49 protein-coding genes (2 of these 49 running past the window's edge) are annotated in these 57671 nt (G+C 37.6%); 18 read left to right on the plus strand and 31 right to left on the minus strand.

Annotation, left to right across the window (positions count from 1 at the left end; genetic code table 11):
* Together FEDK69T_RS09515 and guaA are read right to left on the minus strand one after the other, a co-directional pair.
* On the minus strand, positions 1–991 hold the 5' portion of the coding sequence (locus FEDK69T_RS09515) for a LysM peptidoglycan-binding domain-containing protein (RefSeq protein ID WP_023573949.1). The gene continues 980 nt to the left of window position 1, outside the view; only the first 991 of its 1971 coding nucleotides appear in the window; its start codon is at positions 989–991; its stop codon lies off the left edge, out of view.
* A 77-nt stretch (positions 992–1068) separates the two neighbouring features.
* Positions 1069–2598, minus strand: coding sequence for a glutamine-hydrolyzing GMP synthase (gene guaA, locus FEDK69T_RS09520; protein WP_023573950.1), 1530 nt, complete (start codon positions 2596–2598; stop codon positions 1069–1071).
* Positions 2599–2691: 93 nt separating this feature from the next.
* Between guaA and FEDK69T_RS09525 the strand changes: the two genes are divergently transcribed.
* From FEDK69T_RS09525 to FEDK69T_RS09540, 4 genes are all read left to right on the plus strand, one after another.
* Positions 2692–3726 carry a DHH family phosphoesterase gene (locus tag FEDK69T_RS09525; RefSeq protein WP_117612558.1) on the plus strand — a complete coding sequence of 345 codons (1035 nt, stop codon included), beginning with the start codon at positions 2692–2694 and terminating at the stop codon, positions 3724–3726.
* Positions 3727–3766: 40 nt separating this feature from the next.
* On the plus strand, positions 3767–4324 hold the full coding sequence (gene gldI / locus FEDK69T_RS09530; RefSeq protein ID WP_023573952.1) for a gliding motility-associated peptidyl-prolyl isomerase GldI: 558 nt from the start codon (positions 3767–3769) through the stop codon (positions 4322–4324).
* 30 nt (positions 4325–4354) lie between these two features.
* Positions 4355–5440, plus strand: a complete 1086-nt coding sequence (locus FEDK69T_RS09535) for a peptidylprolyl isomerase (RefSeq protein ID WP_023573953.1) — start codon at positions 4355–4357, stop codon at positions 5438–5440.
* A gap of 70 nt (positions 5441–5510) precedes the next feature.
* Positions 5511–6716, plus strand: a complete 1206-nt coding sequence (locus tag FEDK69T_RS09540) for a peptidylprolyl isomerase (protein WP_023573954.1) — start codon at positions 5511–5513, stop codon at positions 6714–6716.
* A gap of 73 nt (positions 6717–6789) precedes the next feature.
* Here FEDK69T_RS09540 and FEDK69T_RS09545 read toward each other — a convergent pair whose 3' ends face one another.
* Both FEDK69T_RS09545 and FEDK69T_RS15490 read right to left on the minus strand, forming a co-directional pair.
* Positions 6790–7227: a hypothetical protein gene (locus FEDK69T_RS09545; RefSeq protein WP_023573955.1), complete on the minus strand. Its 438-nt coding sequence runs from the start codon at positions 7225–7227 to the stop codon at positions 6790–6792.
* A gap of 176 nt (positions 7228–7403) precedes the next feature.
* Entirely contained in the window at positions 7404–7760 is a 357-nt protein-coding gene (locus FEDK69T_RS15490) for a hypothetical protein (protein WP_023573956.1), read from the minus strand.
* Between the two features lie 256 nt (positions 7761–8016).
* Here FEDK69T_RS15490 and FEDK69T_RS09560 point away from each other — a divergent pair, with 256 nt between their 5' ends.
* A complete protein-coding gene (locus FEDK69T_RS09560; RefSeq protein ID WP_023573957.1) occupies positions 8017–8871 on the plus strand; it encodes a class I SAM-dependent methyltransferase in 855 nt (284 codons plus the stop codon).
* 28 nt (positions 8872–8899) lie between these two features.
* Here FEDK69T_RS09560 and FEDK69T_RS09565 read toward each other — a convergent pair whose 3' ends face one another.
* The 5 genes from FEDK69T_RS09565 to FEDK69T_RS09585 all read right to left on the minus strand — a co-directional run bounded on the left by FEDK69T_RS09565 (position 8900) and on the right by FEDK69T_RS09585 (position 15532).
* Positions 8900–10078 carry an AIR synthase related protein gene (locus FEDK69T_RS09565; RefSeq protein WP_023573958.1) on the minus strand — a complete coding sequence of 393 codons (1179 nt, stop codon included), beginning with the start codon at positions 10076–10078 and terminating at the stop codon, positions 8900–8902.
* 145 nt (positions 10079–10223) lie between these two features.
* Positions 10224–11078: an OmpA family protein gene (locus FEDK69T_RS09570; protein WP_023573959.1), complete on the minus strand. Its 855-nt coding sequence runs from the start codon at positions 11076–11078 to the stop codon at positions 10224–10226.
* A gap of 56 nt (positions 11079–11134) precedes the next feature.
* Positions 11135–11893: an OmpA family protein gene (locus tag FEDK69T_RS09575; protein WP_023573960.1), complete on the minus strand. Its 759-nt coding sequence runs from the start codon at positions 11891–11893 to the stop codon at positions 11135–11137.
* 604 nt (positions 11894–12497) lie between these two features.
* Entirely contained in the window at positions 12498–14687 is a 2190-nt protein-coding gene (locus tag FEDK69T_RS09580; protein WP_023573961.1) for a glutamine synthetase III family protein, read from the minus strand.
* 314 nt (positions 14688–15001) lie between these two features.
* Positions 15002–15532, minus strand: coding sequence for a hypothetical protein (locus tag FEDK69T_RS09585; protein ID WP_023573962.1), 531 nt, complete (start codon positions 15530–15532; stop codon positions 15002–15004).
* 408 nt (positions 15533–15940) lie between these two features.
* Between FEDK69T_RS09585 and FEDK69T_RS09590 the strand changes: the two genes are divergently transcribed.
* Positions 15941–16681: a porin family protein gene (locus tag FEDK69T_RS09590; protein ID WP_023573963.1), complete on the plus strand. Its 741-nt coding sequence runs from the start codon at positions 15941–15943 to the stop codon at positions 16679–16681.
* Between the two features lie 26 nt (positions 16682–16707).
* Positions 16708–17829, plus strand: coding sequence for a hypothetical protein (locus FEDK69T_RS09595; RefSeq protein WP_023573964.1), 1122 nt, complete (start codon positions 16708–16710; stop codon positions 17827–17829).
* Positions 17830–17943: 114 nt separating this feature from the next.
* Here the strand turns inward: FEDK69T_RS09595 and FEDK69T_RS09600 are convergent, their stop codons facing one another.
* The 6 genes from FEDK69T_RS09600 to FEDK69T_RS09625 form a co-directional block, all read right to left on the minus strand.
* Positions 17944–18813, minus strand: a complete 870-nt coding sequence (locus FEDK69T_RS09600; RefSeq protein WP_023573965.1) for a hypothetical protein — start codon at positions 18811–18813, stop codon at positions 17944–17946.
* A 179-nt stretch (positions 18814–18992) separates the two neighbouring features.
* The gene (locus FEDK69T_RS09605) at positions 18993–22418 is read right to left on the minus strand and encodes a methylmalonyl-CoA mutase family protein (RefSeq protein ID WP_023573966.1); all 3426 of its coding nucleotides are present in this window, start codon (positions 22416–22418) and stop codon (positions 18993–18995) included.
* Positions 22419–22823: 405 nt separating this feature from the next.
* Positions 22824–23888, minus strand: coding sequence for a ligand-binding sensor domain-containing protein (locus FEDK69T_RS09610; RefSeq protein ID WP_023573967.1), 1065 nt, complete (start codon positions 23886–23888; stop codon positions 22824–22826).
* A 133-nt stretch (positions 23889–24021) separates the two neighbouring features.
* The gene (locus FEDK69T_RS09615; protein ID WP_023573968.1) at positions 24022–24282 is read right to left on the minus strand and encodes a hypothetical protein; all 261 of its coding nucleotides are present in this window, start codon (positions 24280–24282) and stop codon (positions 24022–24024) included.
* 258 nt (positions 24283–24540) lie between these two features.
* The gene (locus FEDK69T_RS09620; protein WP_023573970.1) at positions 24541–24840 is read right to left on the minus strand and encodes a DUF1905 domain-containing protein; all 300 of its coding nucleotides are present in this window, start codon (positions 24838–24840) and stop codon (positions 24541–24543) included.
* 173 nt (positions 24841–25013) lie between these two features.
* Complete coding sequence (locus tag FEDK69T_RS09625; RefSeq protein ID WP_023573971.1) at positions 25014–25808, minus strand: peptidase MA family metallohydrolase; 795 nt, start codon at positions 25806–25808, stop codon at positions 25014–25016.
* A gap of 613 nt (positions 25809–26421) precedes the next feature.
* Between FEDK69T_RS09625 and FEDK69T_RS09630 the strand changes: the two genes are divergently transcribed.
* On the plus strand, positions 26422–27465 hold the full coding sequence (locus FEDK69T_RS09630) for a glycoside hydrolase family 130 protein (RefSeq protein WP_023573972.1): 1044 nt from the start codon (positions 26422–26424) through the stop codon (positions 27463–27465).
* Complete coding sequence (locus FEDK69T_RS09635; RefSeq protein ID WP_081711717.1) at positions 27455–29830, plus strand: glycosyltransferase; 2376 nt, start codon at positions 27455–27457, stop codon at positions 29828–29830. Before FEDK69T_RS09630 ends, FEDK69T_RS09635 begins: the two co-directional genes overlap by 11 nt.
* 230 nt (positions 29831–30060) lie before the next feature.
* Here the strand turns inward: FEDK69T_RS09635 and FEDK69T_RS09640 are convergent, their stop codons facing one another.
* A complete protein-coding gene (locus FEDK69T_RS09640) occupies positions 30061–30729 on the minus strand; it encodes a VOC family protein (RefSeq protein ID WP_023573974.1) in 669 nt (222 codons plus the stop codon).
* A 12-nt stretch (positions 30730–30741) separates the two neighbouring features.
* Complete coding sequence (gene katG, locus FEDK69T_RS09645; protein ID WP_023573975.1) at positions 30742–32943, minus strand: catalase/peroxidase HPI; 2202 nt, start codon at positions 32941–32943, stop codon at positions 30742–30744.
* A 229-nt stretch (positions 32944–33172) separates the two neighbouring features.
* On the opposite strand from katG, the gene FEDK69T_RS09650 reads away from it, so the two are divergent.
* Positions 33173–33904, plus strand: a complete 732-nt coding sequence (locus FEDK69T_RS09650) for a DUF4197 domain-containing protein (protein ID WP_023573976.1) — start codon at positions 33173–33175, stop codon at positions 33902–33904.
* Between the two features lie 150 nt (positions 33905–34054).
* Here FEDK69T_RS09650 and FEDK69T_RS09655 read toward each other — a convergent pair whose 3' ends face one another.
* The 3 genes from FEDK69T_RS09655 to prfA form a co-directional block, all read right to left on the minus strand.
* Entirely contained in the window at positions 34055–34864 is an 810-nt protein-coding gene (locus tag FEDK69T_RS09655) for an ABC transporter substrate-binding protein (protein WP_023573977.1), read from the minus strand.
* Between the two features lie 45 nt (positions 34865–34909).
* A complete protein-coding gene (gene pyrF / locus FEDK69T_RS09660; protein ID WP_023573978.1) occupies positions 34910–35722 on the minus strand; it encodes an orotidine-5'-phosphate decarboxylase in 813 nt (270 codons plus the stop codon).
* A gap of 281 nt (positions 35723–36003) precedes the next feature.
* The gene (gene prfA, locus FEDK69T_RS09665) at positions 36004–37077 is read right to left on the minus strand and encodes a peptide chain release factor 1 (protein ID WP_023573980.1); all 1074 of its coding nucleotides are present in this window, start codon (positions 37075–37077) and stop codon (positions 36004–36006) included.
* A gap of 145 nt (positions 37078–37222) precedes the next feature.
* Between prfA and FEDK69T_RS09670 the strand changes: the two genes are divergently transcribed.
* The 3 genes from FEDK69T_RS09670 (at position 37223) to FEDK69T_RS09680 (ending at position 41315) form a co-directional block, all read left to right on the plus strand.
* Positions 37223–37735 (plus strand): DUF6265 family protein, encoded by a 513-nt coding sequence (locus tag FEDK69T_RS09670; RefSeq protein ID WP_035630601.1) that lies wholly within the window; start codon positions 37223–37225, stop codon positions 37733–37735.
* 179 nt (positions 37736–37914) lie between these two features.
* The gene (locus FEDK69T_RS09675; protein WP_023573982.1) at positions 37915–40086 is read left to right on the plus strand and encodes a TonB-dependent siderophore receptor; all 2172 of its coding nucleotides are present in this window, start codon (positions 37915–37917) and stop codon (positions 40084–40086) included.
* Between the two features lie 101 nt (positions 40087–40187).
* Positions 40188–41315, plus strand: coding sequence for a PepSY-associated TM helix domain-containing protein (locus FEDK69T_RS09680; RefSeq protein WP_023573983.1), 1128 nt, complete (start codon positions 40188–40190; stop codon positions 41313–41315).
* A 13-nt stretch (positions 41316–41328) separates the two neighbouring features.
* Here the strand turns inward: FEDK69T_RS09680 and FEDK69T_RS09685 are convergent, their stop codons facing one another.
* A complete protein-coding gene (locus FEDK69T_RS09685; protein ID WP_023573984.1) occupies positions 41329–42792 on the minus strand; it encodes an aminoacyl-histidine dipeptidase in 1464 nt (487 codons plus the stop codon).
* Positions 42793–42877: 85 nt separating this feature from the next.
* Positions 42878–43171 carry a (2Fe-2S) ferredoxin domain-containing protein gene (locus tag FEDK69T_RS09690; protein ID WP_023573985.1) on the minus strand — a complete coding sequence of 98 codons (294 nt, stop codon included), beginning with the start codon at positions 43169–43171 and terminating at the stop codon, positions 42878–42880.
* Between the two features lie 100 nt (positions 43172–43271).
* Between FEDK69T_RS09690 and FEDK69T_RS09695 the strand changes: the two genes are divergently transcribed.
* Positions 43272–44333 (plus strand): DUF3810 domain-containing protein, encoded by a 1062-nt coding sequence (locus FEDK69T_RS09695; RefSeq protein WP_023573986.1) that lies wholly within the window; start codon positions 43272–43274, stop codon positions 44331–44333.
* A 46-nt stretch (positions 44334–44379) separates the two neighbouring features.
* On the opposite strand, the gene FEDK69T_RS16100 is transcribed toward FEDK69T_RS09695, so the two are convergent.
* Positions 44380–45624 carry a GNAT family N-acetyltransferase gene (locus FEDK69T_RS16100; RefSeq protein WP_023573987.1) on the minus strand — a complete coding sequence of 415 codons (1245 nt, stop codon included), beginning with the start codon at positions 45622–45624 and terminating at the stop codon, positions 44380–44382.
* A gap of 84 nt (positions 45625–45708) precedes the next feature.
* The gene (locus FEDK69T_RS09705) at positions 45709–47013 is read right to left on the minus strand and encodes an NAD(P)/FAD-dependent oxidoreductase (protein WP_023573988.1); all 1305 of its coding nucleotides are present in this window, start codon (positions 47011–47013) and stop codon (positions 45709–45711) included.
* 304 nt (positions 47014–47317) lie between these two features.
* On the opposite strand from FEDK69T_RS09705, the gene FEDK69T_RS09710 reads away from it, so the two are divergent.
* Together FEDK69T_RS09710 and FEDK69T_RS09715 are read left to right on the plus strand one after the other, a co-directional pair.
* Positions 47318–47812: an RNA polymerase sigma factor gene (locus tag FEDK69T_RS09710; RefSeq protein ID WP_023573989.1), complete on the plus strand. Its 495-nt coding sequence runs from the start codon at positions 47318–47320 to the stop codon at positions 47810–47812.
* 12 nt (positions 47813–47824) lie between these two features.
* The gene (locus tag FEDK69T_RS09715; protein WP_023573990.1) at positions 47825–48430 is read left to right on the plus strand and encodes a hypothetical protein; all 606 of its coding nucleotides are present in this window, start codon (positions 47825–47827) and stop codon (positions 48428–48430) included.
* A 51-nt stretch (positions 48431–48481) separates the two neighbouring features.
* On the opposite strand, the gene FEDK69T_RS09720 is transcribed toward FEDK69T_RS09715, so the two are convergent.
* From FEDK69T_RS09720 to FEDK69T_RS09745, 6 genes are all read right to left on the minus strand, one after another.
* Complete coding sequence (locus FEDK69T_RS09720; RefSeq protein ID WP_023573991.1) at positions 48482–49123, minus strand: DEAD/DEAH box helicase; 642 nt, start codon at positions 49121–49123, stop codon at positions 48482–48484.
* A 73-nt stretch (positions 49124–49196) separates the two neighbouring features.
* A complete protein-coding gene (locus FEDK69T_RS09725) occupies positions 49197–50360 on the minus strand; it encodes a sigma-54-dependent transcriptional regulator (RefSeq protein WP_023573992.1) in 1164 nt (387 codons plus the stop codon).
* A 75-nt stretch (positions 50361–50435) separates the two neighbouring features.
* Positions 50436–51743: an ABC transporter permease gene (locus FEDK69T_RS09730; protein ID WP_023573993.1), complete on the minus strand. Its 1308-nt coding sequence runs from the start codon at positions 51741–51743 to the stop codon at positions 50436–50438.
* A gap of 33 nt (positions 51744–51776) precedes the next feature.
* Positions 51777–52700: an ABC transporter ATP-binding protein gene (locus tag FEDK69T_RS09735; protein ID WP_023573994.1), complete on the minus strand. Its 924-nt coding sequence runs from the start codon at positions 52698–52700 to the stop codon at positions 51777–51779.
* Positions 52701–52865: 165 nt separating this feature from the next.
* Positions 52866–53993 (minus strand): molecular chaperone DnaJ, encoded by a 1128-nt coding sequence (gene dnaJ, locus FEDK69T_RS09740; protein ID WP_023573995.1) that lies wholly within the window; start codon positions 53991–53993, stop codon positions 52866–52868.
* Positions 53994–54012: 19 nt separating this feature from the next.
* Positions 54013–54573, minus strand: coding sequence for a nucleotide exchange factor GrpE (locus tag FEDK69T_RS09745; RefSeq protein WP_023573996.1), 561 nt, complete (start codon positions 54571–54573; stop codon positions 54013–54015).
* Between the two features lie 183 nt (positions 54574–54756).
* On the opposite strand from FEDK69T_RS09745, the gene FEDK69T_RS09750 reads away from it, so the two are divergent.
* Both FEDK69T_RS09750 and FEDK69T_RS09755 read left to right on the plus strand, forming a co-directional pair.
* Complete coding sequence (locus tag FEDK69T_RS09750; protein WP_023573997.1) at positions 54757–55416, plus strand: YceI family protein; 660 nt, start codon at positions 54757–54759, stop codon at positions 55414–55416.
* A 410-nt stretch (positions 55417–55826) separates the two neighbouring features.
* Positions 55827–57074, plus strand: coding sequence for a LamG-like jellyroll fold domain-containing protein (locus FEDK69T_RS09755; protein ID WP_023573999.1), 1248 nt, complete (start codon positions 55827–55829; stop codon positions 57072–57074).
* 63 nt (positions 57075–57137) lie between these two features.
* Here the strand turns inward: FEDK69T_RS09755 and FEDK69T_RS09760 are convergent, their stop codons facing one another.
* Positions 57138–57671 carry the 3' portion of a TIGR01777 family oxidoreductase gene (locus tag FEDK69T_RS09760; RefSeq protein WP_023574000.1) on the minus strand. 372 nt of this gene lie beyond the right edge of the window, so only the last 534 of its 906 coding nucleotides appear in the window; its start codon lies beyond the right edge, outside the window; it ends in the stop codon at positions 57138–57140.

Consider the following 57671-nt stretch of genomic DNA (forward strand, 5'->3'; position numbering starts at 1 on the left):
GTTCCCTAACCGAATTCACGGAATCTGCTTCGATTTTTTCGATATGGAATGGCAACAAAAGAACCAATTCCTTACTTTCCTGCTTATTGATTGTTTTTGAAATATCGATTTGCTGTTTGTTAGGAGCAATCTGGTTGAACTTTGCATCAGATGGCACTTTAATAACCATGCCTGTTTTAACTCCATTCGCCAATTCAGGATTTACTGCCAACATTTGTTCCTGGCTAATCCCCGCCCCTCTTGTTAAACTGTACAATGTCTCTTTTGGCTGAACGGTATAATCCTTATACTGCACTGTTTGTTTTGGCTGTACAACTGGAGTATTTGCAACAACAGGTGTATTTTTGTTAAGACGCAATTTTTGCCCAATTTCCAGATTTTCTTTTATTTCCGGATTTAAAGATTCCAGTTCCTCAACAGACAAACCATTTTTTTTAGCGATTCCGAATTTGGTTTCTTTCGGTTCTACGGTATGGTATTTAGCAACTGCTACTGTAGCGGTCTTAACTGATACAGATGCTGTCTTAGCTTTTTCAGGTTTTTCGATTTTCTTCGTGGTAAAAACCACAATCGTTTGCCCTATTTTCAACCCTTCCTTTTCAACGTCAGGATTGTTTTTAGTAATTGATTCTACTGTAGTATCATATTTCTGCGCTATACTGAAAACAGTTTCTTTCGCTTCCACAACATGATAGACACGTGTTTCTTTGCCTGTTGGCTTTGGAGTTTCTTTAACAACCAGTTTCGTAATCTCTTTTACAGGAGTTTTGGCTGCCTGACCCGCTTTCGTAGGAATTAAAAGTACCGCATTTTCATTTACACCGTTTTTGGCATTCGGATTTAATCGATAAATATCTTCCGGCGCCACATTGTATTTTTTGGCTATCGAATAGGTAGTTTCCCCTTTAGCAACTTTGTGCTCTTTGGTCTGCGAAAATGCAGAAACAGAAACTAATAAAGCAGTAGACAATCCTAAAAAAAAGTGCTTCATATGGTATTTTTTAAAACGAACAAGTCGTCACAAAGTTATAGATTGTAACGACTTAATTCCTATTTTTCTTAATTATTTTATTCCCACTCGATCGTGGCAGGCGGTTTCGAACTGATATCGTATACGACTCTGTTCACCCCTTTTACCTTATTGATAATCTCGTTTGATATCTTCATTAAGAAGTCATACGGTAAGTGTACCCAGTCCGCAGTCATTCCGTCAGTAGATTCTACAGCGCGTAATGCAACCACTTTTTCATAAGTACGCTCATCACCCATTACCCCAACACTGTTTACCGGCAATAAGATTGCGCCTGCCTGCCAAACTTTGTTGTACAAACCATGAGTTTTTAATCCTTCTGTAAAAATATAATCCACTTCCTGAAGAATTCTCACTTTCTCCGGAGTAATATCTCCTAAGATACGGATAGACAATCCCGGTCCAGGGAAAGGGTGTCTTCCCAATAATTCCGGATCGATTCCTAAAGTAGCACCTACTCTACGTACTTCGTCTTTGAACAACATACGCAAAGGTTCTGCAATTTTAAGTTTCATGAAATCCGGTAAACCACCTACGTTGTGATGCGATTTAATAGTTGCAGAAGGTCCTTTTACAGAAACCGATTCAATTACGTCCGGATAAATAGTTCCCTGCGCCAACCATTTTACATCTTCGATAAGATGTGCCTCGTCGTCAAACACTTCGATAAACACACGTCCGATGATTTTTCTTTTTGTTTCCGGATCTTCCACTCCGGCCAATTCAGACAAAAATCGTTCAGAAGCATCAACTCCTTTAACATTTAAGCCCATACCTTTATATTGGTTCAATACGTTTTCGAATTCATTCTTACGCAATAAACCGTTATTTACGAAAATACAATATAAATTCTGTCCGATTGCTTTGTTCAATAATACAGCAGCCACCGTTGAATCTACACCTCCAGAAAGTCCAAGAACTACTTTATCATTCTGGATTTTCTCTTTCATTTCAGCTACGATTTCTTCAACGAATGCATTTGGAGTAAAGTTCTGAGGCACTTCAGCAATCTTAACCAAGAAGTTTTCCAACATTTGTTTTCCGTCTGTTGAATGATAAACCTCCGGGTGGAACTGGATAGCATAAGTAGTCTCACCATCGATACGGTATGCAGCATTTTCAACATCTTTAGTCGATGCTAAACGAACACCATTTGTCGGCATTTGCTTGATAGTATCACTGTGACTCATCCAAACCTGACTGTGAAGATCTACATTATCAAAGAAAAGTTCGTTCTCTTTAATAAACGATAAATTAGCTCTACCATATTCACGGATATTTGAAGGCGCTACTTCCCCACCACTGAAATGAGCCAAATACTGAGCACCATAACAAACTGCCAACAAAGGCAATTTACCGCGAATTTGGGATAAATCAGGATGCGGCGCATCTTCTGCTCTTACAGAAAAAGGACTTCCTGATAAAATTACCGCTTTATAACTTGACAAATCATCCGGGAAATGATTAAAAGGAAAAATTTCGCAGAATATGTTTAATTCGCGAACCCTACGCGCAATAAGCTGAGTGTATTGCGATCCGAAATCTAAAATAAGTACATTGTGTTGCATGTGCAAAAATAGTTATTTCTGTGAAAATGAAAAATTAAAAATTTGAAAGATTTAAGTAATGTAAATTATCCTGAAAAAATGTATTTTCGCAACATGATGACAACCAATGAAATTGAAGCACTTAAAGAACTTTTAGCTTCCCCTAAAAAAATAGCAATTATTCCTCACCGAAACCCTGATGGAGACGCAATGGGATCTACCTTAGGATTATATCATTTTCTGACTCAAAAGAAACATGACGTTTCGGTAATTTCCCCTAACGAATTCCCGAATTTTTTAGCCTGGATGCCTGAGGCTGAAAAAGTCATGATTTTTGAAAAAAACCCGGAAAACTGCACTGAAAAATTGAATCAGGCGGATATTATTTTCACTCTTGATTTCAACGCCCTTCACCGTGTTGGTGATTTCATGCAGGCAACTTTGGAGAAACTGGAGAAAACATTTGTGATGATTGACCATCATCAGTCGCCGGACAATTATTCCAAATTCACGTTTTCGGATACCGGATATGGTTCTACCTGCGAAATGGTGTACCACTTTATTCATCAGTTAGGAGAAGAAAATCTGATAAACAAAAACATTGCAACCTGTATTTATACCGGTATCGTTACCGATTCGGGATCTTTCCGTTTTCCTTTGACGACCAGTACAACTCATCGTGTAGTAGCTGATTTAATTGACAAAGGGGTTGAGAATTCAAAAATACACAACCTGCTTTTCGACACCAGTTCATACAATCGCCTGCAATTATTAGGTCGCGCGTTGCAAAACATGAAACTCTTGCCGGAGTACAAAACCTCTTATATCACATTAAGTCAGGAAGAACTTGACACGTTTGGTTATGCGAAAGGCGATACAGAAGGAATTGTTAATTACGGATTATCATTAAAAGGATTCGACTTTACCGCAATTTTCATCGAAAACAAAGAAGAAGGCCTTATCAAAATATCGTTCCGTTCCCAAGGAGCCTTTGATGTGAATCAATTTGCAAGAAATCATTTTAGCGGAGGCGGCCATATTAATGCTGCGGGAGGAAAATCCGACTTATCAATGGAAGAAACGATAAAACAATTTATTGCTATTTTAGCCTCAGAAAAGAAAACAACTGACGAAACAGTCCTTACTTAAAAAAGCGCATACTTTTAAATGTCAGTTTAAAAATTGAATTATGAAAAAAATACATATATACGGAGTTATGCTTTCCGGATTATTATTTGCTTGCTGCACACAACAACAGGAAGCCAGAAAACCGGTTTCGCATTCATCGGGGACTTTTATTAAAGAGTCTATCGAACGAAACAAAAAGCTTATAAACAACGAAGAAACTTTAATTGCCAACATTATCAAAAAAGATACCGCTAACGATTATATCGCTTCGCCAAAAGGGTATTGGTATTATTATAATGTAAAAAGCGATACTGCAACACAAACTCCTAAAAAAGGAGATATTGCCGTTTTTGATTACGAAGTAGCAGATTTGTCCGGGAACGTTATCTATACAGCCGAAGAACTGACAACCCAAAACTATGTTGTAGATAAACAGCATATTATGATGGGATTGCGCGATGGCATCAAACTGATGAAAAAAGGAGAAAAAGTTACTTTCCTTTTCCCTTCACACATGGCATATGGCTATCATGGTGACAATGAAAAAATCGGAACCAACCAACCTGTTATCTGCACAGTAACCTTAAATGATTTCAGACCCGCACCTGTAAAACCTTAATTTACCAAACATACATTTTTACCGATTGCAATGAAAAAAAAACTTACCGGTATACTCTTACTATTTACCGCTCTATTGATTTCCTGTAAAAACAATCACGAGAATTTACAAGACGGCTTATATGCCAATATTGAAACACCAAAAGGAGACATTGTTGTTTCCCTGGAATACACAAAAGCTCCCGTTACCGTAGCAAATTTCATAACATTGGCCGAGGGAAAAAACCCTTTTGTTGCTGCTCAATACAAAGGGAAACCTTTTTATGACGGGTTAACATTTCACCGTGTAATTCAGGATTTCATGATTCAGGGAGGAGATCCTGACGGTACAGGAAACGGTGGTCCGGGATACAAATTCAAAGATGAAATCGATCCTACATTAAAGCACAATAACGGCGGCGTTTTATCGATGGCCAATGCAGGTCCGAACACCAACGGAAGTCAGTTTTTCATAACACATTCAGCTCAACCTCACCTTGATGGCGTTCATACCATTTTCGGAAAAGTTGTGGAAGGAATGGACGTTGTGGCTGCCATTGAAAACAATGATGAAATCACATCAGTTACCATCATAAGAAAAGGAGCAAAAGCTTCCGCCTTCGATGCATTGAAAGTATTCAAAAACTATTACGATACAGAAGCAGTGGAATTAAAGAAAATTGCTGAAAAAACAGCTAAAATCAAGACGGACAAATTAGCCGAATTCGCCTCTTTAAGAACAAAAGCCGTTAAAACAGAATCCGGATTGGAATACGTTTTTATCACAAAAGGAAATCAGCCAAAATTAGCTCCGGGAACGAATGTTCTTTTCAGTTATGCCGGTTATTTCGAAAATGGCGAGCTTTTTGATACCAACTACAAAGATGTGGCTGAATTATTCGGAACGTATGACAAGATGAGAGATGAGCAAGGAGGCTATGATCCATTTCCTTTTGAATACGGAAAAAAAGAAGGCCTAATCCCGGGATTCATTGAAGGAATGGAAAAAATGTCTGCCGGAGACAAATTGCTTTTATTCATCCCTTCTTATCTGGCTTACGGTGAAAGAGGAGCGCCTCCCATAATTCCGCCAAATACGAATCTTATTTTTGAAATCGAATTATCAGCAAAAAAATAATTAAACAAGGGAAAAATCCTGAAAATCCCTGCGTAATGCAAAAAGAGTAAGGCGAATACAACTATAAAATATGAAAAACAAAATTCTGCTTTTATTGTTTTTGGGGATGATGAGTGGTTATGCTCAAAAAACTAAAAAGTCGTCTGCATCAAAAACAAAGACAAAAACAACTACTACAGCTGCCAAAAGTTCAACCGACGGACTTTTCGCTGCTATTGAAACCAACAAAGGAACAATCACCTTAAAATTAGAATACCAAAAAACTCCAGTTACGGTTGCTAACTTCGTTGCTTTAGCTGAAGGAAACAACCCAATTGTGGCCGAGCAATACAAAGGAAAACCTTTTTATGATGGATTGAAATTTCACCGTGTAATCAAAGATTTCATGATTCAGGGAGGAGACCCGCTTGGAACAGGCGCAGGAGATCCTGGATATAAATTTAAAGACGAGATTGACCCTACTTTAAACCATACTAAAGGAGGTATCTTATCGATGGCAAATTCGGGACCGGCAACTAATGGAAGCCAATTCTTCATCACACATAAAGAAACTCCTTGGTTAAACGGCAGACACACTGTCTTTGGAGAAGTTACTCAAGGAATGGATGTAGTAAACAAAATTGAGCAAGGCGACAATATCGTTAAAGTTACAATCATTCGTAAAGGAAAAGAAGCTACAAAATTCGACGCTGCAAAAGTTTTTGCAGATTACTATGCTAATAAAGCAGAAGACGACAAAAAACAAGCTGCTTTAGAAGAAGAAAAAAGAAAAAAACAAGCTGAACTTGACGCTGTTAAAGACAAAGAATATAATGAAAAATACGGTCAGGTAATGCAAATGAAAAAAGCCGAGTTTGAAAAATTGAAAGCTACAGCTACTACAACTACAAGCGGCCTGAAGTATGTTATTACCAAAAAAGGAAGCGGTAAAAAACCAGCTGCAGGAACCCAAGTTCAGATAGGCTATGCAGGTTATTTCGAAAACGGTAAATTATTTGATGCCAGCTTTGAAGACGTTGCCAAATTATATGGAAAACACGATCCGATGCGTGCACAGCAAGGCGGATATAATGGTTTCCCTTTCACTTACGGCAACAAATCGGGATTAATCCCAGGTTTCATTGAAGGATTGGAAAACATGAATTCAGGAGACAGAGCCGTAATCTTCATCCCATCCAAATTAGGATACGGAGAAAAAGGTGCCGGAGGTGTTATCCCTCCAAATACCGATTTAATTTTCGAATTGGAAATGACGGAAGCTGCTCCGAAACAGTAATTCCAGATTTTTAGAAATAAAAAAGGCACATCAGTTTTAACTTTTGTGCCTTTTCTTTTTTACTTTTTATCTATTATCCCGAAAACTTCCAATCAAACTCGTCGTTGTTGTTGAATATAGCCCCTACTTCCACTTTTACGATTTCATCAAATTCAGCAATCAGCATCAGCCAATTATCTTCATTGAAATAACTCACCACACCATCTTCCTCAACAACTTCCCAGGTCTTATATGCTTTTTGCGGCAATTCACCTTGAATTTCTTTCGGATTTCGGCCAATAACTTTTTTATCGAAAAGTGTCGTTTCAGGATCCGAAACTACTATATATCCTAAGCGAAATTCCTCATCATCATAAAAGGTAAGACGCATTTTATGCTGGTTATACAGATAAACGACATTTTGATCTTCGTCTTTAAACTGTTTACTGGGTTTACCGTACACCGCCACTACATGTTGTTGTTGCATCCCGAAAAGCAACTCTCCTACTCCGTTTTTTGGATTGATATTCATAACTTTTTATTTTATACAAAGGTAAGATTTTAAGAATAGAGTGAAATTGTATTTTTTCCTACTCACAAAAGTTTCTGTATAGTTTATCTCGTTTTGGATATTACTGAAGCGATGAATTTCAGCCCTCACTGTCAATAGAATAATAATGCTCGAGACTTCCATCATCAAATATTGTATCAATCCCACTGACCTGTAGCACTAAAGCCGATAATTAGGCAAAGCCAAAGTAATAAGACATAAAAAAGCAGGCTAAAAATAGTAGCCAAGTTTCTCCTCCACCCGCTTGGGTTCCAAATCTGAACCATTGCATAGTAAACCATACCTCCTAAAGCTCCTCCTGCAGTCACTGTAACTAATGGCAAGAGCTGCCAAACACCTTGCCAAAACGTCTTCCCGTTCAATACTTCTCCGACAGAAAAAACAATAGACAGAAAAACAATTGCCAATAATAGCGCAATACCAGCGCCTTGTAACACCAACTTACCTAAAGGCTTGTTTGATAATCTGTAGTGCAATTCATTTTGTGCTTCCATGATTTAATAATTTACATTAAAAGTACTTTGAAATACAAAGTAACTAAAAAATAACATTCAACACAATTCATTTTGGAAAATTTTTGTACTGTCTGCAGCAAAAAAATTGCAGTGTTTTTTTTTAAAACTAATATTGACCAATTTATTTTTCCACTAACTTTACATTCCAACAAATTAAAAACCAATTCTTTACAAACCCTACTAATGTTGCTGAGTAAATTAACTGAGTCATTAATCCATTTAACTTGAAGAAACAATGGAACAGCAACTTGAACAAATTCGTGAACAACAAAAAGCTTCCTGGAATAAATTTTCCCCTGGATGGAAGAAATGGGACGACCTTACTATGGATTTTTTAAAACCGATGGGTGATGAAATAATCCGACTTCTCAATGTAAACAACAACGATATTGTTTTGGACATAGCAACCGGAACCGGTGAACCGGGTTTAACAATTGCCAGTAAACTAAACGGAGGAAAAGTGATTCTTACCGACCTTGCGGAAGACATGCTGGAAATTGCGAGAGAAAATGCATCATTGAGAGGCATTAAAAATATTGAAACCGTTGTCTGTGATGTTTGTGAGCTTCCTTTTCCTGATAATACTTTTGATGCTATAAGCTGCCGATTTGGTTTCATGTTTTTCCCGGACATGGAACTAGCCGCCAAAGAAATGGTACGGGTACTAAAACCAGGAGGGAAAATTGCAACATCAGTTTGGGACGTCCCTGAAAAAAACTTTTGGATAACAGCTATGATGGGAACCATTCATAAAAACATGGAAATCACACCACCTCCACCTGGAGCCCCAGGGATGTTTCGTTGCTCTAAAGAGGGTTTAATGAAAGAATTATTTATGCAAGCCGGACTAAAAAACATCTCACAAAGTGAAGTTCACGGAAAATTAAACAGTAAAACCGCGGACAACTATTGGAGTATGATTACAGAAATAGCTGCGCCTGTTGTTGCTGCACTTTCTGCCGCAGACGATGCAATGAAAGCAAAAATAAAACAGGAAGTATACGATATTGTAAATCAAAAATATCCGGACGGAAATGTTGTAATCGATGCCAGCTCCATTGTCATTTACGGGGAAAAAACTCAAGCATAAAAAAATCCCTCGATTGAGGGATTTTCTTTTAATATTCGAATACTCCGTATTCTGAAGTAATGGTTAACTTTTTAGTTTCGGAAGCTTCAACCCTTCCTACTATTTGTGCATCTACACCAAATGATTTTGAAATCTCGATGATGTCTTCAGCGATATCGTCCGGAATATATAATTCCATTCTGTGTCCACAGTTAAACACCTGATACATTTCCTTCCAATCCGTACCAGATTGCTCCTGAATCAATTTAAATAAAGGCGGCACTGGGAACAAATTATCTTTAATAACGTGTACGTTATCAACAAAATGCAATACTTTCGTTTGTGCACCACCACTACAGTGTACCATTCCGTGAATCAGTCCTGCCGAATACTTATCCAATATTGCTTTAATGATTGGAGCGTAAGTACGCGTTGGTGAAAGCACTAATTTACCCGCATCAATCGGAGATCCTTCTACTTCATCCGTAAGTTTCACATTTCCGGAGTACACTAAATCTTTAGGCACGGAAGCGTCATAACTTTCAGGAAATTTTTCAGCTAAATAATGCGCGAATACGTCATGACGAGCCGATGTTAGTCCGTTAGAACCCATTCCGCCATTATAACTTTTCTCATAATTTGCCTGACCAAAAGAAGCTAATCCTATGATAACATCTCCAGGTTGAATATGAGCATTATCAACAACTTTAGACCTTTTTATTCGGGCTGTTACGGTAGAATCAACGATGATGGTACGCACCAAGTCACCCACGTCTGCCGTTTCACCACCTGTAGAGTGAATTGTCACACCGAATTCCTTTAATTCCTCAATCAGTTCTTCCGTTCCGTTGATAATAGCCGAAATTACTTCTCCGGGTATAAGGTTTTTATTTCTTCCGATGGTTGACGACAGCATGATATTATCTGTAGCTCCCACACACAACAAGTCGTCGATATTCATGATCAACGCGTCCTGCGCAATTCCTTTCCAAACCGAAATATCACCCGTTTCTTTCCAATACATGTAAGCTAACGAAGATTTCGTACCGGCTCCGTCGGCATGCATGATCAAACAATAATGATCATCATTGGTTAAATGGTCGGGAACAATTTTGCAGAAAGCTTTAGGAAACAATCCTTTATCGATGTTTTTTATTGCATTGTGCACATCTTCTTTGGAAGCCGAAACTCCGCGAAGGTTATAACGTTGACTGTTATCAGAACTCATGTGGTTTAATTGTGTGTTGTGAGGGCAAAGATAAGGAGAAAATAGAAGTTAGAAAAACAGATAATAGAAAACAGATATCAGAAAATAGAAAATAGATGCTTGGAGCAAGAGTTTCTGAAAACTTATTATTCTATTTACAAAACTTCTACTTGCTTAAAATCATGATTTCAACGCGACGATTGGCGAGTGCCTGTTCTTCGTTAGCTTCCGGAATAGGGAATTTAGGATGTGATATTCCAAAACCTTTCACCTTTACGCGTTTTTGATCTACCCCGTTACTTTCCAAAACCCTTCTCACCTGCTTAGCTCTTTCAAGGGAAAGATTTCTTCTGTCGGCATCAACACAGCAAATATGCCCCTGCACTTCGATTACCATTGTTGAGTTTTTCAACATGACATCAATTAGTTCATCCATGGCAGGTTTTGAAGTTGGCATCATCCCAAACGAATTCTGATAGAAAAAAATATTTTTAATTACAATTCGGGTCCCTGGTTTTGCCAAGGCTACTTTTTCTTCTAAAGTTGCATTAGCCGGAAAATGCATATCTTCCTCTTCAATTGGAACAACCTCTGCAACAACGGACTGAACAGGCTTGATTCCTAAAATTTCTTCTTCACGGGCCAAATCTTTTGCCAGAATGTAATGTATAACCACTTTACGGTTCTCCGATTTTATTTTAGACTGATTGTGTTCTTCTCCAAAACTTCTGGTTTTAAAGTCGCCTCTGATTTTTATATGGTTTTTCACAATAACATTATAGATAAAATCCACGCGGCGTTGGGATAACGTATCATTATGAGCATTAGTTCCGTCTTCATCCGTAAAACCATTAATCGCAACTACTTTCGATTCCTTATTGCCTATCATCCAGTCATTCAACAGAGCTATTTGCTTTTTGCTCAAATCATGTTTGTTGCTTTCGAAATATACCGTAAACTCTTCCTGTGCCGATACAAAAAACGGAAAAACAAAAAACAGGAATATTAAAAATCGCTTCATAAAATGTTTTTTAAGTATAACGAATAAACACAAATATTATGACAAATAAAATGGCATTATTGATTTTCTAGGATTTGGATTTCAACCCTTCTGTTTTCATCTTGTTCAAACTCATTTCTTTCCGGAATAGGATATAAAGGCATCGTACTTCCGAAACCTTTATAGGAAAGGCGGCTTTTGTCGATTCCGTTCGCGATGAGATAATTGTAGACAGTTTTACAGCGAAGTGTGGAAATATCCTCGCGATCGCCTTCCGGTTGACAGCAGATGTGTCCCTGAATTTCAATTTTAAGCTTTGGATTTTGCTTCATAATTTCGAGCAATTCTACTAATACCGGTTCTGATTTCGGAAGCACTACCCCTGAACGATTGTAGAAATTCAGGTTTTTCAGCCTGAGTTTATCCCCTACTTTCATTTGAGTTATTTTAGATGACATTTTCTCTTCTTTCAACTGAAAATAAATATCTACCCTCCTATTATCTGCCTGATCTTTTAATTGCTCGGATCGTTTTCCGAAGCCTTTGACTTCAAGTTTTTCAACCATATTCATTCCACTATTCCTCAATGCCGTTTCAATGAAATTTGCCCTGTGCAAAGCTAATTTATCATTATAACTGTGCGAACCTACGCTATCGCAATAACCATATATTTTCTGTATTTCAGCATTCTTATTTTTTGATATCCAGTCAGCAAGTTTTTGTCCGGAATCCCGATTTACTTCATGAACATCAAAATCAAAATAAACAGAAAATTTTTCCTGTGAAAAGGTTTTAGAAACAAAACTGATTAGCAATAAAAGAAGACACTTTTTCATATTTTTTTTAACATAACGAATTTTGTCGAAATTTAGTACAAAAAAAAAGAAAAGCACTCCCCTAATAAAAGAAAGTGCTTTTCACAATTAAAAAACAAGTGTCCAAAAAATTTTAAAAAAGTGAGGCAGACATTGCCCGCCTCACTTTCCCCTATGGGTTTGGTTTGTTTCTGAGTACAGGAGAAACGTCGGACAAATTATCGAATTTTAGCACAACTGTTGCGCCACATCTTGCCTATTGAAAGGTGAGAATGAAATTGATGTTTGCTCCTGTTCGGTTAACGATATTCCTGTTGGGAAAATCGTGTACTGTAAATAGAACCCATACGGTATTGACAATAAAAAAACTCGTAATTCTAGAGAGGAACTAAAACGAGGAGGTTAAAACAATCTAAGTGATTGTGAAGTTGGAAAAAGAAATCTTGTGGTTGATTTACATTTCAAAAGTACTTCAAATTTTTCGTTGAGAAAACTTTTTAATTGTTTATTTTTCAAGTAATTACAGTTTTTCTATCAAGCGAATAAAAAACCGCCCAACAACATTTCATAATAAGAAAAACCTCCCAAAGGAGGTTTTTGATAATTTAATAAGTTGAAGAAAATATTATCTCACAAATAATAATTCCCTGTATTTAGCCAAAGTCCAGATCTCGTCGTCAACCAACAATTCTAATTTATCACAGTGACTTCTGATGATATCGAAATATGGTTTTACTTTTTCGCAATATGCATCGGCCATTTTCTCAGAGCTGTTTAAAGCGTTTGCTTTTTTACGCTCTTCCGTCATAGCTTCTACATTTGAATTGATACCTTCGATATGCTCTGAAATTTCCTTAATCAATCCGATTTGTTCTTTAGCTACTTTTTCAAAGTCTTTACCAAAGATTTCTTTTAATCCTTTAACGTTTTCGATTAATGTATTTTGGTAACGGATTGATGTCGGAATTACGTGGTTACGAGCGATATCACCCAATACACGTCCTTCAATCTGAATTTTCTTAGTGTATTCTTCCAATTCGATTTCGTAACGGGATTCCACCTCAACGTGATCCATAACACCCATCTCTCCGAACAAAGCAATCGCTTGTTTAGACACTTTTGCTTTCAGCGCTTTCGGAGTTGTTTTGTGATTGCTCAATCCTCGTTTTTTAGCTTCTTTTTCCCAAGCTTCGCTATAACCGTCACCTTCGAACAAGATAGCTTTGGTTTGTTTGATGTACTCTCTTAAAACATTGAAGATTGCATCGTCTTTCTTCATGTCTTTTTTCTCGATCAATTCATCAACCTCAACTTTGAAATCTTTTAATTGCTTAGCAACAATCGTATTTAAAGTCGTCATTGAAACCGCACAGTTTGCAGTAGATCCTACCGCTCTGAATTCGAATTTATTTCCTGTGAAGGCGAATGGAGACGTTCTGTTTCTATCGGTGTTATCCAACAATACGTCCGGCAATTTACCTACTACGTTCAATTTCAAGTCTGTTTTTTCTTCCGGAGAAAGTTTTCCGCTGGAAACACCTTCTAATTCAGCTAAAACATTTGTCAATTGCTGACCGATGAAAACAGAGATGATAGCCGGTGGCGCCTCGTTTGCTCCCAAACGGTGGTCATTACTTGCAGAAGCGATAGAAGCTCTCATCAACTCTTCATAATCGTGTACCGCTTTGATGGTATTGATGAAGAAAGTCAGGAATTGCAAGTTGCTCATTGGCGTTTTGCTCGGGCTTAACAAGTTTATACCTGTATCTGTAGCCAATGACCAGTTATTGTGTTTACCCGAACCATTAACTCCTTTGAATGGTTTTTCGTGGAATAACACTTTAAAGTGATGACGCTCTGCTACTTTTTGCATAACATCCATCAATAATGAGTTGTGGTCAACCGCCAAGTTTGTTTCCTCGAAAATAGGAGCTAATTCATATTGATTTGGAGCTACTTCATTGTGACGTGTTTTTACCGGAATACCCAACAACATACATTCTTTTTCCAAATCTCTCATATATTGTAATACGCGAGTCGGAATAGAACCGAAGTAGTGGTCTTCCAATTGCTGACCTTTTGCAGAAGTATGCCCTAATAAAGTTCTTCCGGTTGCCAGGATATCAGGTCTTGAATTTGCCAAAGCAGCATCAACAAGGAAATATTCTTGCTCCCAACCTAAAGTAGGTGTTACTTTTTTAACGTTTTTGTCGAAATATTTAGCAACATCAGTCGCTGCATTGTCAATCGCATGTAAAGCTCTCAACAAAGGTGTTTTGTTATCTAAAGCCTCACCTGTATAAGAGATGAAAACTGTTGGGATACATAATGTTGTTCCGAAGATGAAAGCCGGAGATGTTGGATCCCAAGCAGTATATCCACGTGCTTCGAATGTATTTCTGATTCCTCCGTTAGGGAAAGACGAAGCATCCGGTTCTTGCTGTACCAATTGGCTTCCTCCGAATTTCTCAACAGGATCGCTACCATCCATTGATGTTTCGAAAAACGCATCGTGTTTCTCAGCAGTTGTTCCTGTTAATGGCTGGAACCAGTGTGTATAATGAGTCACTCCTTTAGAAAGAGCCCATTCTTTCATTCCCATTGCAATATATTCTGCAATTTTACGATCAATTTTAATTCCGTTTTCGATAGCATTTTTAACAGCCTTATAAGCTTCTGGCGTCAAAAATTGTCGCATTGACTTATCGTTAAAAACGTTACTTCCGAAAATCTCTGATTTTCTCTCCGAATCATCTACCGCTACCGGTGTTCTGTCTGTTGCTTTTTGTAAAGCATGGAAACGAAATGTTGACATAAGTTGTGTTTTTAAGGTTATGACCTGTGATTATACACCGCAAAAATATAAAATTTTACATTACAAAATAATATACCCCCTAAAAAAATAGGGGTTACACGTAAATCCACCACCCATTTATCGCAAAACCCCACATTTTACATGCTATCCATTCATACACTTCCTATGCAATATTTTCTAAACACAACATTATGTTTGCATATCTTAACATAAAAAAAATACCAAACACCTCATTATCTTCTTATTAACAAAACTTAAAACAAAAAAAAGCCGTCCAAAGACAGCCTTTTTTAAAATCTTATAATATAAATTGCCTACATTTTTATTTTCTGAATCTTTGATTCGTCAATATTATAAGCTTTCACTACCGCGTTATAATCTTTAAAATCAACTTTGCTGGTCTGTTTGTTATTTACAAAAGCTGGTATGATTGCCACCCTAAACATCTGATTCAGTTTAAATTCGTTTGAAAGTCCGCCCAAATCAAATCCATGCAGTTGAACTAACGCATTATATTGGGTAAAATCGTTTCTGTAACCATAATCTACAGTACCGTCAGGAAAATAATAGGTTTCGGGTAACAATTTCCATTCGTTACCATCTACCCCAACTCCTGCCAAACGGTATACCAAAACCATATCGGAGGTATAAATCGGATGAAAGAAATCTAAAAGCACATTGTACTCATTATGATTATCCGGAAAAAAGTCAACATCATAATATTCAAACACTTCACTGATGGTATCCTGATCGTTTATATCCTGAACTATATATTCTTCTTTAACACAACTTTGAAGCCCAATCATCCCGATGAAAGCCAACAATAAAGTAATCTTCTTGCTCATAGCTATTAAATTTATTTTTCTTAATTCTTCCTAAAGTAAACTATCTCTTAAGTATTAATTCAAAATTAAACTTATTTAGTTGTTACTTGTCAATAGTCGTGCCAAACTTTTAGACTACTCAATTTCATATACAATTCATCACTAAAAAACCTCCATGTTGTCACACAAAATAGCCGCAAAAACAATTAAACCAATACTGTAGAACAGGAACTAAAAAGTTTAACATAATAAAATGAAGAAAAATATCACAACAGAATTTCAATAATATCAGATTTTTATAGTAACTTTAGCTTAATCAGGCATTAACCATTATATCCTTATCATATTATGACCAAATAAACCCATACAATCCCGATAAATTTTGCCCCACAAAATTGAGAAGTTATTTTTTGAGAATCATTGCGCAATATGAAAAAAACAGCACTATTAGCATGCCTCTTATTATTCTCATGTTCCATAAACGGACAGGTGTTAATCTCATTATTGTTAGGAGACAAACTCAACACAGGCAAAATAGAATTTGGGCTTGATGGTGGTGTAAATTTTGCATCGTTGCGAGGTCTGGATGATTCAAAAGCAAGCGCCCGCTTTAATCTGGGCTTTTATTTTGACATCAAGATGAAGAATGACTGGATGTTTCACACCGGTGTGATTGTAAAATCAACTATGGGAGCAAAAGACCTCAAACCCTATTTACTTAATGATCCTGAATTAGACAGCGAATTTGCCAATGGAGAAGTCAGACGAAACTTGGAATACTTCAACGTTCCGCTGATGATGAAAAAAAAATTACCAAAAAGCTTTTACGCCGAAGGAGGATTTCAATTGGGCCTACTCTACAAAGCAACAGACGAATTCACTGCTGAAGTAAAGGACAAAAAAGACCTGAAGTACAAATTGTCCATAAAAGACAATTATCATCCGCTTGATGCAGGACTTATCGTCGGATTAGGATATCGCCTAATGGGTGGCAACGGAATGAATTTAGGTGTTCGCTATTACTATGGATTAGTAGATATCGAAATTGACGACCATAACAGTGGAGTCTTCAACCAAAGCATTTACATCACTGCAGGTATTCCTATCGGAGCAGGTAAAGCCAAAGAAAATTTAGAAAAAAAAGATACAGAGAATAAAACAACTGAGTAAGAACCGTAAAACAAACTCTGAATACCATGAAAAATCATATTTTATTTGCCTTTTGTCTATTGATAACGATATCGGCAAACGCACAGGTTTTCACAAACAAAGAAGTCGGCAAGAAAAACCAGGAACTTATTGACAGTTTAAAAGTCACAGATTACCCCTATTCGTTACCCATTTGGGGAGATAAAGCAACTAAGAAAGGATACAACCTTCCTTACTCTGCCGGAGTCAGCGTAAATTATCTTTGGCAGGAGTCCGACATTATCATAGACAATCTGCAAGTTGGTTTTAACAACGGCCCTATGTATAATCTAGACCAAATCGTCCGTTTCAATAAAGCTGTAGCCACTTCAAACACACTCTCACTACGCCCTGACATCTGGCTGTTCCCTTTTTTAAATATCTATGGTATCTTTGGAAAAACGACAGCCAGCACTGACATCGGAGTAGGCGTTTGGCTTGATGACCCTGCGACCGGCTCAGAAACACAAATCACCTCATTTGGCACGAAAGTAGAATTTGATGCCACGACGTTTGGTCTTGGGATGACCCCCACTATTGGAGTAGCAGGAGGCTTTTTGGCCTTAGACATGAACGTAGCTTGGACCGACGTACCTCAATTGCAGAAACCTGCCCAAACCTTTATCTTTGGCCCACGACTTGGTAAAAATTTCAAATTTGGCAGACCTGACCAAAACATAGCAGTTTGGGTTGGAGGGTTCCGAGTACAGCTTAAATCCGAAACCAAAGGCTCTTTAAGCCTTAGCGAAGTTTTTGAGGGAGGAGATTTGAAGCAAAAAATAGACGAAGGCATTGCAGGCGTTGAGCAAAAACGACAAGATTTAGAAACATGGTGGACCAACTTGGGTCCGGCAGGACAAGCCAATCCGATCAATCAGGCAAAATACAACCGAGCCGATCAAATTTTAGACAGAGCCGGTGAATTTTTAACTGCCGCAGATACCGCCGTAAATAACATCTCTAATTCTACGGTACAATATTCCATGGATAAAAGACCAAAAGACAAATGGAATTTTATCATTGGATCACAATATCAATACAATAAACATTGGATGCTTAGAGGCGAAGTGGGATTCCTATCCTCACGTACACAGGCTCTACTTAGTCTTCAATATCGTTTCGGTTTGTAAAAACATATAGCCTGACAGAGCTATTTCATTATTAAGTTATTGACTCTTGCAATCTAATCACAAAAAAACACCTCTTACAACAAGAGGTGTTTTTTTTTATCTTTAATTTAAGTTTTAACGTTTTCTTTCCGCATGAAGAAAGAGCCTTCCGGATGGAGTATATTCACTGAAATTTACCTCATCGCTTCGCAAATATGCCGCTCTTTTTCCGCTGACAGTTGAAACCAACGAACCCGATTCAATGGTTCCGAAGTCTAAAACACTGTTAGATTTATTCATAGTTTTAAACAACGTCCACATTCCATCAGATCTTGACAAAACCAATCGCAAATTACCTACAATTGGTGCATTAGCACTTGGAAGCGCAAGACCTGGGTCAACTCTGCCAGCAGAATCTAGATCCGGAACTGGAATTTGACCCAAACCTCCAGATGGATTCGCGTTAGCAGAAAGGAAGTAGTTTCCTTCATAATCTTCAATTAATGTAGTTGATTTTTCTTTAAAAATATTAGATGAAAACGTACTGTTACCCGCAATAGTAAAATCCAACAACATTGGATTTGACCCATCCTCATCTACCGAAAAAGTTAACGTTACCGGAGAATTTTCATATACACCTCTAAGCGAGGCAAAGAAAGGTTTTTCAGTGGCCTCAACCAATACTGGAGATTCACTTAAACTAATAATTCTGTTTTTGTAATAAACCACTCCATAAGCCATTTGAACATCATTTCTAAAGTTAATCGCGATGGTTCCTTCTGAAAACACTCCTTTGTATATTCCCCTTGCAGCGTTATCGTTTTCAGGAAGTGCTTGTGAGGTAGAAGCACAAGTTGGACACACATAAGGTGTTCTGCTCGTTGTTGTATCCGGTGGCACACCATCGTCGTCATCCGAACACGAATAAATAAACAAGCCTGCAATTAATGCCAGGCAGGAGAAGCCTAACGACTTCAAGTTTCCGATTGCAATAGAATTTTTCATAATATTTATTATTTGATTGATTGATTTCTAAATATTATGGGGCATTATGCAATACGTGGTATTTGACCTCAGGGGTACATTACCAAAATTAGTGAAAATCCATTTTTAAGGTTAAAAAGTAATCTTAAATTAAACATAAAAAAAGCCCCAAAATTGGGGCTTTTTTAAACAAATAAGTCTTACATATTCCTTCTGTACTGACCTCCTACCTCGAACAAGGCTGAAGTGATTTGCCCTAACGAGCATACTTTGGTAGCATCCATTAATTTCTCAAAAATATTCTGATTATTAATAGCAGCATCCTGAATAATAGCCAACTGCTCCTCTACTTCATGTTTATTCGCTTCATGCAGATGTCCTAACATTACAATCTGATATTTCTTTTCTTCTTCCGTAGCACGGATAACCTCTGCAGGAATAACCGTTGGCGAACCTTTAGAACTTAAGAATGTATTCACACCAATAATCGGGAATTCCCCGGTATGTTTCAATGTTTCATAATACAAACTTTCCTCCTGGATTTTAGAACGCTGGTACATCGTTTCCATTGCTCCAAGCACCCCTCCTCTTTCGGTAATTCTGTCGAATTCCGCCAACACAGCTTCTTCCACCAAATCCGTTAATTCTTCAATGATGAATGAACCCTGAATTGGATTTTCGTTTTTCGCCAATCCTAATTCTTTATTGATAATCAACTGAATTGCCATTGCACGACGTACTGATTCTTCAGTTGGCGTAGTAATAGCTTCATCATACGCATTGGTATGCAATGAGTTACAGTTGTCATAAATTGCATATAATGCCTGTAGTGTAGTTCGGATATCGTTAAAATCGATTTCCTGAGCGTGTAATGAACGACCAGATGTTTGAATATGGTATTTCAACATTTGCGCTCTTTCGTTAGCTCCGTATTTGTTTTTCAAGGCTTTCGCCCAAATTTTACGCGCCACACGACCGATTACCGCATATTCCGGATCGATACCGTTCGAGAAGAAGAACGATAAGTTCGGACCGAAATCGTTGATGTTCATTCCTCGGCTTAAGTAGTATTCCACATACGTGAAACCATTAGCCAATGTGAAAGCCAACTGCGTGATAGGATTAGCTCCTGCTTCCGCAATATGGTAACCCGAAATCGAAACCGAATAGAAGTTACGTACATTCTCCTTAATAAAGTATTCCTGAACGTCACCCATCAAACGAAGTGCAAATTCAGTTGAGAAAATACAAGTGTTCTGCGCCTGATCTTCTTTTAGGATATCGGCCTGAACCGTACCACGTACCTGAGCTAACGTTTTAATTTTAATATCGGTGTAAACCTCCATTGGTAAAACCTCATCTCCTGTAACTCCCAAAAGGAACAATCCTAATCCATTATTTCCTTCCGGTAATTCCCCTTGGTAATGCGGACGCTCTACACCTTTCTTTTTATATATCGCTTTGATTTTAGCCTCAACTTCTTTCTCTAAACCGTTCTCTTTGATGTATTTCTCACAGTTCTGATCGATAGCCGCATTCATGAAGAATCCTAATAACATTGGCGCCGGACCGTTAATGGTCATCGAAACCGAAGTCAGCGGATGGCTCAAATCAAAACCTGAGTATAATTTTTTCGCATCGTCCAAACAGCAGATGGAAACACCGGCATTACCGATTTTTCCGTAAATATCAGGACGAACGTGTGGATCATTTCCGTATAACGTCACACTGTCAAAAGCAGTCGATAAACGTTTTGCTGGTAAACCGGCACTCACATAGTGGAAACGTTTATTTGTTCTTTCTGGACCTCCTTCTCCGGCAAACATACGCGACGGATCTTCTCCTTCACGTTTAAACGGATACAATCCCGAAGCAAAAGGAAATTCTCCCGGTACATTTTCCTGTAAGTTCCATCTCAGGATATCACCCCAAGCCTGGTATTTTGGCAATGCAACTTTCGGAATCTGAGTATGTGACAAACTCTCGGTATGCGTAGCGATTTTGATTTCTTTATCACGAACTTTAAACGAGTAAACCGGGTTTTTGTATTTGTTTACTTTTTCGTCCCAAGTCAAAATGATTTCCCAGTTATATGGGTCCAGATTCATTTTTACGCGGTCGAATTCTTTTGTAAGCAATGATAAAAACTCTTGTTTCTCAGGTGAATGATTCAACGATTCTTCAACAATTCCGGATTTGTCAATTTTAGGAACTCGTCCTGAAACGGTTTCCACTGTTTTGAAAATACCGTATAATTTCTGAGCCACATCCACTTGAGAAAGTGCTGTTTCGTCATATTTACGGTTGTTCTCTGAAATTTCAGATAAATAACGGGTTCTGTGCGGTGGAATCACGAAAATCTTCTCGCTCATCTCACGCGTAATCTCGAAAGTCGAATGTAAATCGATTCCTGTTTTCTCTACAATTTTATCCATGATGGATTTGTAAAGCGTATTCATTCCCGGATCGTTAAACTGCGAAGCAATTGTTCCGAAAACCGGCATTTTATCAGGATCAACATCCCATAAATTATGGTTACGCTGGTATTGTTTTTTCACGTCACGGATTGCATCCAAAGCGCCGCGTTTGTCAAATTTATTCAAAGCCACCAAATCAGCGAAGTCCAACATGTCGATTTTCTCCAACTGGGTTGCAGCACCGAACTCAGGCGTCATTACGTATAACGAAACATCGGAGTGATCCATGATTTCCGTATCCGACTGACCGATTCCTGAAGTTTCCAATACGATTAAATCATATTTGGCTGCTTTCAATACTTCAATCGCTTCCTGAACGTATTTCGACAATGCCAAGTTGGATTGACGTGTTGCCAATGAACGCATGTAAACTCTCGGGTTATTGATCGCATTCATACGGATTCTGTCTCCCAAAAGTGCTCCTCCCGTTTTACGTTTAGAAGGGTCAACAGAAATCAATCCGATGGTTTTTTCAGGGAAATCGATTAAGAAACGACGCACCAATTCATCCACCAAAGAGGACTTTCCGGCACCGCCTGTTCCTGTAATACCTAAAACCGGAGTTTTGCTGTCCTGATTTATTTTGTATATTTTTTCTAAAGTCGACTTCGCAACTTCAGGGAAATTTTCTGCCGAAGAAATCACGCGGGCAATTGCCGTTGGGTTTTTACTTTCCAAATGACTTAATTCTCCATTAAGCACCTCTCCTACCGGAAAATCGGAACGCTGTACCAAATCGTTAATCATTCCCTGTAATCCCAATGCACGGCCATCATCCGGAGAATAAATTCTTTCGATACCGTATTCGTGCAATTCGGAAATTTCAGAAGGAAGGATTACTCCTCCACCACCTCCAAAAATCTTGATATGACCTGCTCCTTTTTCTTTAAGCAAATCATACATATACTTAAAATATTCGTTGTGTCCTCCCTGGTAAGAAGTCATCGCAATAGCATTTGCATCTTCCTGAATAGCAGTATTCACTACTTCTTCCACACTTCTGTCATGTCCAAGGTGAATTACCTCAACACCGGTTGCCTGAATGATTCGGCGCATGATATTGATCGCTGCATCATGTCCGTCAAACAACGAAGCCGCAGTAACAATTCTAACTTTATTTTTTGGTTGATATGGTTGTACTTGTTCCATTTTTTTGGTAATAAATTTTGAGGCTGCAAGTTACGTATTTATTGAAAAAGTAAAGGAGTTAAATTTTAAATTCTTCTACACAAAAATTTGCTCATTTGTTGACTACCAACTTGATGGTTTTTCCGGAAGATATTCCTATTTCAGACGATAAAACCTTAGCCTAGTGCAGCCACAGTTCAAAAAAGGAATTCTTGGGTTGCAAAATAAAAATCCATGATTGACGCTGATAGCGTGGATTTTGTCGATATAGTGGTTTATTAAAAAACAAAACTACAACTTCTTACGGCTGTAGTTTTTTAATTGTCCTGTGAGTATGGATTCCATCAGCAGTCGATATGCTCGAGTACAAATGCGCGCCTACCGGGTTCGTAGATTTTTGTTTATCAACTCTTTACCTGTTTGTGTTTATTCCGAAAAATTAATAAAGGATTTTCCATCATAGCGGTGCAAACCCGTGTTCCTTGTACCTACCCAAAGGTTTCCCTCCCTATCTTCCAAAATTGACCATACATCGTTATTGGTTAGTCCATCTTTTGTTGTAAAACAAGTGGAGGCTTTTCCATCGTAACGACAAATACCACGACCACCACCTCCAAACCAAAGATTTCCATTTTTGTCTTCTATAATTCGGGTAATTGGACCATTTGATAAACCTTCATTTTTTGTAAAATTTGTAAATGATTTGCCATCATAACGGAAGGCCCCACTCCAATTACTGAACCAAATATTTCCGTTCATGTCTTGCAAAACGGGCCAAGCCCAATTGTCACCATCTGGCTTAAGATTGGTTAAGGATTTGCCATCGTAACGAAATACCCCTTTATTAACCCGTCCACCAAACCAAATGTTACCTGCCTTATCTTCTAAAATGTATTCTACATTATCATTACTGCTCATAAAACCACCTCCGCCATTACCAACTATAAACGAAGTAAAGGTTTTTCCATCGTAGATATAAACACCATCAATTGTGGAGAACCATAGTTTTCCGCTTTTGTCCTGCATTATACTGAATACATCATGCGTGTTGCGATTCTTATTGGGGGGCATGTCTTTTCGTAAAGTGATTTGGATTTTAGCAAATGTTTTACCATCGTAAAGACAAAGTCCAGCTTCCGTACCTATCCAAATTTTACCATTTTCATCTTCCAGCATACAATAAACATGATTACTGTTAAGCCCGTTTGTCGCTGTAAATTGGCTAAACGAATTTCCGTCATATTTATAAACGCCTTCACCTGATGTGCCGAACCAAAGGTTACCTGCTTTGTCCTGCAGACTACAACAAACATTGTTATCTTTATGTGAGCCTTGGGTTTTTATAAGTTTTGGTTGTCCGGCAGCTATTATTTTTGAATCATTTGCCTTTTCTTTTGGCAAGTCTCTTTTAACTTGTCCGTTGCAGGAAGTGACAAAAATTAATATTGTCAGAAAAGTAAAAAATTGGGTTATCGAGAAATATTTTTTCATTATTCAAATTGTAATAATGCTTTTAGCGAGTTGTTGATTCTTCCCTATATAAACTAAAACCCCGCCTTCACAAAACCGCTGCTTGTAGAAGTCTCTTTAAATTTTCATTGTATTTTAGACAAACCTATGCTTTTTATTTTGAGTTTCGAGATTCTATTTCTTTTTGCATTTCCCTCTCTAAGATTTTATTATTATTAGAATTTCTAACAATCATAAATGTTAGTAACAAAGGAAAGAAAGTAAAAAATCCAAAACCATTTTTTACAGCGCTATAAATAACAATTCCAATTGTAAGTCCAATGATTGCAGCATCAACTATTTTATTGGTTTTCATTTTTTTTATTTTCTGTAAAAGTTCTTGGTCACTTAGTTCTGTAAAGTTTTCAGGTTTCATATTTCTATTTTTTTTTACTGAATGCTATTTTTGAGTTGTGTTTTCTGAAATTTCGGCTAACGTCCCGCCAGATTTAAGTTGACAGGTATTTTTGTTACTGATATTTACAAATATACCGAAAATACTGAAAGAAAAAACTTTCTTAAACGAAGAAAGCGCAAGCAACGGATCTACCCCATAAAATACCAAACCCCGCTTTCACAAAACCATTATTAGCAGCCGCTGTATTTCTAAGTCAAACTTTTCCGATTCTATTTTTCAAAGCAAAATTGTCGCGTCAACAATTTTTCCATTGAAAATATTTTCTTTTTTTCTGATTTCAGCTTTTAATGGAAGAAGGTATGTATTCATTTTTGTGTCAAACCAAATTGCTGTTTTCCATTGACTTTTTCCAATTTCTGCAGTCGCTTTCAATCTTCCCCAACCTTCTTCTTCCTTTTTTAGGTTTGCCCTGATTTCTTTGGCAATATTTTCAGGAAGCGAAACAAAATACCAACCTCCGGGAGATGGATATTGCCAAACTTTTGCCGAGAAATCATATTTTAATATACCTGTCATTTTTGATCTACACAGTGTTTTTAAACAATGTCCGATAACATCCCGCCGGCTTTATGAATTTGAGGTTTCTGTTCCTTTAGTTTGTCTCATCACTAAGTTAAAATCACAAAAAAGAGTTTTAGTTTGCGCTAAAGCCCCAATTTCTTAAAACCGCTTTTAGTGGTTCGTTGCTTTTAACATCCTTTATTAAACTCTTCCCAATCAAAATTTATATTTGTTGGGCATTTTCGGTTTATATAATCTTTCAAGGTTTGTTCTAATGTTTGTGAGTCGAAACCATATATTTCGTTTAGCTTTTCATACCCACTTTTCCAAAGTTCTTTAAATTTTGATATTCCATGGTTATCAATTAGAAATTTAGAGATAAAAGCACTTTGAGTATAAGCAATCATATCGGGGTTTTTATAAAAATCTTGTGATAACTTGTCCATAGGAATAAGTTTATTACTCTGAATAAAATATTTATAAATCTCTTCCAATGAGTATTTAGAACAAGTTCCGCCTGAATAAGTTGCTAACCCTTCATTCATCCAAGTTGAAGAAGTTGGAGGTGTTCCCCATTTATACATTGTAATCATGTGCATCATTTCATGTTTAATCGGCGATCCAGTATCTTTAAGTAGTGAGAATAATACATCGCTGTCAGGCAAAGCCAAACCTTGAGCAGTCATTCCTCCATATTTTAGCATTTCTTTTCTTGATTTTAAAAATTCAACGTCCATTTTATTGTTGAATTCAGTTTCACCAATTAATTTCAAATTTTCTTCAATTGATTTTTGACATTCTTCAATTGCAAGATTTCTACGTGGAATTTCAACTTCAGATGGGAAGTAATAAGTTATATTGTTTACGGTCTTAGTTTCTGTAACAATTTTGGTCCAATTTTCATCATTTATTGCTTTTTTTTGTGCAGTGCAACTGTAGAATGATAAAATCAGAAGTAAATAAGTAAGTTTTCTGGTATTCATTTTTTTAATAGATTTTGTATTTATGCGGTTTCGCAATACAATGACCGCTAACTCTTAAATAGATGCACCTTATTAATTAATAGATAAGTACTCATTTTTAAAAAGCATTACTATCTGGAGAAAATGCACTACCTCAATTTCCCGCTAATCTACAAAAAGTAAGAAAAGAAAACAATTTAAGATGTTTATAATTCTGTACTATTGGGTTAGCAACTCTCTTTAGCTACTATTCGTCACGTTCATTATGTAACAGAAAAAACAGTCTGGAACAAAAAATGAAACAGAACGCAAACGACAACTCAAATGATTCTTTCATTTAAGGATTGAACACTATTCTTTTTCTTAACCATTTTCAGACAATAGTAAATAAAAACAAAATAATTTGTTAATTTAATTCCAACTTTTAACAATTATTCGTTAAATAAACAAAATAACTTCACTAAATTTATAGCACATGAAGCTACAGACATCTGTAGCTTTAGTTTTCAATAGCCCCAAACCTATAATTCCAATTCTTAAATTTCAAATTAAGAGCCCTACTATGTCCTAAATTAAAACAGGCCTTTTCGCCAGTGTTTAATTTTTTTTTCATTTAAACGATTAAAAAAGGATTATGATAGCTATTAAGAAGGAAGGTATTATTCTAAGAAAAAAAGCGCTCGATTTTGAGAATGAAGGCGTTTTAAATCCAGCTGTAATAGCAGAAGATGGTGCTATTCATCTTTTCTACAGAGCAGTAGCTGATGGCAATTACTCAAGTATTGGTTATTGCAGATTAAGCGATCCTTTCACAATTGAAAAGCGATTAGAAATGCCGGTACTCTCTCCGGAATTCGACTATGAAAGTCACGGAGTCGAAGATCCCAGAATTGTGAAAATTGACGATTTGTTTTATTTGACATATACTGCTTATGATGGCTATAATGCCTTAGCAGCTTTAGCCGTTTCAAAAGATTTAATTCATTTTGAAAAAAAAGGGTTAATAGTTCCTCAAATTACTTATCCGGAATTCAGAAGACTCGTAAACAACAGAAGTTCAGTTATTGACAGATATATGCCTTTCAATCAGGACAAGCATTATGATGGAAAGCATCACAAAGAACTATTTATTTGGGATAAGAATGTTATTTTTTTCCCGAGAAAAATTAACGGTAAATTTTATATCCTTCATCGGATTAAACCTGAAATACAGATTATTTCCGTCTATGACTTACGGGAACTGACCCCTGAATTTTGGCGGGATTTTTTCAAACATTTTGAAAATAACATTCTGCTTTCGCCAAAATACAAGCATGAAAAAAAATATATTGGAGGAGGATGCCCCCCTATTGAAACCGAACATGGCTGGTTACTTATTTATCATGGTGTTCACGATGGCATAAATGGTCCCGCCTATACAGCTTGTGCGGCTTTGCTTGATTTGAATAATCCGCAAATAGAACTTTCCAGATTACCCTATCCTTTATTCGAGCCGGATCTTGATTGGGAATTAAAAGGTGAGGTTAATAATGTTTGTTTTCCTACCGGAACTGTTGTTTATGATGATACGCTCTATATTTATTATGGGGCTGCCGATGAACAAATTGGTTCCGTAACCCTTAGTTTATCCGAACTGTTACATGAATTAATCCTTAATACCGTACAATATGAGAAATAATACCCTAAAAAACTTCCACGGAAATCGATCAACTGATAAGGAACAAATAAGCAGCTCCTCAAAGACAGGTAAAAAGCATATTGCTGACATAGCGGATAAATTACCCCAGATTTTATTCATTACCACAAATCCGCCCCGCGAATGCGGTATTGCTACTTATTCACAGGATTTGATTCGCGCTTTGAATGACAAATTCGACAATTCTTTTGATATAAAAATCTGCCCAATCGAATCGGAAACCGAAAAGCATACTTATTCCGATAAAGTAAAATATATTCTTAATACTGATTGTTCTGATTCATTTTTAGAATTATCAAAAAACATAAATGATAGTGCCGAAATTGATCTGGTTTTGATTCAGCACGAATTTGGTTTGTTCAGAAACAATGAAGTTGCCTTCATAAAGTTTTTGAAGGCAATCAAAAAACCGATTGTCGTAGTTTTTCACACCGCATTGCCAAATCCAAACGAATTATTAAAAATTAATGTGCAGCAAATAACAAAAGCGGCCGACAATATCATAGTAATGACTAATTGTTCTGCTCGTGTTTTGATAAATGATTATGGAATATCAGAGGAAAAGATTTCCGTTATTCCTCACGGGACACATTTAATACCCCATAAAGACAAAGAGACACTAAAAAACAAATATCGCTTATCCGGACGAAAAGTACTTTCCACATTTGGACTATTAAGTTCTGGTAAGAGTATAGAAACAACTTTGAATGCGCTGCCGGCAATCATAAAAGAACATCCCGATGTTTTATTCCTTATTATAGGAAAAACACATCCATCGGTTGTTAAACATGAAGGGGAAAAATACAGGGAGATGCTTACCGCAAAAATTGAAGAATTGCAACTGCAAAATCACATTAAATTTGTAAATCATTTTTTAACATTACAGGATTTGCTGGAATATCTACAACTTACAGATATTTATTTATTCACTTCTAAAGATCCTAACCAAGCAGTAAGCGGGACATTTTCATACGCTATCAGTTGCGGATGTCCTATCATCTCAACTCCGATTCCACATTCATGCGAAGTTTTGGAAAATAATTTAGGTTATTTAATTGATTTTGGAAACTCAGAACAATTGGCTGAAAAAACAATTTCTTTATTGAATGACGAACAATTGAGAAATAACATCGGATGGGATGGCTTACACAGAATGGCTCCGACAGCATGGGAAAATTCGGCAATTGCACATGCTTTATTATTTGAAAAAATTTGTGGCGATCGAATCTCGATGCATTATAAAATTCCTAAAATCAATCTTGATCACGTAAAAAAAATGACAAATGATTTTGGAATGATACAGTTTTCGGTTATTAATCATCCCGATATAGGTTCAGGATATACGCTTGATGATAATGCGCGGGCGTTAATAGCCATGTGTATGCATTTTGAACTGACAAAAGATGAAAGTGATTTAGAATATATTCAACTTTATTTCAATTTTATAAAGTATTGTTTGCTTCCCGAAGGGTATTTTCTGAATTATGTCGGAGAAGACAAAAATTTTACGAAACAAAACCAACACACCAATTTGGCCGACTCCAACGGAAGGGCGATTTGGTCTTTAGGCTATTTAATTTCCATGAATGATTTATTGCCAAAAGAGCTGGTGGAGGATGCAATTTCAGTCATGCAAATTGGATTATCAAATGCCGATCAAATCTATTCCACACGCGCTATGGCATTTGTAATAAAAGGCATCTATTACAGAAACACTAAACACACATCAATTCAAAACATATTATTGATGAGGCATTTTTCTGATAGATTGGTACAAATGTATAAGCATGAAGCCAATAAGGAATGGATGTGGTTTGAAAGTTACCTTACCTATGCAAACAGTATTTTGCCAGAAGCAATGTTGTGTGCCTGGCTGGCAACCGGTGACATCAGATATAAGGAAATTGCAAAAAACAGTTTTGATTTTCTTCTGTCAAAGATTTTTACAGAAAACAGTATTAAGGTGATTTCTAATAAAGGATGGTTTCACAATAGTGTAAAATCAGGAGCAGAAAAAATTGGTGGCGAACAACCTATTGATGTCGCTTATACAATTCTTACTTTGAGTAAATTTTATGATGTATTTAAAGATCAACAATACAAAGAGAAAATAGAAATGGCTTTCGATTGGTTTTTGGGAAAAAATCACTTAAACCGAATAATTTACAATCCTTGCACCGGCGGTTGTTTTGATGGTTTGGAAGAAGATTATATCAACCTTAATCAGGGAGCAGAATCTACGTTAAGTTACCTGATGGCCAGACTGAGTATAGAAAAAACCTTAAAAGAGGAAACCGGAATACACGTAGATTTTTATTTAAAATCCACTGTTTTTAATAAAAATTAGCAATTAGATTTATGTACAAAACATTTGGACTTCACGATTTTTAAATAAAGACAAACTCCATATCCGCTAAATGTTATCAACAAAAAGAGGCTGCAGGAAAGGACAGCCTCTTTTTATTTGCATTTCCAAGTTTATTTACCCTTAACCAACATTTCTAAATATGTAACTTTATGTTTTCCAGCCTGAAATAATCTTTCACAAAGCTTGAACATACGCTATAAAAATCTCCATTACGGATTAAAAATCATTTCATACTGCTTTCCGTAGCTCTCAAAAAGAACTTTCGACCAAAACGGCTGTGCTTTATGCATCGTAGGAAACCAATTTCGATTTTCTCCCGACACGATAAACAAACCGTAATTATCTCCCAAAACGGAGAAGTTTTCGCGTTTGGGCTGCATTACAAAATAATCGGTTTGGTATTGTTGATTGATTTGGTCGCAAAATCCGAAAACATCCGCGACCACAAAACCTATTTCACTGATCTTTATGAATGAATTACCATTGAAATTTTCATCAGAAACATTCTTCAGATCGTAGCGCACGATACATTCCAGAATATTCCCGTTGGTATCATTGAAATAAAAGGATTTAGCATTCCAGTTGGAGAAGTCGACTATATATTCATTATATTCATTGTCGTTATACGGAATTGCTTCAGCTCTTTCACTAACCCATTCCAAAGCCTCAAAAAGTCTATTTTCGGGAATATCGAAAGCGAAATGATAAACCGGCTTTTGAATTTCATCCGACAAATGAAAGCACAACTTTGAGGTGCCAACCTTAAAAAAAAGAAGTTCATCTGTTTTTTCCAATACTTCAAAACCTAGCTTTTGCTTATAAAAGAATTCGGTTTCCGAAAGCGAATTGGTCAACAAATGAACTTCCGATATTTTCATGATTCTGTACTGTTATTTAGCCAAATCAAAACGATCAAGGTTCATCACTTTATTCCACGCCGCTACAAAATCATTTACAAATTTCTCCTGAGCGTCTGAACTTGCATATACTTCTGCCAATGATCTCAATTCCGAATTAGAACCAAAGATAAGATCAACTCGGGTTCCTGTCCATTTTACACCAGAAGCACTTCCTCCCTCAAACAATTCCTCATGTTCATCAACTGCTTTCCAGGTTGTCCCCATGTCGAGCAAATTCACGAAGAACTCGTTGGTAAGTGTTTCCGGTCGATTGGTAAATACTCCATGTTTGGAATTATCAAAGTTGGTATTCAACACGCGCAAACCTCCTACAAGAACCGTCATTTCAGGAGCAGTTAGCGTGAGCAATTGCGCTTTATCTACCAACATTGCTTCTGTTGGAATTGCAAACTTGGATTTCGCATAATTACGGAATCCATCAGCTTTCGGCTCCAGCACAGCGAATGATGCCACATCGGTTTTATCCTGTGAAGCATCCATACGGCCGGGAGCAAAAGGAACAGATATGGTATGACCTGCATTTTTCGCAGCTTTCTCAACTCCGGAACAACCCGCCAAAACAATAAGATCAGCAAGCGATACTTTTTTACCGCCAGATTGTGCATTATTAAATTCTTTCTGAATGCCTTCAAGCGTATTCAAAACTTTTGATAATTGCGTCGGATTGTTTACGGCCCAAGATTTCTGAGGCTCCAAACGGATACGGGCTCCATTAGCGCCACCGCGTTTGTCGGACCCACGGAAAGTAGATGCCGAAGCCCAAGCTGTACTCACTAATTGAGAAACAGTAAGACCGGAATCCAATATTTTAGTTTTTAATGATGCAATATCATTTTCATTGATCAACTCATGATCCACTGCCGGAATTGGGTCTTGCCAAAGCAATTCTTCTTTTGGAACTTCAGGGCCAAGATAACGGGCAATCGGTCCCATATCACGGTGCGTTAACTTATACCATGCGCGAGCAAAGGCATCAGCCAATTGATCCGGATTTTCATAAAAACGTCTTGAAATCTTTTCATAAATAGGATCAAAACGTAACGTAAGGTCGGTGGTAAGCATGGTAGGCACATGCATTTTGGAAGGGTCGTGTGCATCGGGAATTGTCTTTGCGCCGCCTTTTGCCACCCACTGAAATGCTCCTGCAGGGCTTTTGGTTAGTTCCCACTCATTATTAAAGAGATTATCAAAGAAGTGATTACTCCATTTTGTTGGTGTTTGTGTCCAGGTCACTTCAGGCCCGCCTGTAATGGCATCTCCTCCTTTACCGGTACCATGTTTACTGGCCCAGCCCAATCCCTGTAATTCGATACCTGCTCCTTCAGGTTCTGCTCCTACTAAAGCAGCATCTCCTGCACCATGCGCTTTACCGAATGTATGTCCGCCAGCAATAAGCGCTACAGTTTCTTCATCATTCATGGCCATACGGGCAAATGTTTCACGAATATCGGTAGCTGCAGCGAGCGGATCCGGATTACCGTTGGGCCCTTGCGGATTCACATAGATTAACCCCATTTGCACAGCGGCAAGCGGATTTTCAAGATCGCGTACTCCCGAATAGCGTTTATCATCCAGCCATTCCGTTTCAGAACCCCAGTATACATTTTCTTCCGGTTCCCAGACATCTTCACGACCGCCTGCAAAACCAAAGGTCTTAAACCCCATAGATTCCAAAGCGACATTCCCGGCCAGAATCATAAGGTCGGCCCAGGAAATTTTACGTCCATATTTTTGTTTGATAGGCCAAAGCAATCTTCTGGCTTTGTCGAGATTGGCATTATCCGGCCAACTGTTCAGTGGTGCAAAACGTTGTTGTCCGGCCCCCGCACCTCCACGACCATCGCCTATTCTATAAGTACCGGCGCTGTGCCATGCCATTCGGATAAAAAGAGGTCCGTAATGTCCGAAATCGGCCGGCCACCAATCCTGCGAATCGGTCATAAGGTCATTAAGGTCTTTTTTGACAGCTGCCAGATCAAGGCTTTTGAATTCTGCTGCATAATCAAATTTTTCACCCATCGGATTTGAAAGCGATGAATTTTGACGCAGCATGTTTACTTTTAACTGATTGGGCCACCAATCCTTGTTTTTTGTCCCGATTCCACCCATGTTTTCATTTTGGGTTGTGTCGGAAAACGGACACTTACCTTGGCTGTTCGAATTGTTTTCCATTTTTTATAATGTTATTAGTGATTGATTACTATTTTCATTAACAGAATAATTACAAAATCAAATTTCTGGGGCCCAACATTTTATAACTGTTAAATTTAATTAAAATTACCGAATTAACTTATCGTTATTTTATAAATCAAATTGATTATTATTATTTTCTCATAAGAAAATCCAATACAATAAAATTGGTACAATGTTTGTTTACCTTTGAACACTAATTCAAATGAGCATGAAAAAAACAGTACTTCTTTTGGCTTTTCTTCCTTTTTTCGGATGTGCCGAAATGCAACAGGTTATTGATCAGTTACCACAAACACAAGGCGGATTGGGACAGGTTTATGTCGGACAAGCCGAAATTTCTTCCGGATTGAAAGAAGCCCTGAATAAAGGAATTGACAAACAGGTAGTAAAACTTACCGCTGCCGATGGCTTCTACAAAAATGAAATGGTAAAAATCCTTTTACCAGAAGAACTTAAAAAAGTAGACAAAACACTTCGTGATATCGGCATGAGTAAATTGGCTGACGAAGGTTTAAAAGTTATGAACCGCGCTGCTGAAGACGCAGTGAAAGAAGCGACTCCAATCTTTGTTGACGCAGTAAAAGGAATGAGTTTTACCGATGCCCGAAATATTTTATTGGGTAATGACCGTTCGGCAACGACCTATTTACAAACCTCAACCTCAACGGCATTGTATGCAAAATTCAATCCGGTAATTAAACAATCATTTGCTAAAGTAGGCGCTGATAAAGTTTGGTCTACCATCATTACAAAATACAACAGTGTTCCGTTGGTTAAAAAAGTGAATCCGGATTTAACTGATTACACTACCAACAAAGCGATGGAAGGTGTATTTAAAATGATAGCCGTAGAAGAAAAAGATATCCGTAACAACCTGTCATCCAGAAGCACTGATTTGCTAAAAAAGGTATTTGCTCTACAAGATCAAAAACAAGGCTAAAAATTTAGAAATCAATAAGATACAAATAACAATTTATTAACACTAACTAAAAAAAAATTATCGGAACTTTGTAATCAAATAGAGAGTTTCTCATTTGGTTAGGGTTAGTTTAAAAGGAATTCCACGCTTTCGGGCGTGGTTTTTTTTGCATTAATTCAGACGACGGTGCAATTGCTTGAAATAATCAAAAGCCTTCACCAAACGACTTCCGTACCAGGAAAACATTTCACCATCCACAAAAACGGTTTTGGCGTGATGGGTATGACGCCCTAATTCAAAAGCATGCTCGTCTTTAAACGGAAAGGGTTCCGAAGACAACAAAACTATATCGGGATCTCCTTGAATGCGCATTTTCTGAATCACAATTTCAGGATACCTTCCTTCGTATTTAGGATGATTATCGTAGATATTTTCGAATTTATTCAGCTTCAGCAATTCATTGATAAAATTATCCCCGCCCGCTACCATATACGGATTGGCCCATATAAAATATGCCACTTTCTGAACTTCCTTATCTTTCATGAAGTTTTGAAAATCAGCTAATGCGAAATTGGTTTTATCAATCCATTTTTGGGCATCGGTCCGTTTGTTGAACAACTCTCCGAAATCGGAAATCATTTGAAGATTATCTTCGATGGTAATAATGTTCGTAACCCAAACCGGACAAATATCTTTTAACGATTCGACAATCTCAAGCGTATTTTCTTCCTTATTGGCAATGATGATATCCGGCTGTAGTTCTTTTATCTTATCAATCTTAACCTGTTTGGTACCACCCACAATCGTTTTGGTCGACTTGAAATGGAACGGATGCACGCAGAATTTAGTAATTCCCACAATGCTGTCCTCCAAACCCATGTCGTAAAGCAATTCGGTTTGGGACGGAACCAGGGAAATAATTCTTTTAGGTGTTTGAGCGAACGAATGTTGCGTTCCGAGTTGATCGGTTAATTGTTTCAAGCGATTTCGTTTAAGGTTGCTATTTCAAATTTAAAATTCGTACGATTAGCTTAAAATACTTTGCATTTCCTGTTGCAACTTCAAAGCTTCAACTCTCGCTTTTTCGGCAAAATCAGCTTCGGTGGACGCATAAATAATGCCTCGTGAAGAGTTTATCAGCAAACCAACATTGTCATTCATTCCGTACTTGCAAACCTCAGCTAAGCTTCCGCCTTGAGCTCCCACGCCGGGAACCAAAAGAAAACTGTCCGGAACAATTTTTCGGATTTCAGTAAAATATTCCGCTTTGGTTGCTCCTACCACATACATCAGGCTTTGGGAATTTTTCCAACTTTTCGATGTTTCCAGAACAACTTTGTATAATTCTGTCCCATCAACATTCTGAGTCTGAAAATCGAAAGCACCTTCATTCGATGTTAAGGCCAGCATAATAGTATGCTTATCTTCAAAAGCCAAAAACGGCTCTACCGAATCTTTCCCCATATAAGGTGCCACAGTAACCGAATCAAAATTCAAATCTTTGAAAAAAGCTCTCGCGTACATGGAAGAAGTATTTCCGATATCACCACGTTTTGCATCAGCAATGGTGAAAATTTCCGGATACTTTTCATTGATGTAATTGATGGTTTTCTCCAAAGACTGCCAGCCTTTAATTCCATATGCTTCGTAAAAAGCCGTATTCGGTTTGTACGAAACGCATAAATCGTGAGTTGCATCGATTATCGCTTTATTGAACTCGAAAATAGGATCTTCCGTTTGTAACAGATGCTCCGGAATTTTGTTTAAATCGACATCCAATCCAATACATAAGAATGATTTTTTGGCTTGAATTTGCTGTTGTAGTTCTTGTGTTGTCATCTTTTAAGTTGCTGAGCGGCAAAGTTACGAAGTTGCCGACTATTTTTCAGTATGTTTTTATCCCATCCGAATCCAAAAGTTCAAATGCCTATCCCTTTAGCCCCGATTTAAGTGAAAATCCTGGCTTTGGGAGATTGCCGTGCAATCTCACAACGACAGATTGCAACGGAAAGCGGGAAAATGGATAGCAAAAAAACCCAAGCCATTCGCTCCAAAAAAAAAAACGCCATCCTTAAATTCAGTATGGCGTCTTTATTCTTTATTCTTGGCTCTATTTTCTCTTAGAAAACTTCGCTTTCTTTCAGTTTTTCAGTATTCGACACCAACTGTAATTCGTCGATGATTTTCTGTACGCTTCCGTTCATCACACCATCCAAATCGTATAATGTCAAACCGATTCTGTGGTCGGTTACACGTCCCTGCGGATAGTTATAGGTACGGATTTTCGCAGAACGGTCTCCGGAACTTACCTGAGAATTACGTTTTTTCGCGTCTTCCTCCTGCTTTTTAGCCAATTCCATTTCGTATAAACGGGAACGTAAAACCGTTAAGGCTCTGTCTTTATTTTTATGCTGTGATTTTTCGTCCTGACATTGTGCTACCAATCCGGTTGGAATGTGCGTCATACGAACCGCTGATTTTGTCGTGTTTACCGACTGACCTCCAGGACCTGACGAACAGAAGTAATCGATACGAACATCGTTCATGTCGATTTGTACGTCGAATTCTTCTGCTTCCGGAAGCACCATAACCGTTGCTGCGGAAGTGTGTACACGCCCCTGTGTCTCTGTTTGCGGTACACGCTGAACACGGTGAACACCTGCTTCAAACTTTAATGTTCCGTAAACGTCTTCACCGGTAACTTCGAAGATTACCTCTTTGAATCCTCCTGAAGTTCCTTCGTTCATATCCACCACGGAAGTTCTCCAACCTTTGCTTTCGCAGTATTTGGTATACATACGGAACAAATCCCCTGCAAAAATAGACGCTTCGTCCCCACCTGTACCGGCGCGGATTTCCACCATCACGTTCTTCGCGTCTTCTGGGTCTTTAGGGATCAACATGAATTTGATTTCTTCCTCTAATTGAGGCAAACGCTCCTGAGCTTCATCCAATTGCATTTTGGCCATTTCCACCATTTCGGCATCGGAGCCATCAGCAATAATCTCCTTCGCTTCTTTTATATTTCCGTCAAGATTGATGTATTCCTCGCGTTTTTCAACTAAGGCTTTCAAATCTTTGTATTCTTTATTTAACTGAACATAACGTTTTTGGTCGGCGATAACATCTGGCTGAATAATCAAATCCGAGATCTCGTCGAAACGTTGTTTCACATATTGCAATCTGTCTAACATATTCTGTATGTTTTATATACGTTGTTTCGGACTGCAAAATTACAAAAAAAATACGTTCAAAAAACAGCTAAAAATCTACTTCTATTTTTTTGTTTCGTATTATTCAATTTATATACCTTTATCCCGATTAAAATCCCGAATGAAAATGAAAAAAATTACTGTTACATTAGCTGTAATTTCACTGGCTGCTTGTAACCAAAGAAAGGAGAGTTCACTGCAAATAGGTGAACCGGAAGAGATTGTAACCAAAACTTACGATGAGCTTGAAAAAGCAGACTGGCTTTTGGGTGAATGGGGAAATACTTCTGCGGAAGGTAATTTAACCGAAACCTGGAAACAGGAAAATGACAGCACTTTTGTTGGTGAGAGCTTTATTACGGCAGCAATCGACACTGTATTTCATGAAAATGTTGTCTTACAGCAAAAGAATGACAGCTTATTCTACAATGTAACAGTAAAAGGACAAAACAACGACAAACCGGTTGCCTTTTACATGACTACCGCCAACGATGAACAGGTAGTCTTTGAAAATCCGAAACATGATTTTCCCAACAAGATCACTTACAGCCTGATTTCCTCGGATAGTTTAGTTGCTGAAATTTCCGGAATGAAAGACGGAAAAGAAAGCAAGGAAATGTTTGCGATGAAGAAAAAATAACCTACCCAACCTGAAGCCCTCGATGATTTCGAGGGTTTTTTATTTCTAAAAAACTGCAAATCAACAAGTAATAAAAATATCACAAATTTTATTTAAAATAAGTCTAAATAAATTTTGAATATATTTTTTTCAGCAATTATTTTTGCGTCAAAATATTATTTTAATTTATTCTAAATAAAATGAGGACAATAAAATTACTTTCACTAGGATTTTTATTCATTGGTTCAGGCGCCCTTGCACAGGAAACCGAAAAAAATGAAGTAAAAAAAGATTCCGTTAAAACTTTAAATGAAGTTATCATCAACGGAAACGTTAACAAGTTCAAAAAGGACAGCAACCCAACGGTTTCCAAGATGCCTTTAAAAGATCTTGAAAACCCGCAGGTTTACAATTCGATTTCGGGCGAGTTATTGAAAGAACAAGTAGTAACTAATTTCAATGACGGAATGAAAAACGCAACCGGTGTTACACGTCTTTGGGAATCTACAGGTCGTGCCGGTGACGGTGCAGAATTCTACTCGATGAGAGGTTTTGCGGTACAGCCAACTATGGTTAATGGTCTTCCGGCACTTAACAACGGTACTATCGATCCATCACACATTGAAAGCATCGATGTTATCAAAGGCCCATCCGGAACATTATTTGGAAGCAGCGTTATCTCTTATGGTGGTTTAATCAATATCACAACGAAAAAACCATATAAAGATTTTGGAGCTGAAGTCACCTACAACCCTAGTACTTACAACCAGGATCGTGTTACAGCCGATCTAAACACTCCTTTAAATGCGAGAAAGAATGTATTACTACGCATTTCTACTGCTTATCAGAAAGGAAACACTTTTCAGGATCATGGATTCGGTGAATCATTCTTCGTAGCCCCATCTTTCACTTACGAGGCTAACGACAGATTAACATTCTTAGTCAACACCCAGATCACTAACAGAGAAGCTGCAAATGCACCAATGATCTTTTTAAGCCGTTTTGTCCCTCTTTCCTTCCACTCAATGGATTTATTTGAGAAAAACTACAAAAACTCATTTACCTCAAACGACCTATCTATTAAAAACCCTACGTACAGCGGGCAGTTTCAAACGTTGTACAAACTTTCTAAAAGCTGGACATCACAAACTGTCATTTCTGGAAGCAAAAGTAAAACTGACGGGTATTACTCCTATTTATGGGATGATTCAAACGGTGATTCTTTCACAAGAAAAATTTCAAAAGCAGACGGAAACACAGCAACCATTGATATCCAACAAAATTTCATCGGTGACTTTAAAATTGGAAACATGCCTAACAAAATTGTTGCCGGTTTAGATTACTACAATTCAAAAATTGAAAACAATGGAACGGATTGGCTTAACCATGGAACTGTATCTTTGGCAAATGGTACCGACACTGGAGATTTAAGCTTAGAAGCAGTAAACACTAAATTGGCAGGGACATCATATATTTCAAATGCAAAATCAACAGCATATAGTGCTTATGTATCTGACGTAATACATTTTCTTCCTCAACTATCAGCAATGGCAAGTGTTCGTGTAGATTATTTCGAAGGAAAAGTAAAATCCCCGTATGAAGACAGCGAGAACAAAGGGCAAACAGCAGTTTCTCCAAAATTAGGATTGGTTTACCAGCCAATAAAAGACAGAGTTTCGGTATTTGCAAACTACATGAATGGATTTGTGAACGTGTCTCCGAAGTCCGTTACCGATATTGACGGATCAAATCCTCGTATGAAATCCTTTGATCCTGAACATGCGAATCAGGTTGAATTTGGAGTAAAAACCAATCTATACAAAAACAGAATATCAGCTACAGCAAGTTATTACAACATCAATGTCACCAACCGCGTAATGGCAGATCCTACAAACCCTAATAATTCAATTCAAGGAGCTGAAGTAGTGAGCAGAGGTGTAGAAGTTAGTGTTATAGCTAATCCAATTAACGGAATGAACATTGTAGCCGGTTTCAGCAACAATCACAGCGAAGTGAAAAAAGACAATCCTGCAAGTGGTTATTTAGGTATGAGACCAGAGGAAGCAGGACCGGAAACTGTTGCAAACCTTTGGGCTAGTTACACAATTACGTACGGAAAACTAAAAGGTCTTGGTTTTGGCCTTGGTGGAAACCATGCAAGTGAGCACAAAACATTAAACAGAGCTAATACAGGAACATTTACATTACCAAGTTACAGCATTGCCAATTCAGCTATAACATATACCAACAATAGATTCAATGTTGCCTTAAAACTGAACAACATATTTAATGAAAAGTATTATACAGGATGGTCTACAGTTACACCTCAGGCTTTGAGAACTCTGACTGCCGGAATTACTTATAAAATTTAAACAAATTAATATTTAGTTAGTTCCAAAGGCTGTCTTTAAAGTTCGTTCATAAATTAAATAAACTTTCGAAGGCAGTCTTTCAATAATTTAAAATTGAAAAATTGAACTTCAAAAAAAACATCCGTAAAATTCATCTTTGGTTGGGGCTAACCAGCGGAACTGTCGTTTTCATTCTGGCCATTACCGGATGCTTATATGCTTTTCAGGAAGAAATTCAGAATCTTACTCAGGAGTACCGCTTTGCCGAAAAACAAAATGCCCCCTTTTTGCCCCCATCACAATTGCAAAAGATTGTTGTAAAAGAACTTCCTGCCAAGAAATTACATGCCATAAAATACAATGAACCTCATAAAGCGGCAGAAGCCATTTTTTATAACTACGAACCTTTTTACCACTATACGGTATACCTTAACCCTTATAACGGAAAGGTTTTAGAAACTGTCGATATGGAAAAAGGATTTTTCCGTTTTATTCTGGATGGACATTTCTATCTGTGGCTTCCCCATGAAATTGGACAAACCGTCGTGGCTAGTTTCACTCTTATTTTCATTCTGATGATAATCAGTGGTTTTATCCTTTGGTATCCGAAAAACAAGAAAGCTGCCAAACAGCGTTTTTGGTTTCAATGGAAAGAAGGACTGAAATGGAAGCGAAAAAACTACGACTTACACAATATCACAGGATTTTACGTGATGAGTATTTCACTGATTTTCGCCATAACAGGTTTGGTTTGGGGATTCCCTTGGTTTGCCTATTGCTACTATAAGGTAATTGGTGGAGAAAAAGAATTGATTTACCAGGATCCTGTTTCTGTAAAACCAAAAGCATTTGATGTCAAAACAGCCAATCCATTGGACAAAGCTTGGGTGATGATGCAAATGGCATACCCAGCTGCCAAATCCATCGAAGTGCATCCACCGGAAACTGACAGTATGTCGATTGCGGCCAACGCTAATCCGGAAACTGGCACGTATTGGAAAATAGATTACCGCTATTTCGACCAATATACATTAGAAGAAAAACAGGTTAATCATATTTGGGGAAGGTTTCCAGAAGCTAACAACTCCGACAAACTGATGCGAATGAATTATGATATTCACACAGGAGCCATTATGGGCTTACCCGGAAAAATATTTGCTTTCTTAATCAGTTTACTGATTGCCAGTTTACCCGTTACCGGATTTTTGATTTGGTGGGGAAGGAAAAATAAAAAAGGTTCTCGAAGTTGAGAACCTTTTTTATTTAGTTTTTCATCGGGATATTCTCCAGAATCTCAAGTACAAATTTCCAGTATTTCTGAGCCGAAGCAATCGACGCTCTTTCATCCGGGCTATGCGCTCCTTTGATGGTCGGTCCGAAGGAAATCATATCCATATCCGGATAGTTTGTTCCTAAGATACCACACTCCAATCCGGCGTGACAAGCAGCGACATTAGGTTTGGAACCGTTTTGTTTTTCATAGATGGATGTCATAACATCTAAAATCGGAGAAGTTACATTAGGTGTCCAGCCCGGGTAAGAACCCGTAACAGATACTTCGCAGCCAAACAATTCGTAAGCCGAACGCAATGCATTGGCCAAATCGAATTTTGATGATTCAACCGAAGAACGTGTTAAGTTTTGAATTGAGATTTCTCCGTCTTTCACAATCACTCGCGCGATGTTATTTGAAGTTTCCACAAGGTTTTCCATATCGGCACTCATTCTGTAAACACCGTTATGAGCAGCATAAATTGAACGAAGCAAACCTTCCTGAACTCCTAAATCCATTACTTTGGATGGTAATTCGGATTTAACGATTTCGATAGTTAGGTTTTTCTCAGTCGTTTTGAATTCGAATTTGATATCGTTGATTACTTCCTGCATATCAAACACGAAAGCCTCATCATACATTTCCGCAATGATTACTTTGGCAACACTCTCACGCGGAATCGCATTACGCAAACTTCCCCCGTTGATTTCTGCAATCTGCAACCCGAAGTTTTCAAATCCGTCAAACAATAAACGGTTCATGATTTTATTAGCGTTACCCAAACCTTTATCGATATCCATACCGGAGTGACCTCCGTTTAAACCTTTAACAGTAATGGTATATCCTACCGAACCTTCCGGAACATCTTCTTCATTATATTGACGGGTTGCCGTAACATCAACACCTCCGGCACAACCGATGCCGATCTCATCATCTTCTTCAGTATCTAAATTCAAAAGGATTTCACCATCAAGCAAACCGCCTTTTAAGCCTATGGCTCCGGTCATTCCAGTTTCTTCATCGATAGTAAATAACGCTTCGATAGCCGGGTGTTTGATATCTGTGCTTTCTAAAATTGCCATGATAGTCGCTACACCAAGACCGTTATCAGCACCTAAAGTTGTTCCTTTAGCGCGAACCCAGTCGCCATCCACATACATTTCAATTCCCTGAGTATCAAAATCGAAAACGGTATCGTTATTTTTTTGGTGCACCATATCCAAATGCGACTGCATTACGATGGTTTTGCGATTTTCCATTCCTGCCGTAGCCGGCTTTTTGATGATTACGTTTCCTATCTCATCGTTAATGGTTTCAAGACCTAGCTTTTTTCCGAAATCCATCATAAATGCAATTACGCGTTCTTCTTTTTTAGATGGGCGCGGTACAGCATTCAGATCGGAAAATTTATTCCAAAGCTGTTTAGGCTCAAGGTTTCTTACTTCCTGGCTCATATTTTTTATTTAATGTTGTTTTTTTCTACAAAGTTCCAAAGGTACAAAGTTTTACCTCTTTGCAGATGAGAAAATCGCGTAATTTTTACTGGGAATTATCGTGATTCAGAAGTTTTGCATGTGCGACATGTTCCTCAAAAAGCTGCGGGATTTTTTTCTCTGATACCTCGCCATACCAAACATTGTCGGGTTGAAAACCAACAACGGGAGCGCACTTGCAATTGTCTGTGCACTGCGTTTTTATAATCTCCACTTCGCCTTTCATTTCGGTTTGCTTGATCAGACCACGAAACATTTTTCGGTTGTTTTTGTTGTCCTTACTGCATTTGTTGCCATCGCAAAACAAAATGACTTTTTTCCGCATTTCTAGCTTTCTCATGGCGTCCCTTTTTTAGCGTTTCTTCCGTCTTACAAATTTACGACAAGTCTTTCATTCCTTCATTCAATTTACATTTTTTATATTTAGCAAAATTTTCTCCATGAACCGAAAACTGATTTTACCTCTCTTTCTCGTTTTTCAACTGATCGGATTAAAGATCCTTTCTTTTTTTCCAGAAGTTGTGGAACACTATTACAGCAACGGATTCTATCCTCCTTTAGTCAGAATTTCGAGAATCACATTGGGAAAAATTCCGTTTTCTGTGGGTGACGTTTTGTATTGCATTGCGGTTTTCTTTTTGCTGCGTTGGTTTTGGAAGCAACGAAAAACATGGAAAATGAAGTGGAAATCAAATCTGTTATCATTTCTAGGATTTGTATCGGTGTTTTATTTTTTCTTCAACCTGATGTGGGGAATAAACTATTTGCGGATTCCAATGTATGTAAAACTCAATATTGAGCGCGAATACACACCGGAAGAATTATTAGCCTTCACCAAACTGATGATTGTCAAAACTAATGCAATCCATTCGCAACTAGTCAAAAATGACACCGTTAAAGTTGTGTTGCCTTTCAATCGGGAACAAATTTTTGAGAAAACCCAAAACGGTTATGACAACCTCGTAAAAGCGTTTCCCTATCTGAAATATGAAAATCATTCGGTTAAACCATCCCTATTAAGTACACCGCTGACATACATGGGCTTTGGTGGTTACCTCAACCCATTTACCAATGAAGCACAGGTAAACAATCTGATTCCATTGCATAATTTCACCACAACCACCGGACATGAAATGGCGCATCAAATCGGCATTGGCCCTGAAAGCGAGGCGAATTTCATAGGTTATATGGCCACAATTTACAATGACGATATTTATTTCAGATACTGCGGTTACGCCTATGCGTTACGCTACTGCTTAGGAAACATGGAAAACTTTAAAGAAGGCTCTTCCGAAGAATTAATTCCACTGATTCATCCCGGAATCTTGAAAAACTTTGAAGAAACCGAAAAATTCTGGGACAGCCATCAAACATTTATCGACGTTATTTTCCACACATTTTACGACAACTTCCTGAAAGTAAACCAGCAAAAAGACGGTTTGGAAGGCTACAGCAAGTTTGTCGGATTAATGGTTAATTATTATAAAACCAACAAACTTTAGCCAATCAAAAACCTTTTTTTTTGCCCCTCAAAAGCATTTCTTATTTCTAAACCAATTTACTGATAAATTCTGCCGACTTGTCTAAAACAAAATCGGGCGCTTCTTTATGAGGCGTGTGTTTTATGTTGGGTATAATCAATTTTGACGAAGGACCACTTACTTGCGAATTGATTTTTTCGACTTGTTCCAAAGTGCCATACTCATCATCTTCGCCTTGAATAATCAACGACGGACATTTAATCAATGGTAAAAAACTTTCGATGTTCCAACTTCTGAATTCGTCACTAGTCCATTTACCGGCCCATGCCCAAAACATATCCTCAGTATTATCTCCGTGGTATTTCTCTAATTTGGACTTTAGATCGGTTGTCTTGTAAAGATCAATCGCTTCTCTAATACCGTTTAAGGTAACTTCTTCCACAAGGACATGAGCGCCTTCAGTAATAATCCCTGAAATTTTCTCCGGATATTTTGCCGCGGTAAGCAAAGCTATGGAACCACCGTCGCTGTGACCGAACAAAATTGCTTTATCAATGTTCCAAAAACTTAAAAGCTCGTTTAGGATATCGGCTTCCAGTTCCATGTAATCATTATCGCGTTTACTGTATATAAACGGACAGGATTTCCCATAACCCTGGCGGTCATAAACCAAAACATTACAATTGGTCAATGTTCCGAGTTTTTCCGGAAAATCCCTCCACAATTCAACACAACCCAATGAATCATGTAAAAAAATAATTGTTGGTCGGCCGGGATAATTGTCAATTCTATTTATTGATATTTCTTCTGGAGAAAATTTAATCTTTGTTTGCATGTTTGTCAGTTCTTTAGACATTTTAAAGTTTATCAATTCAATTCCTTTTCGCACAACTATTTGTTTTGTGACCACTTTAAAGCCTACTTTTTCAAAAAATGGTCTGGCTGTTATACTAACATCTGAAGTCAATCGCTTATTCCCAATTTTTATCGCTTCTTTTTCTATTTCTGAATAAAGTCTACTTGCAATTCCTTGTCCCTGATAGTCTTTATGCACGTACATCAAATCGACATAATTTCCTTTATCTAATGTGCAGAAGCCAATAATTTTTTCTGCGTCTTCGGCTACTAATACAAATTGGTTACTCAGCATATCAAACCAACGTTCCTCGTCTTCAGCACCCGAAGTCCACACTTTTATTTGTTGATCATTATAATCATTTGTGCAGACTGTAGTTATCGTATCCACAAATAATTGTAACAACTCCGCTAAATCGTAGATTGTTCCTGGTCTTATCGTTAGTTGTAAAGTCATGATTATTATTTTGCATTTTCATTGTCGCCATTTAGCCTGAGGACAACTTTATACAATACGCCACAAGTATATGGCTTAAACCCCTTAGAATTCATCGCTGGTAAAACTTTGAATATTTTTCTTTTTGTACGGACGGATAATCAAACGGCCTTCGCGATCGAATTTGATATAATTGTAAATCCAATTCATCAGCACCACCGCTTTGTTTTTGAATCCGATTAGCGAGAACAAATGTACAAACATCCAAACGAACCAAGCAAAAACACCTTGAAAATGCCAATGCGGTAAATCAACCACTGCTTTATTTCTTCCGATAGTGGCCATAGAACCTTTATCATTGAACACAAAAGGTTTCATTTTTTTATTTTGCAATAGGTTAATCAGGTTTTCTGCCAACAAATCACCTTGCTGAATCGCTGGTTGTGCCATCATGGGATGACCTTGCGGATTTTTATCGGAAGCCATTAAAGCTACATCCCCAATTGCGAAAATAGTGTCGTAACCCAGCGCCTGATTGAATTCGTTTACCCTTACGCGATCGGCACGTTCCGTTAAGGCTTCTTTTTTCAAACCGTTCACTACAGCGCCTTTCACTCCTGCCGCCCAAATTACAGTTGCCGTATCAAAAGTTAAATCCGAATTGGTGGTTACCATTCTTCCGTCGTAATTGGTTACCCTTACACTTTTCCAGATACTCACGCCCAATCCACGGAGAAAATCTTCTGCTTTTTGAGATGATTTTGGCGACATTGCATCGAGCAAACGTTCACTTCCCTGAACAACGTGAATCCCCATATTGCGAATATCCAAATCTGGGTAATCTTTGGGAAGAATGGCTTTTTTCATTTCAGCCAAAGCCCCGGCAAGTTCCACTCCGGTTGGCCCTCCTCCTACGATAACGAAATTCATAAGCGCATTTCTTTCATTGATATCATTGGTAAGTAATGCCTGTTCGAAATTTTCCAGAATCAGGCTGCGTATATTTAGCGATTGAGGAATAGTTTTCATCGCCATACTGAAACTCTCGATTTCCTTGTTTCCGAAATAATTGGTTTTGGAGCCGGTTGCAATCACAAGATAATCGAAATACAGGTCACCTATGTCAGCGATGATTTTTTTATTTTCAGCATCGATTTCCTTAACATTAGCCAATCGGAAGTAAAAATTCTCATAATCCTGAACTACTTTCCTGATCGGGTAAGCTATGGAACCGGCTTCCAATCCGCCCGTGGCTACCTGATACAAGAGCGGCTGAAACGTATGGTAATTGTGTTTGTCGAGAAGGACAACCTGTGCATTTTTATTTTTAAGTTTTTTAGCCAGTGAAATTCCGGCAAAACCGCCACCTATAATCACGATGCGCGGAAAACTCGATCGGGGAATATTCATTTTCTTTTGAGTAGCTGAGTTACTAAGTAGCTAAGTTACGAAGAAAGTAAGCAGAAGAGTTATGAAAAAAGGGAAAAGAGAAAAGGGAGAAGAGAGAAGTTTATAAAATGCCTAACGTTTTCCCTTAGCCCCGATTGGAGCGGCATCCTTTTAAATTGTCACATTTCGACTCCGCTTAATATGACAATTTAAAAGATAGAGCGAAAAGCGGGACCATGGCTTAAAAAAATGCCTGAAGTGATGCTCCTGAAAAATAAAAAACAAAAATTTGTAACAATTGGTTACAAGTTAACACTAATGATTTATGAATTCGAGTTTAGAGCAGTCCTTTGTTTCTCAATTAAAAGAACATCAGAATATTATCCACAAGATTTGTAGGCTGTATACTTCTGATGAAGATTCACATAAGGACTTGTTTCAGGAAATTACCATTCAGCTTTGGAAAGCATTCCCTCAGTTTCGGGGTGATTCGAAATTTACCACCTGGGCGTATCGGGTGGCTTTGAATACGGCCATCACGCTTTACAGGAAGAAAACCAAATCGATCAACACCATCGAATTTGACAGTACGATTCACAGGTTTGCCCATGATGACTACAATTACGAAGAGGAAGAACAGATCAAATTGTTGTATAAAGCGGTACACCAGTTGAACGACATTGAAAAAGCCTTGGTTTTCATGTACCTCGAAGACAAAGATTACACAGAGATTGCCGAAACACTTGGGATTAGTGAAGTAAATGCAAGGGTTAAAATGAACAGGATCAAAGGAAAATTAAAACGAATAGTAAATCCCTAAGGAAAGGAAAACATGGACGAGTTAGATTTATTAAAAAAGGACTGGAAGAAAAACGAACCTCAGTTTCCGAAAATTTCGGAACAGGAGATTTATGCCATGCTGCATAAGAAATCGTCTTCTATCGTAAAATGGATTTTTATTATCAGTATCATTGAATTTATTGCTTTGAATTCCCTGAGTTTTTTACTTCCGAATGATTTTGATTCAAAATTAGGATGGGTAGAAACTTTTGTTCGTTATTCGGATTATGTGAGTTATGCCGTTGCAGCATTCTTTATCTATTTATTTTACAAAAACTTCCAATCCATATCCTCTACATCCACAACAAAAAAACTGATGGAGAGTATTTTGAGAACAAGAAAAACGGTAACCTATTACATTTTCTTTAATATAGCCTATGTGTTTTTGGCTGGACTGCTTATTATTGGTTCTCAAGTAAAATTGTTGCTTATTGACACGCATCAGGAAATGAAAGTTGTAGTGGGCGCAAGTTTATTATTACTGGTATTTTTACTCGTTATTCTTTTAATCGTATGGTTGTTCTACCGATTGATTTATGGTTTCTTGCTAAGAAGACTTCACAAAAATTATGAAGAATTAAAGAAAATCGATTTATAATAAAAAAAGCTTCAACAATGTTGAAGCTTTTTTTATGCTTATTAATTAATCTTAATCCTCGTAATCTTCTTCATCCTCATAATCGTCCACACCAAACAAATAAGGTTCAATCATGATTTTATCGGCAAGAGCCTCTACCCTTTCGGTTAAGTCTTCTGCAAAGAAAAGGCGTTGCGTTTTTTCGACACTGTTGGACAAACGCAAAACGATGGCATCCATTCTTAATTTAAAAAGTTCGTCGGCATCGTCAATCACAAACATTTTTACCGTGTTCATGTTAAAACCTGCTGAAGAAAACATGGCGTTGATTCTGTTAGGTGTACCGATCAAAACATCAACCCCTAACGAAATCTGGTTTTTATCGTAATCGATATCACCTTTGTCATGAGAGCCAAAAACACGTAAATTGGTATAATGGGCGAATCGTTTAAATGTATCTACCATTTCCAGAACAGCTTCTTTGTCTTGCACTATGATAAGTGCGCGGGTAGATTCACCAACAGCTTTTTCAAGTTTCTGGATTACCGTGTACACTATCGTCGTAGATTTTCCGCCACCTTTAGGCATAATCACAACTGCATCCGCACCGCTTTTCAGGGTGCTGAAACAGTCTTTCTGAATTTCATTCGGCGTTTCAATTCCGTTTTCGGCTAAAGCCTTGGACAGCTTTTCGTTTATTTTTTTTAGTTTCATTTAAAAGCTAAGTTAAAAGGGATAAGAGATAAGGAAAACTAAATTTATGTTTGCCTCATCACTTTCAACTAATTTATTTACTTGCGAACAGTTTCACATCGTTTTCCGAAATCTCCGTTCCGCCTAAAATAATAAGGCGTTCCACCACATTTCGAAGTTCACGGATGTTTCCAGTCCAATCGTATTCCTGTAATAATTTAATGGCATCGACAGAGAATTTCTTAACTGTCGTTCCTTGTTCTGAAGCAATTTTTTCAGCGAAATGATTTACCAGCAAAGGAATATCATCGCGTCGGTCATTCAATGCCGGAACTTTTATTAAAATCACCGCCAGACGGTGGTATAAATCTTCACGGAAGCGGCCTTCTGCTATTTCTTTTTTCAAATCCTTGTTGGTTGCCGCCACCACGCGAACATTGACTTTGATATCTTTATCCGCACCTACACGCTGAATGAGATTCTCCTGTAAAGCGCGTAATACTTTTGCTTGCGCCGAAAGACTCATATCACCAACCTCATCCAAAAAGATAGTTCCTTTATCTGCTGCTTCAAATTTCCCGGCTCTGTCTTTCACCGCTGAAGTGAAGGCCCCTTTTACATGACCGAACAATTCGCTTTCAATCAGTTCACTAGGAATAGCAGCACAGTTTACTTCGATCAGCGGAGCACCTGAACGCTCACTTTTTTCGTGCAACTGATGCGCCACCAACTCTTTACCTGTTCCATTCGGACCGGTAATTAAAACCCGGGCTTCGGTTGGCGCTACCTTATCAATCATTTCTTTAATCTGATTGATGGCATCGCTTTCACCTATCATTTCGTAATTTTTGGAAACTTTCTTTTTCAGGATTTTGTTTTCCGCCACCAGTTGTTTTCGGTCTAAAGCGTGTCGGACCGTATTTAACAACCTGTTCAAATCCGGTGGTTTGGAAATATAATCGAAAGCTCCAAGACGCATAGTGTTAACGGCAGTTTCCAGATCGCCATGACCTGAAATCATCACCATCGGGATTTCCGGTTTTATTTTTTTAACGGCTTCGAGTACTTCTTCGCCATCCATTTTTGGCATTTTGATGTCGCACAAAACCAAATCATAATCTTCGTTCTTGATTTTTTCCAAGCCCTGAAGACCGTCTTCTGCTTCATCCACTTTATAGGTATCACTTTCTTCCGATAGGATTTTTACCAAAACCCTGCGGATGGATGCTTCGTCTTCGATGATTAATATTTTTGACATCTTTTTTTGAGTTTCTGAGTTGCTGAATAACTAAAACAGAGGAATTTTAAAATTAAGAACTAGACTACTAAATTACTAATACTTAAGCCATTTATACAATTCCTTCCAGGTTGGTTTTTTACCGTACATTAAAATACCTACGCGATAAATTTTCGAGGCAAACCACACCACACCAAAAAACGTTCCAAAAAGTAAAGCAATCGATAATGTTAACTGCCACCATGGCACACCAAACGGAATTCGCATCAGCATTACGATAGGCGATGTAAACGGAATCATGGAGAATACCGTAGCCACAGTTCCGTGAGGATCATCCATAACGGTAAAGAATCCGACATAAACTCCTAACATCAGAGGCATGATAATCGGCAATAAAAACTGTTGTGAATCGGTTTCCGAATCGACCGCCGCACCGATGGCCGCATAAAGTGAGCTATACAGGAAATATCCTCCGATAAAATAAATGATAAAACAAGTGATTAATGTTCCGATGGGTAGATTCCAAATCTCATGAATATACATTTGTATCGTACCTCCCAATTCATGTTTGGCAGCATCTACCATTGCCGGATCTACCGAAGATGCTGCTCCTCCAGCCTGAATGCCGAACAAGGATGACACACCTACTAACAGTGCACAACCAAGAATAGCCCAAATTGCAAATTGAAGAATTCCTGCTAATGAGTTTCCGATGATTTTACCCATCATCAACTGATAAGGTTTAACCGAAGAAATAATGATTTCAATGATACGGTTCGTTTTCTCTTCGATAACGCTTCGCATCACAAAATTCCCGTAAATAATAATGAACATCATAATCAGATAACCGAAAGCAGAACCGATTCCGATTTTGATTTCGTTCAGCCCTTTCAAGCTGTCTTCACCCGAAAATTTAGCCAAATGCACATCGGATTCCACTTGAGCGCTATCAATTTTTGCAGAATCAAAGCCTAATTCTTTTAAGTTATTCTGGGTAAGTTGATGGTTAATCACATCCTCCATCTCCATGATAAATTCCATACTCGGACTATCATCAGAGATGTACTCTACCTTTGTTGCCAAGTCTTTCGGATTGGTCACTTTCGGGATATAGATCAAGCCTTCATAATTTTTGCTGGCAGTGTCTTTTGCTGCCTTGAAAGGCATCGCCGATAAATCTACATAGGCTGTTTCTTTATTGTTTTTAAAGTCTTTTTTGAATACGCCCAATTCATCGTGAATCGCCACTTTTTTTACTTCGCCTTTATTCATATTGGCCAGGTAAGCGATTAAAAATGACATTCCGACAATTAAGAGCGGACTTAAAAAGGTCATTACGATAAATGATTTATTGCGCACTTTGGCAACAAATTCCCTTTTTATGATTAATGGTACTACAGACATTTTGAGTTATGAGTTATGAATTAGCATTCACAATTACTTTTGGCTTACTGTTTGGATAAAAATATCGTTTACGGTTGGGATTTTCTCAACGAAATGAGTTACCTGACCGTTTTGCGTAAGGATGTTCAATAATTCATTTGGCGTTGCTCTGTCAAGTTTTATATTCAGCTTAATCTCATCGTTTAAGGATTTAAAATTGGTTTGCTCCAACTTGAATTTCTGAGTCAGCTCATACATCAGGCGCTCCACGTTATCGGACAAGATACCGACTTCAAACGAGTTAGTCCTATGGGATTTTTTTACATCGATCAACTTCCCTTCAATCAGTTTGTTTGATTTATGAAGCAAAGCGATGTAATCGCACATCTCTTCTACGCTTTCCATGCGGTGGGTAGAGAAAATTACTGAAGTCCCTTTTTTATTAAGTTCGATGATTTCATCTTTGATAAGATTGGCGTTAACCGGGTCGAAACCTGAAAAAGGTTCGTCTAAAATCAATAATTTAGGTTCGTGAAGAACGGTTACGATGAATTGCACTTTTTGCGCCATCCCTTTTGACAATTCCTGAATTTTTTTATCCCACCAGTTGCCTATTTCAAATTTATCGAACCAATATTTCAATTGTTTTTTGGCTTCGGAATGAGGCAAGCCTTTCAGTTGTGCCAAGTACAAACACTGTTCGCCCACTTTCATGGTTTTATACAAACCACGTTCCTCAGGCATATAGCCAATGTGCTGTACGTGGTGAGGCGCCAATTTTTCGCCATCCAGATATACTTCGCCACCATCAGGCATGGTAATTTGGTTGATAATGCGGATAAGAGATGTTTTTCCGGCACCGTTAGGACCAAGAAGCCCGTAAATACTGCCCTGGGGAACTTGTAATGAAACACTGTTTAAAGCAGTATAGTCGCCATATTGCTTAACAACATTTTTAACTTCAAGAATTGAACTCATTGCAAAATTTTGATTTATTTCATCACTTCGGTCAATTTTAACCTAGCGCGTGTAAAAGTACACATTAGTTGTCGATTGTGTTATATTGTTACACAAAAAACCCACCCTGACTTACATCAGGATGGGAAAAAAAATTGCTATGCTAAAAACATAACAACAAAAAAATTATGAAAACATATCTTTTACTTTCTCAAAGAAAGATTTGTCAGTTTTTTCAGGTTTTGGAATGAAGTTGTCTTCGTTTAACGCTTTTTCGAAGAACTGTTTTTGTTCTTTAGTTAACGTTTTAGGTGTCCAAACATTTACGTGAACCAGCAAATCACCGCTTCCGTAACTGTTGATGCTTGGAATTCCTTTCCCTTTCAGGCGAAGAATTTTTCCCGACTGAATACCTTCTTCCAACTTAATTCGGACTTTTCCTCCTACTGCTTCAATATCTTTTGAAGTTCCCAAAGCGGCTTCTGCAAAACTGATGTATAAATCATAATGTAGGTTCTCCCCTTCACGTTTTAAGAACTCATGTTCTACTTCTTCAATTACAACAATCAAATCACCCGGAATACTGTTAGAACCCGGAGCATCATTTCCTTTTCCGGAAACCTTTAACTGCATACCGTCAACAACCCCTGCCGGGATTTTGATTGAAACGGTTTCGTCCTCCATAATCAAACCATGAGCATCCGCCTGTGATGGTTTACTGTCAATAATCTGCCCTGTTCCGCCACAAGCATGACAAGGTGAAGACGTTTGCATTCTTCCTAAGATCGTATTGGTAACTTTCATGACCTGACCCGAACCGTGACATGTCGGACAAGTTTTATAGGTAACACCGTGAGCCTGAACTTTGCGTTTTACCTTAACTTTTTTCTCAACTCCATTGGCGATTTCTTCCAAAGTAAGTTTAACTTTGATGCGAAGGTTTCCGCCTTTCATTCTGCGTTGACCACCGCTGTTCCCGCCAAATCCTCCGAAACCGCCTCCAAAGGCACCTCCGAAGATATCACCGAATTGGCTGAAAATATCGTCCATATTCATATGGTGAGCTCCACCGCCAAATCCGCCTGCTCCTTCAAAGGCCGCATGACCATACTGATCATAACGTGCTTTTTTGTCAGCATCTCCTAAAATTTCATACGCTTCGGCAGCTTCCTTAAATTTATCTTCCGCCACTTTGTCGCCCGGATTTTTATCAGGGTGGAATTCCAGTGCTTTTTTACGGTAAGCTTTTTTTATCTGCTCTGGGGTTGCGCCTCGTTGAACTCCTAATACTTCGTATAAGTCTCTTTTTTTCATCAGCTTGCTTTATTTTGGCTTACTGCCCAATAACTACTTTCGGAAAACGAATAATCTTATCTCCTAACTTATATCCTTTTTCCACTACATCCACCACTTTTCCTTTTAAATCATCTCCGGCTGGAATTTGTGTTATCGCCTCAGCGAAATCGGCATTGAAAACATCCCCTGCTTTTACTTCCACTTCTTCCAATCCTTTTGAAAGCAAAGTTGATTTTAATTTTTCGTAAATTAATTCAACACCTTTCAACAGATTCTCATCTTCGGTTTTTGAGATTTGGACCATAGCCCTGTCAAAATCATCCATAACCGGTAACATTGACTGCAAAACTTCCTGACCGGCAGTTTTAAAAAGTTCCACGCGTTCTTTTGAGGTACGTTTTTTGTAATTTTCGAATTCGGCAAACAAACGCAAAAACTTGTCTTTTTCTTTTGCTAAATCTTCCTCAAATTGCTGTTCCGGAGTTAATACCGGATTTTCAATCTCCTGGTTTTCTGAAACATTTTCATTTTGTAACTGCTCATTCTCGATGTTTTCAGTACTTTCCTGGCTCATATTTTTAAATATTTTTTTGAACATTATTTTCTTGTATCACTTTTGGGACTGCAAATGTATTGCCAAAGCATTTAAAAATGTCAATTTGTCATTTGTTTTTTTAATTAAATATTGCAAACCCGGAATTAGTTATCTAACTTTAGTATAATTTTAAGAAGTTTTTGATTACGAATAAATAGATTTGTATAACGCGTAAAATTCATTATTATGAAAAAAATTGTTTTAAGCCTTTTGATAGCATCCTGTATGGTTTTTGTCTCCTGCAAAAAAAGTGAAACAGAAACCAACAAAGATAATGCTGAGCCGGTAGCTTCCACAGAAGGCAACATATACAAAGCAAATCCGTCTGAATCCATCATATACTGGTCAGGATCAAAACCGACAGGAAAACATATGGGAACGGTTAACCTTCAGGAAGGTGAATTTATTGTAAAAAACAACAAAGTTGTTGGCGGAAAATTTACTATTAACATGAACACCATTACGGTTACCGATTTAAAACCGGATGACGGTAAAGAAGATTTGGAAGCGCATTTGAAAGGAACCGGCGATAAGGATGAAAAAGACCACTTTTTTAACGTTGAAAAATATCCTACAGGCCTTTTCCAGATTAGACGAATTGAAGATGAAAATGGCAAAACTGTTGTTTATGGTAATCTGTCCATAAAAAATGTAACTAAATCCGTTAATTTCCCGGCTACTATAAATGTTAGCGACAACGAAATTAATTTTGTGAGCGACTCTTTGGTATTAAACCGAACTTACTGGAATATTACTTACGGTTCAAAGACTATTGCTGGCACACTGAAAGACAATCTCGTTCACGACGAAATGATTTTACAGGTAAACGTAAAAGCAAAAAAATAATTATTAATTCATCTTACGTTATAATCTTTAAAAAGCATCGGAACTCCGGTGCTTTTTATTTTTATCTTATCAATAAAATTGTCAACGGCATTTACAACTAATTCCAATTATCTGCTTTATAATGTTTTTAAAGATTTAACTCCCAGAATTCATTCATTTCGTAAATTTTATTTTAAAAATATAGGTAAAAAGCTACTTTTAAAAAAACAGCAAAAAACAATTTTGTGAATGTTACCTATAAAAAGACACTTTTTTGTAAAAGCTTCTTAAAAAAAGCCTTTTTGTTATTTTTAAGAAAAACTGCACAATTCAGGGAAGTAAATAAGCAATATATTTACATCAGTTATTCGACAAGTAATTAACCTAAAATAAAAATATTTAATAAGTATTAACAATAATAACTTACGAATATGAAGAAAAAATTACTTCCTGCATTATTTATTGCCACATTAACATTCTTTTCAAATGAAAATCTAAGAGCCCAAAACAGTATAAACTTAGATGGAATTAATGATTTTGTCCAAACAAACTATTCCGGTATAAGTGGCAGTAGTGCTCGAACAGTTGAGGCTTGGATTAAAACTACTGCCAATGCAAATCCCAGCGCCGGTGGTATACAGCAAATTATTACTGATTGGGGAACAAATTCCAGCGGATCCCGCTTTACATTTAACATTTTAAACAATAATGCTATTCGTCTTGAAATAAACGGCTCATCAGTAAACGGAACCATTCCGGTTAACAATGGGGCATGGCATCATGTAGCGGTTGTTTATGATCCATCCGCGGCATCAAAAATCAGTCTTTATGTCGACGGAAATCTAGATACTGCCGGAAATCCAGCAATATCAGTTAACACTGGATCTACCGTAAAACTAAGAATTGGAAATCGAGTGGATGGTGTAACTTTTTTCAATGGAAGCATCGATGAAGTACGCGTTTGGAATGTTGCCAGAACTGCAACCGAAATCGCAGGCAATAAAGATATAGAATTCTGTTCTCCTCAACCGAATTTAACTGCTTATTATAAGTTCAATAATGGTTTGCCCAACGGAGCAAACACATCAATCACAACTATTGAAGATTATTCTACAAACACAAACAGCGGAACTTTAACCAATTTTGCCCTTACAGGAAGCTCTTCAAACTTTACTGCTGGAGCATCGCTCACTCTGAATTCAATCAATACTTCCGTTACAGCTAACAATGGTACGTTAACATCAGCTGAAAACATGATATCCGGCACAACTTACCAATGGTTGGACTGCATCAATGGAAATTCAGTTATTCCAGGTCAAACCGGTCAATCATTCACTCCGGCAACACCAGGAAATTATGCAGTTGAAATTACAAAAAACGGATGCAAAACTGTTTCAACATGTACACAAATTACCTTAGCAACGGATTCATTCGACTTCGGAAAACAAATTAGTCTTTACCCTAACCCTTCATCAGGTTTATTCTCATTCCAGTTACCTTCAACGGAAGAAAAAATAACTGTTTCCGTAAAAACAATAACAGGACAAACCGTGATGAGTAGAAATTTCAGCAATACTTCTGAATTTACATTGGATGTTAATGAAAGTACAGGAATCTACTTTGCAACAATCGAAACAAGTTCCGGCGAATTCGCAACTTTTAAACTTATCAAAAAATAATACCTTTTAAAAAACAAAAAGCACCGAGATAACGGTGCTTTTTGTTTTATATCTATAAGTCATCTACACAAATAAATTATCGAGTGCTTTTTCAAGAATTTTGAATTTGTACTGAAACCCAGCATTCAAAGCTTTTTGCGAGCTTACATTCTGACTTTCATAAAGCAGTATATTCATTTCGCCCAGCACTAATTTCATCAGAATTTGAGGTACATTCGGCATAATAATGTCTTTATCCAATGCCTCGGCTATAGCTTTAACAAGTTCCGAATTGGTTACCGGATGCGGAGCCACTGCATTATAAACACCACTCCAGCTATTTCGGATAGCATACAGGAACATGGCAACCAAATCGTGGATATGAATCCAGGACTGCATTTGTTTCCCAGTCCCGAACGCAGCCCCCATTCCGGATTTAATAGGTTTTGCCATTTGAGGCAAAGCCCCACCTTCATTCGCTAATACCAAACCGATTCTGAGTTTACAAACTGTAATATTTAAACGGCGGAACTTTTCTAATTCCTTTTCCCATTTTTCAACGACACTCCCTAAAAAGGTTGGGCTTATGTTGTTGTTTTCTTCAGTATATAATTCGGT

The organism is Flavobacterium enshiense DK69 (genome assembly GCF_000498495.1).
GTDB classification, from domain to species: Bacteria; Bacteroidota; Bacteroidia; order Flavobacteriales; family Flavobacteriaceae; genus Flavobacterium; species Flavobacterium enshiense.

Excerpts from the sequence above, each read along its gene's own strand:
- guaA (WP_023573950.1), bottom strand. The coding sequence starts at position 2,598 with ATGCAACACAATGTACTTATTTTAGATTTCGGATCGCAATACACTCAG.
- FEDK69T_RS09525 (WP_117612558.1), top strand. The coding sequence starts at position 2,692 with ATGATGACAACCAATGAAATTGAAGCACTTAAAGAACTTTTAGCTTCC.
- gldI (WP_023573952.1), top strand. The coding sequence starts at position 3,767 with ATGAAAAAAATACATATATACGGAGTTATGCTTTCCGGATTATTATTT.
- FEDK69T_RS09535 (WP_023573953.1), top strand. The coding sequence starts at position 4,355 with ATGAAAAAAAAACTTACCGGTATACTCTTACTATTTACCGCTCTATTG.
- FEDK69T_RS09540 (WP_023573954.1), top strand. The coding sequence starts at position 5,511 with ATGAAAAACAAAATTCTGCTTTTATTGTTTTTGGGGATGATGAGTGGT.
- FEDK69T_RS09545 (WP_023573955.1), bottom strand. The coding sequence starts at position 7,227 with ATGAATATCAATCCAAAAAACGGAGTAGGAGAGTTGCTTTTCGGGATG.
- FEDK69T_RS15490 (WP_023573956.1), bottom strand. The coding sequence starts at position 7,760 with ATGGAAGCACAAAATGAATTGCACTACAGATTATCAAACAAGCCTTTA.
- FEDK69T_RS09560 (WP_023573957.1), top strand. The coding sequence starts at position 8,017 with ATGGAACAGCAACTTGAACAAATTCGTGAACAACAAAAAGCTTCCTGG.
- FEDK69T_RS09565 (WP_023573958.1), bottom strand. The coding sequence starts at position 10,078 with ATGAGTTCTGATAACAGTCAACGTTATAACCTTCGCGGAGTTTCGGCT.
- FEDK69T_RS09570 (WP_023573959.1), bottom strand. The coding sequence starts at position 11,078 with ATGAAGCGATTTTTAATATTCCTGTTTTTTGTTTTTCCGTTTTTTGTA.
- FEDK69T_RS09575 (WP_023573960.1), bottom strand. The coding sequence starts at position 11,893 with ATGAAAAAGTGTCTTCTTTTATTGCTAATCAGTTTTGTTTCTAAAACC.
- FEDK69T_RS09580 (WP_023573961.1), bottom strand. The coding sequence starts at position 14,687 with ATGTCAACATTTCGTTTCCATGCTTTACAAAAAGCAACAGACAGAACA.
- FEDK69T_RS09585 (WP_023573962.1), bottom strand. The coding sequence starts at position 15,532 with ATGAGCAAGAAGATTACTTTATTGTTGGCTTTCATCGGGATGATTGGG.
- FEDK69T_RS09590 (WP_023573963.1), top strand. The coding sequence starts at position 15,941 with ATGAAAAAAACAGCACTATTAGCATGCCTCTTATTATTCTCATGTTCC.
- FEDK69T_RS09595 (WP_023573964.1), top strand. The coding sequence starts at position 16,708 with ATGAAAAATCATATTTTATTTGCCTTTTGTCTATTGATAACGATATCG.
- FEDK69T_RS09600 (WP_023573965.1), bottom strand. The coding sequence starts at position 18,813 with ATGAAAAATTCTATTGCAATCGGAAACTTGAAGTCGTTAGGCTTCTCC.
- FEDK69T_RS09605 (WP_023573966.1), bottom strand. The coding sequence starts at position 22,418 with ATGGAACAAGTACAACCATATCAACCAAAAAATAAAGTTAGAATTGTT.
- FEDK69T_RS09610 (WP_023573967.1), bottom strand. The coding sequence starts at position 23,888 with ATGAAAAAATATTTCTCGATAACCCAATTTTTTACTTTTCTGACAATA.
- FEDK69T_RS09615 (WP_023573968.1), bottom strand. The coding sequence starts at position 24,282 with ATGAAACCTGAAAACTTTACAGAACTAAGTGACCAAGAACTTTTACAG.
- FEDK69T_RS09620 (WP_023573970.1), bottom strand. The coding sequence starts at position 24,840 with ATGACAGGTATATTAAAATATGATTTCTCGGCAAAAGTTTGGCAATAT.
- FEDK69T_RS09625 (WP_023573971.1), bottom strand. The coding sequence starts at position 25,808 with ATGAATACCAGAAAACTTACTTATTTACTTCTGATTTTATCATTCTAC.
- FEDK69T_RS09630 (WP_023573972.1), top strand. The coding sequence starts at position 26,422 with ATGATAGCTATTAAGAAGGAAGGTATTATTCTAAGAAAAAAAGCGCTC.
- FEDK69T_RS09635 (WP_081711717.1), top strand. The coding sequence starts at position 27,455 with ATGAGAAATAATACCCTAAAAAACTTCCACGGAAATCGATCAACTGAT.
- FEDK69T_RS09640 (WP_023573974.1), bottom strand. The coding sequence starts at position 30,729 with ATGAAAATATCGGAAGTTCATTTGTTGACCAATTCGCTTTCGGAAACC.
- katG (WP_023573975.1), bottom strand. The coding sequence starts at position 32,943 with ATGGAAAACAATTCGAACAGCCAAGGTAAGTGTCCGTTTTCCGACACA.
- FEDK69T_RS09650 (WP_023573976.1), top strand. The coding sequence starts at position 33,173 with ATGAAAAAAACAGTACTTCTTTTGGCTTTTCTTCCTTTTTTCGGATGT.
- pyrF (WP_023573978.1), bottom strand. The coding sequence starts at position 35,722 with ATGACAACACAAGAACTACAACAGCAAATTCAAGCCAAAAAATCATTC.
- prfA (WP_023573980.1), bottom strand. The coding sequence starts at position 37,077 with ATGTTAGACAGATTGCAATATGTGAAACAACGTTTCGACGAGATCTCG.
- FEDK69T_RS09670 (WP_035630601.1), top strand. The coding sequence starts at position 37,223 with ATGAAAAAAATTACTGTTACATTAGCTGTAATTTCACTGGCTGCTTGT.
- FEDK69T_RS09675 (WP_023573982.1), top strand. The coding sequence starts at position 37,915 with ATGAGGACAATAAAATTACTTTCACTAGGATTTTTATTCATTGGTTCA.
- FEDK69T_RS09685 (WP_023573984.1), bottom strand. The coding sequence starts at position 42,792 with ATGAGCCAGGAAGTAAGAAACCTTGAGCCTAAACAGCTTTGGAATAAA.
- FEDK69T_RS09690 (WP_023573985.1), bottom strand. The coding sequence starts at position 43,171 with ATGAGAAAGCTAGAAATGCGGAAAAAAGTCATTTTGTTTTGCGATGGC.
- FEDK69T_RS09695 (WP_023573986.1), top strand. The coding sequence starts at position 43,272 with ATGAACCGAAAACTGATTTTACCTCTCTTTCTCGTTTTTCAACTGATC.
- FEDK69T_RS16100 (WP_023573987.1), bottom strand. The coding sequence starts at position 45,624 with ATGACTTTACAACTAACGATAAGACCAGGAACAATCTACGATTTAGCG.
- FEDK69T_RS09705 (WP_023573988.1), bottom strand. The coding sequence starts at position 47,013 with ATGAATATTCCCCGATCGAGTTTTCCGCGCATCGTGATTATAGGTGGC.
- FEDK69T_RS09710 (WP_023573989.1), top strand. The coding sequence starts at position 47,318 with ATGAATTCGAGTTTAGAGCAGTCCTTTGTTTCTCAATTAAAAGAACAT.
- FEDK69T_RS09715 (WP_023573990.1), top strand. The coding sequence starts at position 47,825 with ATGGACGAGTTAGATTTATTAAAAAAGGACTGGAAGAAAAACGAACCT.
- FEDK69T_RS09720 (WP_023573991.1), bottom strand. The coding sequence starts at position 49,123 with ATGAAACTAAAAAAAATAAACGAAAAGCTGTCCAAGGCTTTAGCCGAA.
- FEDK69T_RS09725 (WP_023573992.1), bottom strand. The coding sequence starts at position 50,360 with ATGTCAAAAATATTAATCATCGAAGACGAAGCATCCATCCGCAGGGTT.
- FEDK69T_RS09730 (WP_023573993.1), bottom strand. The coding sequence starts at position 51,743 with ATGTCTGTAGTACCATTAATCATAAAAAGGGAATTTGTTGCCAAAGTG.
- FEDK69T_RS09735 (WP_023573994.1), bottom strand. The coding sequence starts at position 52,700 with ATGAGTTCAATTCTTGAAGTTAAAAATGTTGTTAAGCAATATGGCGAC.
- dnaJ (WP_023573995.1), bottom strand. The coding sequence starts at position 53,993 with ATGAAAAAAAGAGACTTATACGAAGTATTAGGAGTTCAACGAGGCGCA.
- FEDK69T_RS09745 (WP_023573996.1), bottom strand. The coding sequence starts at position 54,573 with ATGTTCAAAAAAATATTTAAAAATATGAGCCAGGAAAGTACTGAAAAC.
- FEDK69T_RS09750 (WP_023573997.1), top strand. The coding sequence starts at position 54,757 with ATGAAAAAAATTGTTTTAAGCCTTTTGATAGCATCCTGTATGGTTTTT.
- FEDK69T_RS09755 (WP_023573999.1), top strand. The coding sequence starts at position 55,827 with ATGAAGAAAAAATTACTTCCTGCATTATTTATTGCCACATTAACATTC.